General features: G+C 56.3%; 54 protein-coding genes and 3 pseudogenes (1 of these 57 cut by a window edge). 25 read left to right on the plus strand and 32 right to left on the minus strand.

Annotated elements, in window-relative coordinates; genetic code table 11:
• Window positions 1-172: 172 nt before the first annotated feature.
• Window positions 173-676, minus strand: coding sequence for a protein-export chaperone SecB (secB, locus tag E1180_RS06805; protein WP_155190425.1), 504 nt, complete (start codon window positions 674-676; stop codon window positions 173-175).
• Window positions 677-848: 172 nt separating this feature from the next.
• On the opposite strand from secB, the gene E1180_RS06810 reads away from it, so the two are divergent.
• The 4 genes from E1180_RS06810 (at window position 849) to E1180_RS06825 (ending at window position 6697) form a co-directional block, all read left to right on the plus strand.
• Entirely contained in the window at window positions 849-2213 is a 1365-nt protein-coding gene (locus E1180_RS06810) for an ActS/PrrB/RegB family redox-sensitive histidine kinase (protein ID WP_155190426.1), read from the plus strand.
• A 56-nt stretch (window positions 2214-2269) separates the two neighbouring features.
• The gene (locus tag E1180_RS06815; RefSeq protein ID WP_155190427.1) at window positions 2270-2827 is read left to right on the plus strand and encodes an ActR/PrrA/RegA family redox response regulator transcription factor; all 558 of its coding nucleotides are present in this window, start codon (window positions 2270-2272) and stop codon (window positions 2825-2827) included.
• Between the two features lie 99 nt (window positions 2828-2926).
• Window positions 2927-4771, plus strand: a complete 1845-nt coding sequence (locus tag E1180_RS06820) for a VHL beta domain-containing protein (protein WP_208996978.1) — start codon at window positions 2927-2929, stop codon at window positions 4769-4771.
• A gap of 237 nt (window positions 4772-5008) precedes the next feature.
• Window positions 5009-6697, plus strand: a complete 1689-nt coding sequence (locus E1180_RS06825; protein ID WP_155190428.1) for a methyl-accepting chemotaxis protein — start codon at window positions 5009-5011, stop codon at window positions 6695-6697.
• Window positions 6698-6752: 55 nt separating this feature from the next.
• Here the strand turns inward: E1180_RS06825 and coaA are convergent, their stop codons facing one another.
• The 8 genes from coaA to hisB are packed head-to-tail and all read right to left on the minus strand — an operon-like array spanning window position 6753 to window position 11701.
• Entirely contained in the window at window positions 6753-7718 is a 966-nt protein-coding gene (gene coaA / locus E1180_RS06830; protein ID WP_155190429.1) for a type I pantothenate kinase, read from the minus strand.
• Between the two features lie 41 nt (window positions 7719-7759).
• Window positions 7760-8083: a phosphoribosyl-ATP diphosphatase gene (locus tag E1180_RS06835; protein ID WP_155190430.1), complete on the minus strand. Its 324-nt coding sequence runs from the start codon at window positions 8081-8083 to the stop codon at window positions 7760-7762.
• A gap of 31 nt (window positions 8084-8114) precedes the next feature.
• Window positions 8115-8894, minus strand: a complete 780-nt coding sequence (gene hisF, locus E1180_RS06840) for an imidazole glycerol phosphate synthase subunit HisF (protein ID WP_155190431.1) — start codon at window positions 8892-8894, stop codon at window positions 8115-8117.
• Window positions 8891-9631, minus strand: a complete 741-nt coding sequence (gene hisA, locus E1180_RS06845; protein WP_155190432.1) for a 1-(5-phosphoribosyl)-5-[(5-phosphoribosylamino)methylideneamino]imidazole-4-carboxamide isomerase — start codon at window positions 9629-9631, stop codon at window positions 8891-8893. The genes hisF and hisA overlap by 4 nt, the downstream gene beginning before the upstream one ends.
• Window positions 9632-9637: 6 nt before the next feature.
• On the minus strand, window positions 9638-9925 hold the full coding sequence (locus E1180_RS06850; protein WP_155190433.1) for a DUF1330 domain-containing protein: 288 nt from the start codon (window positions 9923-9925) through the stop codon (window positions 9638-9640).
• Window positions 9926-9938: 13 nt separating this feature from the next.
• Window positions 9939-10592, minus strand: coding sequence for an imidazole glycerol phosphate synthase subunit HisH (hisH, locus tag E1180_RS06855; RefSeq protein WP_155190434.1), 654 nt, complete (start codon window positions 10590-10592; stop codon window positions 9939-9941).
• Window positions 10589-11095: a DUF2628 domain-containing protein gene (locus tag E1180_RS06860; RefSeq protein ID WP_155190435.1), complete on the minus strand. Its 507-nt coding sequence runs from the start codon at window positions 11093-11095 to the stop codon at window positions 10589-10591. The genes hisH and E1180_RS06860 overlap by 4 nt, the downstream gene beginning before the upstream one ends.
• Window positions 11096-11107: 12 nt before the next feature.
• Window positions 11108-11701 (minus strand): imidazoleglycerol-phosphate dehydratase HisB, encoded by a 594-nt coding sequence (hisB, locus tag E1180_RS06865; protein ID WP_155190436.1) that lies wholly within the window; start codon window positions 11699-11701, stop codon window positions 11108-11110.
• A gap of 259 nt (window positions 11702-11960) precedes the next feature.
• On the opposite strand from hisB, the gene pyrF reads away from it, so the two are divergent.
• Window positions 11961-12692, plus strand: a complete 732-nt coding sequence (gene pyrF, locus E1180_RS06870; protein WP_155190437.1) for an orotidine-5'-phosphate decarboxylase — start codon at window positions 11961-11963, stop codon at window positions 12690-12692.
• Here pyrF and dgt read toward each other — a convergent pair.
• From dgt to rocF, 3 genes are all read right to left on the minus strand, one after another.
• A complete protein-coding gene (gene dgt / locus E1180_RS06875) occupies window positions 12681-14057 on the minus strand; it encodes a dGTP triphosphohydrolase (protein WP_244313987.1) in 1377 nt (458 codons plus the stop codon). The genes pyrF and dgt overlap by 12 nt on opposite strands.
• Before the next feature lie 118 nt (window positions 14058-14175).
• Window positions 14176-15258: an ornithine cyclodeaminase gene (locus E1180_RS06880; RefSeq protein ID WP_155190438.1), complete on the minus strand. Its 1083-nt coding sequence runs from the start codon at window positions 15256-15258 to the stop codon at window positions 14176-14178.
• An 11-nt stretch (window positions 15259-15269) separates the two neighbouring features.
• Entirely contained in the window at window positions 15270-16205 is a 936-nt protein-coding gene (gene rocF / locus E1180_RS06885; protein WP_482822446.1) for an arginase, read from the minus strand.
• A 134-nt stretch (window positions 16206-16339) separates the two neighbouring features.
• Between rocF and E1180_RS06890 the strand changes: the two genes are divergently transcribed.
• On the plus strand, window positions 16340-16801 hold the full coding sequence (locus E1180_RS06890; protein ID WP_155190440.1) for an Lrp/AsnC family transcriptional regulator: 462 nt from the start codon (window positions 16340-16342) through the stop codon (window positions 16799-16801).
• 78 nt (window positions 16802-16879) lie between these two features.
• A complete protein-coding gene (locus E1180_RS06895) occupies window positions 16880-17797 on the plus strand; it encodes a methylated-DNA--[protein]-cysteine S-methyltransferase (protein WP_155190441.1) in 918 nt (305 codons plus the stop codon).
• Between the two features lie 30 nt (window positions 17798-17827).
• Here E1180_RS06895 and E1180_RS06900 read toward each other — a convergent pair whose 3' ends face one another.
• The 5 genes from E1180_RS06900 to E1180_RS06920 form a co-directional block, all read right to left on the minus strand.
• Window positions 17828-19090, minus strand: a complete 1263-nt coding sequence (locus E1180_RS06900; RefSeq protein ID WP_155190442.1) for a hypothetical protein — start codon at window positions 19088-19090, stop codon at window positions 17828-17830.
• A 38-nt stretch (window positions 19091-19128) separates the two neighbouring features.
• Entirely contained in the window at window positions 19129-20445 is a 1317-nt protein-coding gene (locus E1180_RS06905; protein ID WP_196220553.1) for a bifunctional folylpolyglutamate synthase/dihydrofolate synthase, read from the minus strand.
• Window positions 20446-20577: 132 nt separating this feature from the next.
• Window positions 20578-21537, minus strand: coding sequence for an acetyl-CoA carboxylase, carboxyltransferase subunit beta (gene accD / locus E1180_RS06910; protein ID WP_283404585.1), 960 nt, complete (start codon window positions 21535-21537; stop codon window positions 20578-20580).
• 81 nt (window positions 21538-21618) lie between these two features.
• Complete coding sequence (gene trpA / locus E1180_RS06915; RefSeq protein ID WP_155190443.1) at window positions 21619-22452, minus strand: tryptophan synthase subunit alpha; 834 nt, start codon at window positions 22450-22452, stop codon at window positions 21619-21621.
• 136 nt (window positions 22453-22588) lie between these two features.
• Window positions 22589-22759: a hypothetical protein gene (locus E1180_RS06920; RefSeq protein ID WP_155190444.1), complete on the minus strand. Its 171-nt coding sequence runs from the start codon at window positions 22757-22759 to the stop codon at window positions 22589-22591.
• A 222-nt stretch (window positions 22760-22981) separates the two neighbouring features.
• On the opposite strand from E1180_RS06920, the gene E1180_RS06925 reads away from it, so the two are divergent.
• A complete protein-coding gene (locus E1180_RS06925; RefSeq protein WP_155190445.1) occupies window positions 22982-23221 on the plus strand; it encodes a hypothetical protein in 240 nt (79 codons plus the stop codon).
• 52 nt (window positions 23222-23273) lie between these two features.
• Here the strand turns inward: E1180_RS06925 and trpB are convergent, their stop codons facing one another.
• The 3 genes from trpB to E1180_RS06940 all read right to left on the minus strand — a co-directional run bounded on the left by trpB (window position 23274) and on the right by E1180_RS06940 (window position 27556).
• Complete coding sequence (gene trpB, locus E1180_RS06930; protein WP_155190510.1) at window positions 23274-24479, minus strand: tryptophan synthase subunit beta; 1206 nt, start codon at window positions 24477-24479, stop codon at window positions 23274-23276.
• A 13-nt stretch (window positions 24480-24492) separates the two neighbouring features.
• Window positions 24493-25158 carry a phosphoribosylanthranilate isomerase gene (locus E1180_RS06935; RefSeq protein WP_155190446.1) on the minus strand — a complete coding sequence of 222 codons (666 nt, stop codon included), beginning with the start codon at window positions 25156-25158 and terminating at the stop codon, window positions 24493-24495.
• Between the two features lie 115 nt (window positions 25159-25273).
• On the minus strand, window positions 25274-27556 hold the full coding sequence (locus E1180_RS06940; protein ID WP_155190447.1) for an NADP-dependent malic enzyme: 2283 nt from the start codon (window positions 27554-27556) through the stop codon (window positions 25274-25276).
• Window positions 27557-27694: 138 nt separating this feature from the next.
• On the opposite strand from E1180_RS06940, the gene mutS reads away from it, so the two are divergent.
• Window positions 27695-30415 carry a DNA mismatch repair protein MutS gene (mutS, locus tag E1180_RS06945; protein ID WP_155190448.1) on the plus strand — a complete coding sequence of 907 codons (2721 nt, stop codon included), beginning with the start codon at window positions 27695-27697 and terminating at the stop codon, window positions 30413-30415.
• A 105-nt stretch (window positions 30416-30520) separates the two neighbouring features.
• Here mutS and E1180_RS06950 read toward each other — a convergent pair whose 3' ends face one another.
• On the minus strand, window positions 30521-30877 hold the full coding sequence (locus tag E1180_RS06950; protein ID WP_155190449.1) for a hypothetical protein: 357 nt from the start codon (window positions 30875-30877) through the stop codon (window positions 30521-30523).
• A 279-nt stretch (window positions 30878-31156) separates the two neighbouring features.
• Between E1180_RS06950 and E1180_RS06955 the strand changes: the two genes are divergently transcribed.
• Window positions 31157-32191: an MFS transporter gene (locus tag E1180_RS06955; protein ID WP_155190450.1), complete on the plus strand. Its 1035-nt coding sequence runs from the start codon at window positions 31157-31159 to the stop codon at window positions 32189-32191.
• Window positions 32192-32197: 6 nt separating this feature from the next.
• On the opposite strand, the gene E1180_RS06960 is transcribed toward E1180_RS06955, so the two are convergent.
• A complete protein-coding gene (locus E1180_RS06960; protein WP_155190451.1) occupies window positions 32198-32719 on the minus strand; it encodes a DUF2244 domain-containing protein in 522 nt (173 codons plus the stop codon).
• Window positions 32720-32741: 22 nt separating this feature from the next.
• On the opposite strand from E1180_RS06960, the gene nth reads away from it, so the two are divergent.
• Window positions 32742-33569: an endonuclease III gene (nth, locus tag E1180_RS06965; protein ID WP_155190452.1), complete on the plus strand. Its 828-nt coding sequence runs from the start codon at window positions 32742-32744 to the stop codon at window positions 33567-33569.
• Complete coding sequence (locus E1180_RS06970; protein WP_155190453.1) at window positions 33566-34114, plus strand: GNAT family N-acetyltransferase; 549 nt, start codon at window positions 33566-33568, stop codon at window positions 34112-34114. Before nth ends, E1180_RS06970 begins: the two co-directional genes overlap by 4 nt.
• Window positions 34115-34166: 52 nt before the next feature.
• On the opposite strand, the gene irrA is transcribed toward E1180_RS06970, so the two are convergent.
• Window positions 34167-34601 carry an iron response transcriptional regulator IrrA gene (gene irrA / locus E1180_RS06975; protein ID WP_280115228.1) on the minus strand — a complete coding sequence of 145 codons (435 nt, stop codon included), beginning with the start codon at window positions 34599-34601 and terminating at the stop codon, window positions 34167-34169.
• 339 nt (window positions 34602-34940) lie between these two features.
• Here irrA and fabA point away from each other — a divergent pair, with 339 nt between their 5' ends.
• From fabA to fabI, 3 genes are all read left to right on the plus strand, one after another.
• A complete protein-coding gene (fabA, locus tag E1180_RS06980; protein WP_155190454.1) occupies window positions 34941-35450 on the plus strand; it encodes a 3-hydroxyacyl-[acyl-carrier-protein] dehydratase FabA in 510 nt (169 codons plus the stop codon).
• A 119-nt stretch (window positions 35451-35569) separates the two neighbouring features.
• Complete coding sequence (gene fabB / locus E1180_RS06985) at window positions 35570-36793, plus strand: beta-ketoacyl-ACP synthase I (RefSeq protein ID WP_155190455.1); 1224 nt, start codon at window positions 35570-35572, stop codon at window positions 36791-36793.
• Window positions 36794-36803: 10 nt separating this feature from the next.
• Complete coding sequence (fabI, locus tag E1180_RS06990; protein WP_155190456.1) at window positions 36804-37616, plus strand: enoyl-ACP reductase FabI; 813 nt, start codon at window positions 36804-36806, stop codon at window positions 37614-37616.
• A 67-nt stretch (window positions 37617-37683) separates the two neighbouring features.
• Here fabI and E1180_RS06995 read toward each other — a convergent pair whose 3' ends face one another.
• Entirely contained in the window at window positions 37684-38136 is a 453-nt protein-coding gene (locus tag E1180_RS06995; protein WP_244313993.1) for an SH3 domain-containing protein, read from the minus strand.
• Between the two features lie 331 nt (window positions 38137-38467).
• Between E1180_RS06995 and E1180_RS07000 the strand changes: the two genes are divergently transcribed.
• On the plus strand, window positions 38468-39454 hold the full coding sequence (locus tag E1180_RS07000; RefSeq protein WP_155190457.1) for a 2-hydroxyacid dehydrogenase: 987 nt from the start codon (window positions 38468-38470) through the stop codon (window positions 39452-39454).
• A 209-nt stretch (window positions 39455-39663) separates the two neighbouring features.
• On the opposite strand, the gene dnaQ is transcribed toward E1180_RS07000, so the two are convergent.
• The 5 genes and pseudogenes from dnaQ to E1180_RS07025 form a co-directional block, all read right to left on the minus strand.
• Window positions 39664-40386 carry a DNA polymerase III subunit epsilon gene (gene dnaQ / locus E1180_RS07005; RefSeq protein ID WP_155190458.1) on the minus strand — a complete coding sequence of 241 codons (723 nt, stop codon included), beginning with the start codon at window positions 40384-40386 and terminating at the stop codon, window positions 39664-39666.
• A gap of 84 nt (window positions 40387-40470) precedes the next feature.
• Window positions 40471-41058 carry a dephospho-CoA kinase gene (coaE, locus tag E1180_RS07010; RefSeq protein WP_155190459.1) on the minus strand — a complete coding sequence of 196 codons (588 nt, stop codon included), beginning with the start codon at window positions 41056-41058 and terminating at the stop codon, window positions 40471-40473.
• Window positions 41055-41903 carry a shikimate dehydrogenase gene (locus E1180_RS07015; protein WP_155190460.1) on the minus strand — a complete coding sequence of 283 codons (849 nt, stop codon included), beginning with the start codon at window positions 41901-41903 and terminating at the stop codon, window positions 41055-41057. Before E1180_RS07015 ends, coaE begins: the two co-directional genes overlap by 4 nt.
• Window positions 41900-42491: pseudogene (locus tag E1180_RS07020) on the minus strand (Maf family protein). The gene E1180_RS07015 and the pseudogene E1180_RS07020 overlap by 4 nt, the downstream one beginning before the upstream one ends.
• 28 nt (window positions 42492-42519) lie before the next feature.
• Window positions 42520-43368 (minus strand): annotated as a pseudogene (locus tag E1180_RS07025) (pyruvate, water dikinase regulatory protein).
• Between the two features lie 425 nt (window positions 43369-43793).
• Between E1180_RS07025 and hemE the strand changes: the two are divergent.
• The 9 genes and pseudogenes from hemE to E1180_RS07070 all read left to right on the plus strand — a co-directional run bounded on the left by hemE (window position 43794) and on the right by E1180_RS07070 (window position 53996).
• A complete protein-coding gene (gene hemE, locus E1180_RS07030; RefSeq protein WP_208996980.1) occupies window positions 43794-44822 on the plus strand; it encodes a uroporphyrinogen decarboxylase in 1029 nt (342 codons plus the stop codon).
• Window positions 44823-45254: pseudogene (gene hemJ, locus E1180_RS07035) on the plus strand (protoporphyrinogen oxidase HemJ); the annotation flags it as partial.
• A gap of 281 nt (window positions 45255-45535) precedes the next feature.
• A complete protein-coding gene (gene rho, locus E1180_RS07040) occupies window positions 45536-46801 on the plus strand; it encodes a transcription termination factor Rho (RefSeq protein WP_155190462.1) in 1266 nt (421 codons plus the stop codon).
• 3 nt (window positions 46802-46804) lie between these two features.
• Window positions 46805-47482, plus strand: a complete 678-nt coding sequence (locus E1180_RS07045; protein ID WP_208996981.1) for a GNAT family N-acetyltransferase — start codon at window positions 46805-46807, stop codon at window positions 47480-47482.
• Window positions 47483-47866: 384 nt separating this feature from the next.
• Entirely contained in the window at window positions 47867-49216 is a 1350-nt protein-coding gene (gene mnmE / locus E1180_RS07050; RefSeq protein ID WP_155190463.1) for a tRNA uridine-5-carboxymethylaminomethyl(34) synthesis GTPase MnmE, read from the plus strand.
• A 381-nt stretch (window positions 49217-49597) separates the two neighbouring features.
• Window positions 49598-51487: a tRNA uridine-5-carboxymethylaminomethyl(34) synthesis enzyme MnmG gene (gene mnmG / locus E1180_RS07055; protein ID WP_155190464.1), complete on the plus strand. Its 1890-nt coding sequence runs from the start codon at window positions 49598-49600 to the stop codon at window positions 51485-51487.
• Entirely contained in the window at window positions 51487-52149 is a 663-nt protein-coding gene (gene rsmG / locus E1180_RS07060; protein WP_155190465.1) for a 16S rRNA (guanine(527)-N(7))-methyltransferase RsmG, read from the plus strand. Before mnmG ends, rsmG begins: the two co-directional genes overlap by 1 nt.
• A gap of 15 nt (window positions 52150-52164) precedes the next feature.
• Window positions 52165-52989 carry a ParA family protein gene (locus E1180_RS07065; RefSeq protein WP_155190466.1) on the plus strand — a complete coding sequence of 275 codons (825 nt, stop codon included), beginning with the start codon at window positions 52165-52167 and terminating at the stop codon, window positions 52987-52989.
• Window positions 52990-53090: 101 nt separating this feature from the next.
• Window positions 53091-53996 (plus strand): ParB/RepB/Spo0J family partition protein, encoded by a 906-nt coding sequence (locus tag E1180_RS07070; protein ID WP_155190467.1) that lies wholly within the window; start codon window positions 53091-53093, stop codon window positions 53994-53996.
• Between the two features lie 124 nt (window positions 53997-54120).
• Here E1180_RS07070 and holA read toward each other — a convergent pair whose 3' ends face one another.
• The 3 genes in view from holA to leuS are tightly spaced (at most 23 nt apart) and all read right to left on the minus strand, a layout consistent with a single transcriptional unit that may run on beyond the window.
• Window positions 54121-55161 (minus strand): DNA polymerase III subunit delta, encoded by a 1041-nt coding sequence (gene holA / locus E1180_RS07075; protein ID WP_208996982.1) that lies wholly within the window; start codon window positions 55159-55161, stop codon window positions 54121-54123.
• 23 nt (window positions 55162-55184) lie between these two features.
• Window positions 55185-55757, minus strand: a complete 573-nt coding sequence (locus tag E1180_RS07080; RefSeq protein ID WP_155190468.1) for a hypothetical protein — start codon at window positions 55755-55757, stop codon at window positions 55185-55187.
• Window positions 55744-57061: the 3' portion of a leucine--tRNA ligase gene (leuS, locus tag E1180_RS07085; RefSeq protein ID WP_155190469.1), read on the minus strand. It continues 1295 nt past the right edge of the window; the window shows 1318 of its 2613 coding nt (coding positions 1296-2613); the start codon falls outside the window, past its right edge; the stop codon is at window positions 55744-55746. The genes E1180_RS07080 and leuS overlap by 14 nt, the downstream gene beginning before the upstream one ends.

The following is a 57061-nucleotide window of genomic DNA, read 5'->3' on the forward strand; positions in this document are numbered from 1 at the left end:
GCTCAAGATAATAAGCCACTATTGACGCCCCCGGTGCGTGAAGCCGTTTCAACTATTAGCTGCCTTACCCGCTCTGCGCACGGTTTTCCAGATTATCTCTCGCAGCGAAGAACAGTAAAAAACCCGCACCGGTGGCCGATGCGGGTTTTGGAGACGTCTTGAAAACCAGAGCTTAGTTCGGCTTCTGGCCTTCGGCTTGCTCGGCAGCGGCCTGGTTGGCCATGTTCTGCCGGTAAAGCTGTGCGAAGTCGATCGGATCCAGCATCAGCGGCGGGAAACCGCCATTGCGGGTCGCCTCAGAGAGGATGTTGCGGGCATATGGGAAGATCATGCGCGGGCATTCGATCATGACAAACGGATGCATGTGCTCTTTCGGCACGCCCGTGATCTTGAAAAGACCGGCATAGACAAGCTCGACGTTGAACATCACCATGTCCGGGCGCTCGGCCTTGGCATTCAGGGTCAGGATGACTTCGAATTGGTCTTCGCCCATCTGCTGCGCGCCGACATTGACATTGATGTCCAGTTTCGGCTGCTCGCCCTGTGTCAGGGATTTTGGCGCATTCGGGTTCTCGAAAGACAGGTCCTTGATGTATTGACCAAGGATATGCATACCCGGCGCGGCGCTGGCGCCTTCCGCCTGCGGCTGCGCGCCGCCGTCATTGGTGTCGGTCATCTTGTCTCATTCCGTTTCGCGGTGCTGCAGGTTAGGAAACCGTGTCGGCTCCCATGCAGGCGGCCGGTCCGCGTCGTCCGGCAACCGTGTTAGCCGGTGGCTAGCATCTTGGACCGGCCTGCACAAGAGCCGCCCCTTGCCAACCCCGGGAATGCCCGCCAAAAAAGCACATATGTCGGAACATCCAACCTCGAACATCACACTGCCGCACAGACGCCTGAAGCTCGACACACTGGTCAGGCTGCGCTGGCTGGCGGTCGGCGGCCAGAGTGCGGCGCTGCTTGTTGTCTATGTTGGGCTCGGATATCCGCTTCCCGCCGGTCCCGCCTTCGCCCTGGTGGCGCTGTCCGCCTGGCTGAACATCCTCTTGAAGATCCGCACCCCGACGGCAAAGCGCCTGCCGGAATTCTCGGCCATGCTGCAGCTGGCCTATGACATCCTGCAGATGAGCGGCCTGTTGTTCCTCACGGGCGGGTTGGGCAATCCGTTTGCGTTTTTGTTGATGGCGCCGGTCATGGTGTCAGCCACGGGGCTGTCGGCCCGCTACACGCTGGCGCTGGGTGCGCTTGCCACGTGCTGCGCCACCATACTGGCCGTTTTTCATCTGCCGCTGCCCTGGCCCACAGAGGAAACCTTCAGCCTGCCGGTGGTGTATTCGGTCGGGATCTGGATCGCGCTGGTCTCAACGCTGGGCTTCATGGCGGTCTATGCGTTCCGGGTGGCCGAAGAAGCCCGCCAGCTGGCCGATGCTCTTGCCGCGACCGAACTTGTGCTGGCACGTGAGCAGCATCTGAATGCGCTCGACGGCCTGGCAACGGCAGCCGCCCATGAGCTCGGCACGCCGCTTGCGACGATTTACCTGGTAACCAAGGAACTGCGTGACGAATTCGAGGAGGGTGACCACCGGGCCGAGGACATTGAACTGATCCGGTCCCAGGCGGAACGCTGCCGGGGAATCTTGCGGCAATTGACTAACCTGTCCAGCGAGGAAGACAAGACCTACCAGCGCATGCCGGTGTCCCAGTTGATCGAAGAGCTGATCGATCCGCATCGCGGGGCAGGGGTTGCCATTCATTCGTCCCATAGCGGCGAGGGCTTGGAGCCCGTCGGCCAGCGGAACGCAGCGATCCGCTACGGTCTTGGCAACCTTCTGGAAAATGCCATCGATTTTGCAAAGTCCCACGTCGAAGTCTCGGCAAGCTGGGATGAGACTAGTCTTGCCATTACGATCAAGGATGACGGTCCGGGATTCTCCCAGGAACTTTTCTCCAAGATCGGCGATCCTTACGTGTCGATCCGCGGCAGCCGGGCAAAGTCCAAGGCAACGGGCGGTGGGCTTGGTCTCGGGATCTTTATTGCCAAGACCCTGCTGGAGCGGACCGGCGCCAAGCTTCATGTCGACAACCGGGCACCACCAAAGAACGGTGCCTATGTCCGTGTCAGCTGGCCAAGATCCGTGTTTGAACAGGCGCTTGAAGTGGACGAACCACCGGCAGTACCCCATAACAAGTTAAACGACGTGTTTCCGGCCCCATGAGTGTGCAAATCATCCGATTTGACACATGCCGCGTAAAGCACTGAGAAGCGAACGGAATGGTTGAGCCAATGACATCAGGTGAAAACATGGACGGTCAGAGCCTTCTGATAGTCGACGATGACAAGCCGTTTCAGCAGCGTCTGGCCCGCGCCATGGAAAAACGCGGGTTCGAGACCGTAACAGCGGATGGTGTCCAGGATGCAGCTGCGAAGATAACCCAGACGGCACCCGCCTTCGCCATCGTGGACATGCGCCTTGAAGACGGGAACGGCCTCGATGTTATCGAAATGCTCCGCCGCAAACGGCCGGACTCCCGGGCCATTGTTTTGACAGGCTATGGCAACATCGCGACGGCTGTGAACGCTGTGAAACTGGGCGCAATCGACTATCTCGCCAAACCCGCGGACCCGGATGATATCCTGGCCGCTCTTTCCCGGAAACCGGAAGACAAGGCCGAACCGCCGGAAAATCCGATGTCGGCGGACCGGGTCCGCTGGGAACATATTCAGCGTGTTTACGAGCTTTGTGACCGGAATGTTTCCGAAACGGCGCGCCGGCTCAACATGCACCGGCGCACGCTTCAGCGTATTCTCGCAAAACGCGCACCGAGGTGAGGGAAGGCCCGCTGATCATTGCGGGCTTGCCCTTTCGCCGCCACTTTGCGTAAGTAACCCCAAGATGATGATTGACTTGCGCTTTGACGGAGAACGCTGATGAAGCGTGCCCACCCATTTGCTTCCAGTTCACGGCCCATGCGGCCATATCTTACGGCTGTGTCCAGCGCCGTGGCTCTTTTTGCGGCCTCAAGCGCCTTCGCGCAATCAGCGCCGGAAACACTGCGGATCAACGTTGATCCGCCAGAACCGGGCATCCGGGCCATCACCGTCAACAAGAAATTCCGGGCCATCATCAGCCGTGATGACAAGGGTGTGGTGATTGATACCTTCGGCAGCGATAATTCCGCGCCCCCTTGCGATGTAAAGCTGGAAGTCACTCTGGAAAACAGCCGTATCCTCCACAGGGATGCCAACATTTGCAGCGGCAGTACCTTGGTCGTTGATGTGTCCAACGATGGCAAGCCGGGCGCTGCGGCCAGGGTCGTTGGAACCACTTCGGGCGTCCAAGCGGGTCCGGTCACGTCAAGTCCGGCCGAAACACCTTCGGCATCAACCAATACGCCAGCCCAGCAGCCCCAATCCGAAAGCCCTTCAATTGTGGCCGTCGATCCACCTGAAGGAACTGGCGGGCTAAAGCCGCTCGATCAAGTTGACACACCGATTTCAACACCTGGGGCAAATGGTACGGAAACAGCGTCACTGCCGCCCAGCGATTTTGAATCGATGGTGCAAGAGCGTTTGAACCAGCAAGACGGCGGAGCGCTGACACCAAATTCCCAGCCGGCGCTCGTTGTTCAGTCAGATGCCCGCGAGTGGCTTGCAGAGCCAGGCAGCCAGCCCGGATCCCTTTCGGTCTTGCAGCATACGGTTCCTCAAACGGATGACCGGGATTTCCTCGCCCAATGCGGAACACAGTCCGGGTTTGCCTTGATCACCTTCCAGCAAGCCCCCGCCGGGCTCGCGGAGGGGATGCCGCAAACCGTGCAGATCACAGCAAGCGATTTCAGCACCACTTACACCGCATTCGGATCCTCGCCGAACAACGAAGCGGGGATCTCCCTGCCGCAGGTGAATGTGGAAATGACGGATCCGATCTGGGATGCCCTGATCCGCCAGTCCGAACTGTCGATCGCTGTGGAGGGCATGCCTGCCTATCAGGTCTCCTTAAGCGGCAGTGCCAACCCGGTCCGGCTGTTCAGCGCCACCTGCGCCCTTCCGCAACAAATTGTGTCAGATGATGCCTTTGGTGCACCGGCGCTTGAGGCATCATCGGATATGGCTTGCAGTGAACTTGGCCGGGTGCGGTCCGTAGAGGCCGTCCGTCCGGGACAGATCGTTTTCCGCAATGCCAGCCAGCAGACTGTAGAAGTCAACTGGGTGGACTACCGTGGCGGAGAACGGGCCTATGCGCGCCTGGAGCCGGGTCAAATTCTTGAGCAGCAAACCTACGTTTCCCATGCCTGGACCATTCGCGACGGCAACGGTCAATGCCGTGGGATATACGTTACCCGGACACCTTACCGCGAGGTGGTGATCAATGGCCCCGCAGGTTCGTCCCCTTCAAATGGGGTGATTGGCGATCCCTGGGGAACACCGCAAAACGCGCCGTTTGGTCAGCAGAATCAGGGCTTTCCGGCTGGACCGGTTCCCCCTGGCACGGTTGGGGGCGCCAACCCATCCTTCGGCGCACCGCAGCAAACAGCCCTCAGCAATGTAGCTGACTATCTCTGCACGGCCGGGATCGATCTGAATGTCGTGTTCGCGCCGGACGGCAATTCGGCAACTGTCGCGGAAATGGGATATGGGGCCGTAACTCTGCAAAGGCAGGGGGGCGCCAACACCTTCTATTTCGAAGGTCAGGGGCACGTACTGAAAGGCCAAGTTCAAAACGCAACCTGGTCCCGCCCTGGATTGCGCGATGTGTTTTGCGCGCGCCGGTGACGCCTCAAGCGCAGATCTGAGCGGTTTGTGGTGGTGGGCCTAACGTGAAAAAGCGTTTTGGGTCACTTTCGTAATACGCGTATTTGGTGCTTTAGATTCCTTAAATTAATCTTTGGTTGCAGTACTATGTTACTGCACCATTGCTCACGTGTACGTAGTTTCCCGCCGCTTATTAACCAATTTATCAACTCTTTAGGTGTTTACTCTGGGAAAATTTCACCCAGGGAATCACCAACAATGTCATTTGCTCGCTGGCCCATCACCTGGAAGATCAGTCTTCCGATCCTGACAATTCTGCTCTTTACTGCCGCGATCTGCGCCATCAGCCTGAACAGCCTTTACGGCGCAATGTTTGACGAGCGCATCGCTAAGATCAAACAGATCTCGAATACGGGCGTGTCTATTGCGGCCTATTTCCATGAGCAGGAGAAAGCGGGCGCTCTGACCCGGGATGAGGCCCAAGCAGCTGCGAAAGCGGCCATTGGAGCCATGCGTTTCGAAGGCGACAACTATCTGTTTGCCTATGACTATGACGGGACCAATCTGATCCATCCGAAGACATCCCTTGTCGGGACGAACATGATGGGATTTGAGGACAAGACCGGCGTGAAAATTGTCGCCGAACTCATCCGTCATGCAAAGGCCGGCGGCGACTCTCTGCTTTACTTCTGGCCGCGCGCAAACAGCGACATTGCCATTGAAAAATATGGCTGGGGCGCTGGCTTCGATCCTTGGAACTGGATGATCGGTACCGGCGTTTACATCGATGACCTGGATGCCGCCTATTGGAATTCCGCAACAGTGATCCTGCTTCTTGCTGCGATCGGTGCCGGCATCTCGATTGCCATTGCCATGGTTGCCGTTCATCAGACTGTGCGTCCGCTACGGGCCTTGACCCAGAACATGAGCCTGCTGTCGGAAGGCAATACCGATATCACGATTGAAGGCGCTGGCCGCGGCGACGAGATCGGCCAGATGGCCTCCGCGATGGAAGTGTTTGTCAAGAACGAGGCATCCCGCCGCGAACTTGAACATCTCCAGAGTGCCTCGCAGGAAGATGCCGCCCGCAAGGGCGCGGAAATTCAGCAGCTCAGCAGCGACTTCGATCAGCAGATCATGGATATGCTCAACATCATTGATGGGTCGGTTCAGGGTCTGCAGGCAGCATCGGCCAACATGACCACCGTCGCCGCTCAAACGACGGAACAGAGCGGCCGGGTGTCGCACGCCTCTTCGCAGGCATCGCACAACGTAGAAACCGTGGCCGCGGCGGCCGAGGAACTGTCAGCTTCGGTTAATGAAATCCGGCGCCAGGTACAATCCTCAAGCGAAATTGCGGCACAGGCCGCATCTGAGGCCCAATCCGCAACTCAGCGGATGAACGGCCTGTCTGAATCGGCCGGCCGTATCGGCGAAGTTGTCACGCTGATCCAGGCGATTGCCGAGCAGACAAACCTGCTGGCACTGAACGCCACAATCGAGGCTGCACGCGCTGGTGAAGCCGGCAAGGGCTTCGCGGTTGTTGCAGCCGAGGTGAAAGAACTCGCAACGCAGACGTCAAAGGCAACGGAGGAAATCTCCAGCCAGATTAGCGCCATTCAGGATGAAACCGGCCACGCGGCCAGTGCGATCTCGTCTGTAACCGGGATCATCAACAACATGAACGAAATCGCATCCTCGATCTCCTCTTCTGTTGAGGAGCAGGGCGTTGCCACCCAGGAAATCGCGAGCAACGCGACGGAGGCGTCGCGCAGCACGGTCGATGTGACAACCAATATCGAAAGTGTGGCCTCGGCTGCGGAAAACACCCGCGATACCGCCGAAAGCGTCGACAGCTCAGCTCAACAGCTGCGTGACAACGCGGTCTCTCTCAGAGATCAGGTTGGCACGTTCCTGGCGGAAGTCAGGGCCCGCTCGGCTGCATAACGCAAACGGCAACGTGTAAATCAAAAGGCTCGCAGCGTTAGCTGCGGGCCTTTTTTCAAACGCGTCGCAGCGCGACTTTAGAGATCCGGTGGCTGGCGTTCTTGGTTAGAATGAGGTCCGCGCGCGGCCGGGTCGGCAGGATGTTTTCTCTCAAGTTGACCAGGTTGATCTCCCGCCAGATCCGGTTCGCGGTTTCCAGGGCTTCGGTATCGGTGATGCGCGAATACTTATGAAAGTAGGAACCCGGATCACGGAACGCTGTCTCGCGCAGCCGCATGAAACGATCAACATACCATCTCAGAAGCAGGTCTTCGTCGGCATCCATATAGACGGAGAAATCGAAGAAATCGGAGACGAACGGGACGGCGCGGCCATCCTTGGGCAACTCTCTCGTTTGAAGGACATTCAAGCCCTCAACGATGAGGATGTCGGGCTTGTCCACCACGACCGTATGACCCGGCATGACATCATAGTAGAAGTGCGAATAGACCGGTGCCCGGACATGACGCTTGTCAGCCTTGATGTCCGAAAGGAATTTTAGCAGACGGGGCCGGTCAAAACTTTCCGGAAATCCCTTCTTCGACATAAGCCCTTCGGCTTCGAGGACCGCGTTGGGATAGAGAAAGCCGTCCGTTGTGACCAAATCCACCTTCGGGCTGGCAGGCCAGCGCGCCAGAAGCTCTCTGAGAACACGGCTGGTCGTTGATTTGCCAACAGAAACCGATCCGGCTACCCCGATTATGAAGGGGGTCTTGCCATCCCGTGTACCAAGAAATTTCTGTGTCGCTTTATGGAGAGCAACAGTCGCTTCCGCATAATGTGCCAGCAGTCGCGACATTGGCAGATAGATCGTCTCCACCTGCTCAATGGACATGGGCGCGTTGAGACCCTGAAGCTGTGACACTTCCTGCGCGCTCAACGTCATCGGCGTGTCAGCACGCAGACGCGACCATTGGCGTTCGGAAAATACCCTGTAGGGGGACAGGTCCATGTCCAGGGCGGTGACGACTTTCTGATCCATCAATTCGCAGTCCCTGCTGCGGTGGCGCTTGGCGGTGCGGCCTAATCCTGCGGCCGCGATGCCTTTTCTTCAAGTCCTGTCTGGCTTGTCCGGCGGGCCAGCTCCGCCATGACATCGGCCAACGATACGTCGCAAATGTTGAGAACAACCAGCAGATGGTAAAGCACATCGGCTGCTTCACCGGTCAGCTCTTCCCGGTCATGCTTGACGGCAGCTATCGCTGCCTCCACCGCTTCTTCCCCCAGCTTCTGGGCGCATTTGGAAACGCCCTTCTTCATGAGCTTACGCGTGTAGGACCCCTCGTCCTCACTTACCGCGCGCGCCGCGATAATGGCGTCGAGATCGTCCAGTGTGAACTTCGTCATTGGTCGTATGTCCCAAGGGAATAGGTGAGGGTCAAGGATCGAGCCGCATGGGTATTCCGGCAGCGGCCATGTGCCTTTTCGTTTCCTGGATCGAGTATTCACCAAAGTGGAAAATCGAGGCCGCCAGAACCGCTGTCGCGTGTCCGTCCCGGATACCTTCAACCATATGGTCGAGCGTGCCGACGCCGCCGGACGCAATTACCGGAACGGGCACCGCGTCCGCAATCGCGCTGGTGAGAGCCAGATTGTAACCTGATTTGGTACCGTCCCGGTCCATGGATGTCACAAGCAATTCACCCGCGCCCAGCGCCACGACCTTTTTTGCAAATTCAATCGCATCTATGCCGCTCGCTGTCCGGCCGCCATGAGTGAAGATATCGAATTTCTCCGGTTCGCCCGGTTCGTTGACCTGTTTGGCATCAATCGAGACAACAATGCACTGGGCCCCGAATTTTTCGGCCGCCTCGCGCACAAAATCAGGATTTTTAACAGCAGCGGTGTTGATGGACACTTTGTCCGCACCAGCGATCAGCAATTTGCGGATATCCTCGACCGTGCGCACGCCGCCGCCCACGGTGACGGGCATGAAACAGGCTTCCGCGGTCCGCCGCACCACATCGTAGATGGTGTCCCGGCCCTCGTGGCTCGCCGTGATATCGAGAAAGCAAAGTTCGTCCGCCCCGGCCGCGTCATACGCCTTGGCCGCCTCAACCGGGTCTCCGGCATCGACCAGATCCACAAAATTGACGCCCTTGACGACACGGCCGTCTTTCACGTCGAGGCAAGGAATGACACGGGCTTTGAGGGTCATGCCGCACTCCGGGCTTTTGCAATCAGCTCCATAGCTTCCTTGGGATCGAGGCGTCCGTCATAGAGCGCACGGCCAGAGATGGCCCCCTCGAGGATCGTGCAATCCGGCTCCAGAAGCCGGTGGATATCGTCGATCGACGCAAGCCCGCCCGAGGCAATCACCGGAATGGAAACGGCCCTTGCAAGCTCCAGGGTCGACGGGATGTTAAGGCCCTTCAGGATCCCGTCCCGGTCGATATCCGTGTAGATGATCGCTGAGACACCAGCATCTTCAAACCGTTTCGCCAAATCGACCGCCGTCAGCTCGGAGGTTTCCGCCCAGCCCTCGACTGCGACATAGCCACCCTTGGCATCAATGCCGACGGCAACCTTGCCCGGGAATTTCCGGCAGGCAGCCTTAACCAGTTCCGGGTCCCGGACGGCGACTGTCCCAAGGATCACACGCGTGATGCCCTTGTCGAGCCAGGCCTCGATATGCTCCAGCGTGCGAATGCCGCCCCCCAGCTGAACCGGGTTTTTCGTGGACGCCAAAATCGCATCCACAGCCGCGCCATTGACACTTTCACCCGCGAACGCGCCGTTCAGATCGACCACATGCAGCCATTCGAAGCCTTGGCTCTCGAAAGTTTTGGCTTGAGCACCGGGATCATCATTGAACACCGTTGCCTGGTCCATATCGCCGAGCTTGAGACGCACGCATTGGCCGTCTTTGAGGTCGATGGCGGGAAACAGGATCATCTTGTCTTAAATTCCTTCCACGATGACGATTTCGCCATCGGCAACCTTCTGGCGGATCGCCGCCGCTTCCTGATATTCGGGGGAGTTATAACAATCGACCGCGTGTTGAAAGGTCGGAAATTCGATTATCACGTTCCGCGCCCGGCCCGGGCCTTCAATCGCATCGGTCTTTCCGCCCCGGGCAAGAAATTTGGCCCCAAACCGTTCAAAGGCCGGCTTGGCCGTTTCCACGTAGGCTGGATATCCATCCGCATCGCGCACGTCGACCCGTGCAACCCAGTACCCCTTAGCCATAGTCTCTCCCCCCTTACGGCGTCCAATCCAAGAAATTGGCAATCAGTTCGAGGCCAAGATGCTGGCTTTTTTCAGGGTGGAACTGAGTGCCGATCATGTTGTCCTTTGCCACCATGGCAGTAAACGTGCCGGCATAATCGAAGGTTGCCAGCCGTTCGGCCTCTTGTGCGCAGGAAAAGTGATAGGAATGCACGAAATAGGCGTGCAGCCCGTTCGGACCGGTTTCGATCCCCTTGAAAACAGGATGGCTTTCCGCCCGCACATTGATTGTATTCCAGCCCATATGCGGGATCTTCAAGGCAGGATCCGATGGCGCCATCGCCGTGACGTCGCCGCCGATCCAGCCAAGGCCATCGACAGTTTCAAACTCCAGCCCCCGCGCAGCCATAAGCTGCATGCCGACGCAAATGCCAAAAAACGGCTTTCCATTCACGCGGACAGCTTCTTCAAGAGCGTCCGGCATCCCGTCAACCGCCCACAAACCGCGTTTGCAATCGGCAAAGGCCCCCACACCAGGCAACACGATCCGGTCCGCCTTCACGACGCGCTCGGGGTCGGCGGTCACAATCACGTCCGGCACATGGGCGTGAGCGCGGGCCGCGCGCTCAAACGCCTTCTCGGCCGAGCGCAGGTTACCCGAGCCGTAATCAATAATCGCAATTGTCATTGACGGGTCTCCGGGCCGAGCGTCAGCCCAACGACGCGCTCACTGCCAATGCGGGGAACAATCGGCTCCCTGGCGGCGCGCTGTGTCTTCTTCTCAACCGATTGATAAACCGGGTCGAGTTTGCGGGCCTCTCCATGAAAGAAGCGGATCTCGGCTTCGTCCCGGTTAACCGCATCGACAACGCCGAGTGTGCGCCAGCCTTTTCGCCCGAGCGACCAGCGCCGGAGTGCCTGAGCCTCAAATCCAAACAGCAGAGAAATCGCCAGAGCGGCGACCGCCATGGCAGCCTCATTGATACTCAGCGCAACGATTTCAATCACCAGGGTAATTGCGAGATAGCCAAGCAGCACCAGCCACAGCCGGTGGACCAGCATCCACACAATCGAAAACACAAATGCGAGCGGAGAAAACCGGTCGGGAACAAACTGCAATTTATCGGTCTGCCGAGGATCGCCTGCCAAGGTTTCAAAATCCGGCGGCGCCATTACAACGAAAGTGGTCATATGCCCGTATCCTCAGCCGCCCAGTTGGCCCTTGGTTGTCGGCACGCGGTTAGCCTGTCGCGGATCAATCTCTATCGCCGTCCGCAGGGTCCGGGCCACCGCCTTGAAGCAGGTTTCGGCGATATGGTGGCAATTGGATCCATAAAGGTTGGCAATATGAAGGGTAATTCCAGCATTCATGGAGAAGGCGCGGAAAAACTCTTCGAACAATTCTGTATCAAACTCACCGATCTTGTCACGGTCAAAGCTTACGTCCCACACCAGAAATGGGCGTCCGGACACATCGAGCGTGCAGCGGGTCAGCGCTTCGTCCATCGCAAGATGGGTATCGGCATACCGGGTGATCCCGGCCATGTCGCCAAGCGCTTTGGACAGGGCCTGCCCCAGGGCAATACCGGTATCTTCCACCGTGTGATGGAAATCGATATGGGTATCACCATCTGCACGGACCTTGATATCGATCAGCGAATGGCGCGCCAGCTGCTCCAGCATATGGTCGAAGAACCCGATACCTGTTTTCACGTCATAGGTGCCGGTGCCATCAAGGTTGATGTCCACGGAGATGCGGGTTTCCTTGGTGTCGCGCGATACGCTGGCGGTGCGCATTGACGGGTAACTCCTTCCATCCGGCCCTTAGCGCCGGAAAACAAAATAGCGGCGGCTGTTGTAGCAGCCTGACCCGTCTAATGAAATAGGGCCGTGGCCAGACATTTTGTCCGCATCGGCACCGGAGCTATATCCTGCCATCATACCTCTAACCGGGAGAGGCCGGAGGTTCCGGTTTCCGCTCCCGCCCGGAAATCAATAGCGCCCGGTGTTTCATGATGATAGTCACGGGCCGCACCTGACATGCCCGGAGATTGCAATGCTCACCAGTTCCTTCGCTCCCAAGACAGCCGTTGATCGCTTAATGCTCCCGCTTGACGTCCCAACCATTGGGGAAGCCGAGACGCTCGTGGCGGCCACTGAGGGCAAGGTCGGCGTTTACAAAATTGGGATGGAACTGCAATTCGCCGGTGGGTTGGAATTTGCGCGCGAACTGGCAAAGGCCGGCAAGAAGGTTTTCCTCGATGTCAAACTTCATGACATTGACAATACGATCCAAAAGGCCGTCCAGAATATTGCAAAAATGGGCATGACCTTCATGACCGTTCACGCTTATCCGAAAACAATGCGGGCTGCCGTCAAAGGATTAACTGCGGAGGGCAATCCGAACCTTTGCATTTTGGGTGTGACGGTTCTGACCTCGATGGATGAAGCCGATTTGCAGGCCGCCGGGTATCGTGGCCCTGTCTCCGAACTCGTTGAAGCCCGCGCCAGGGATGCGAGGGACGCGGGCATCGGCGGGATCGTGTGCGCGGCAACGGAAGCTGGCAGGATGCGCCAAACGCTCGGCACAGACATGGTCATCGTAACACCCGGTATCCGGCCGGCCGGAAGCGCCGCCAATGACCAGCGCCGGGTGATGACACCCCTTGATGCCATCAAGGCCGGAAGTGATTACCTGGTCGTTGGCCGCCCGATATCCCAGGCACCCGATCCGGGTGCGGCAGCTGGGGCTGTGGTTCAGGAAATCGAAACCGCCCTAAACACCTGACAGCAAACGGGCAATCTTGACGGCATACCGGTCGGTCATTCCAGAAACATAGTCGGCGAGCGAATGCAGGGCGGTGTAGCTGTCGTGAACATCGCTGATGTCGATCGCGGCAGTTTGCACCAGCTGGCGGTGATAGGAACTGAGGCGGTCTGGATCCCAATCAGCGGCCTGTAGTCGGGTGTAAACATCAGAAACACCATCAAGCACCCGGTGCACAACGTTGCGGCCCTGAACCTCCAGCGCTGTCTTGCGCGGTGAGGTGAACAGGCTTTCGCGCGCCAGTTTTTTGATTGCCTGAAAGTCTTCGGCCTTGGCGGACCGGTCGATCAACGCATCTGAAAATGTGCCATCCATGATCGCAGGATAATTATCCTTGAACGCCTCGACACATGCGTTGATCGCCACTCCGATCCCCCGCGCCCTTGCATAGGCGATCCGCTCGGAGGCGGCCATGCCGGAAAGATCCTGATTGGACTTGCGGGTGAGCGGCTCAAGATGGTCAATGACCGTCTCGGCGCTCAGATCCCCCGATGTGAACGCATCTTCCAGATCAACAATGTTGTAGCAAATGTCATCCGCCGCTTCGACCAGGAACACAAGCGGATGCCGGCGCCACCAGGTCCTGCTGTCTCCGCCTTCCTGCGGAAGGCCGACGGCATCGGCAACTTCTTCAAACAGCGGCATTTCACTTTGAAAAACGCCGAATTTCTTTAACCCGCAATAGGTAGTGTCCGGGATGGTGTGGCGGACCCGCGCTGTTACCGGATACTTTGAAAAGGCACCAAGAACACCCCGGGACAACCGCATGCCACCATCGTTGCGGTACATCTCAAGGCGCGTCAGGATGCGGAAGCCCTGGGCATTGCCTTCAAACTCCGTAAATTCAGCACGCAGGCTACTGTCCATTTCGGAAAACAACGGCTGGCTGGAAGCGAACCGCTCTTCAAACCAGCCTCCGATGGCCGCTTCGCCAGAATGCCCGAAGGGCGGATTGCCGATGTCGTGGGCAAGGCACGCAGCACCGACGATCCCGGCAATCCGATGTCTGTCGCCAGCTGCGATCAGTCCCTGATCTTCAAGCCAAACGCCCACTTCCATCCCCAAGGACCGGCCAATGCTGCTGGTTTCGAGACTGTGGATCAGCCGGTGGTGCAGGTGGTCGTTTTCATAAAGCGGATGAACCTGGGTCTTGTTGGCAAGACGCCGGAAAGGCGCGGAAAATGTAATCCTGTCCGCGTCCTGGACATATGTCGGCCGGTTCGCACGCTCAGCATAACCGGAGTCAGCCAAGCGGTTTCCATCCAGTAAGTTCGACCAGTCCAAAACCACCTCCTCGGCCATTCGCTGCGACTGCAGGGCGCTCATGACCGCTTATACTATTTGGCAGCTCTTGTCGGCAGCCAGGCAAAAGTTTGGGCCAAAGACCAAAAAAGCCACCGCCGAGGCGGTGGCAAGGGTCTGTACAATCAAGCGAATGGTGGGATCAAGCTGCCTGATTGTCATCGGCTGCCGCCGAGCGCAGCACCATTCCGTAAAGATCCCGCGGATCATCCGGGTCCGCCAGCAAATCAAGCTTCTCGAAATGCCCCGTTTTGGGAAGAAGATCATGCACATAGCGCAAAGCGGCAAAGTCCTCGATTGCAAAGCCAACACTGTCAAAAAGCGTGATCTGGTTCTCGGATGTCCGTCCTGGCGCCTTGCCTGCGTAAACCTGCCAGAGCTCCGTGACCGGGTGATCCCTGTCAAGTTGCTGAAACTCTCCCTCAATGTGGGTCTGATCCGGAAACTCGACGAAAATGTCCGAGCGCAGCAGGATATCCTTGTGAAGCTCCGTCTTGCCGGGACAATCACCACCAACCGCATTGATATGAACGCCAGTACCGATCATGTTGTCGGTCAGAATGGTCGCCTGTTTCTTGTCGGCTGTCGCCGTTGTCACGATCTGCGCGCCTTCCATGGCGTCTTCCGGGGTCTTGCAAATTGTGACGTTGAGCCCGGAATTGGCGAGATTCCGCGCCAAACGGACGCTTGCTTCCGGTTCAATGTCATAGGCCCGGATATCGGTGATGCCGAGGATTTCCTTGAACGCCAGGCACTGAAAATCGGATTGTGCTCCGTTTCCGATCATGGCCATGGTCTTGGAGCCCTTGGGCGCAAGATATTTTGCAGCCAGAGCCGAATTGGCCGCTGTGCGAAGAGCGGTCAGGATGGTCATCTCGGTAAACAGAACCGGATATCCCGTCGTCAGATCCGACAATACGCCAAATCCGGTGACCGTCTGCAGACCGTCCCGCGTGTTGCCCGGATGACCGTTGACGTATTTGAAGCCGAAAGTCTTGCCATCACTCGTCGGCATCAGCTCGATGACGCCTTGCGGTGCATGCGCAGGAATGCGCGCTTTCTTGTCAAAGCTCTCCCAACGCAGAAAATCCGCTTCAATATACTCGGCAATGCCGCGCATGAAGGCTTCCGCACCGATGGCCCGCACATTCCGCATCATGTTATCGACGCTCACGAACGGCACGTAGGCCAGATCCGACGGTTCCAGATTCAAGTATTTGGACATCTTGTTCACCTCTAGAAGCTTCTTGTTGGACGGTCGAAAACACGGCGGCCGAACAAGCTGCCCGCGAGATCAACCATCAAGCGTGCGGTTTTTCCGCGTTCATCGAGAAAAGGGTTCAGTTCCACAAGGTCGAGGGAAGAGACGAGACCGCTGTCATGGAGCATTTCCATGACCAGATGCGCCTCACGGAAGGTGGTGCCGCCCGGAACGGTCGTACCGACAGCCGGGGCGATTTCAGGATCCAGAAAATCGACGTCAAGACTGACGTGAAGCAATCCGTTTGCCGCCTTCACCCGGTTCAAAAATGCAGACAGGATGGCCGGAATGCCTTCCTCGTCTATGCGGCGCATATCGCTGACGCCGACGCCCTGATCCAGCAGCAGAGCGCGCTCAGGATCGTCAATAGACCTGACACCCATGACCTCAATGTTTTGGGGGGTGACGGGATGCGCCAATGCCTGGCCCAGCAAACCGTCGAACCCCGGCATGCCGGCGACAAATGCCAGAGGTGTGCCATGGAGGTTGCCGCTCGCCGTGCTGTCCAGAGTATGAAAGTCCGAATGCGCATCGAGCCACAAAACAAAAAGCGGCCGGTTGCGCTCCGCCGCGGCCTTTGCCTGGCCCGACACCGTCCCGGCCGCGATGGAATGATCGCCGCCCAGATAAATCGGAAACACGTTCTTTGAGCCCAGCGCCGCAGCCTGAGCATGAAGGACACGGGTCCAGCCTGCATATGCAGCAAAATTCTTTACCGTCCCGTTGGGTGCACGCACGTTCCCGGTCTGCGCCGGCTTCAAATTGCCGAGATCCTTCACGGCATGACCGAGCGCTTCCAATGTGACCGCAAGGCCCGCGGTCCGGTAAGCGTCTGGCCCCATGACACAGCCCTTGCGGCCTGCCCCTTCCTCGACCGGTGCCCCGACAAGGACAATCTCCTGGCGTTCCACGTTTATTCCCACCGCATCTTGAAATGACCCGGACGAAGTGTGCGAAATTGACGCGGCAGAGTAAATCTGCAGACTTGATCAAAATAGCAGCCAGATTTATCATTTTGCTAAGTTCAATTATGCAGAATGTGATAATGGATGATCTAGATCTTCGGCTGGTCTCGATTCTTCGCCATGATGGCCGCCGGTCGGTGTCCGATTTGGCAAGTGACCTCAAGATTTCCCGTGCGACCGTCCGGGCCCGCATGGACAAACTGCTGGAAAACGGCGAAATTCTGGGATTTACGGCGGTATTAAGAGATGACTGGCGGGATCTGCCGATCCGTGCTGTGACCCTGGTGCTGATCGACGGACAAAGCACAGATCCTGTTGCCAAAACACTCGGCGCCTTGACCGAGGTCAGGGCCATTCACTCGACAAACGGAAAATGGGACCTGGTTCTGGATATCGCGACACGGGACCTTGCAGCATTTGATGACGTTTTGAACCGCATCCGGTTGATCGATGGCATCGCCGGAACGGAAACGAACTTGTTGCTGACAACACGGAAGAGTCCTGCAGTCTCCCCGGGGAGCTTTGAAGACGTTCTTGGATAGCGCCCGGCTCGCAAATCGGGTCGCACACATTCCACGAAGTTCATAGGATCAGAAAAACGAACACCCCAAGGCTGACCCATGACCAAACCATTCGATCTTTCAGTCGCGGCATCCAAGCCGCAGCCCGTATCGGTCGGGACGGAGGCTGCGGAACACTACAAAGTCGTCCGTCAAACCCTCAAACGGATTACACAGGACTGGCGCGAGCAGCCGACCCTGGAACAACTCGCAAATGAAGCCGGGCTTCAGCCCATTCAGCTTCAAAGGGTTTTTTCCCGCTGGGCGGGCCTGACCCCGAAGCAATTTCTTCAGGCGATCACGCTCGACCATGCCAAGGCGCTTTTGCGGGATTCAGCGAGTGTTCTAGACGCCTCTTATGATGTGGGACTATCCGGATCCTCCCGGCTGCATGATCTGTTCGTCACACATGAAGCCATGACACCGGGTGACTACCGGAGCCGTGGCGCTGGTCTGGATATCCTTTACGGGTTCCATCCGTCTCCCTTCGGCCAGGTCTTGATCATGGCAACCGGCAAAGGCTTGGCCGGGCTTGGCTTTGCCGATCCGGGGGAAGAAGAGACCGCTCTTGAAGACATGTGCAGCCGGTGGCCCGCAGCGCGGTTCGTCCAGGACCAGAATCGAACGGAACCTTACGCCCGCCGTGTGTTCAGTCCGCAGAAGTGGCAGCAAGACCAGCCGCTGAACATTGTGATGATCGGAACGGATTTCGAAATTCGCGTCTGGCAGACCCTTTTGAAAATCCCGATGGGCAAAGCGACGACCTATTCGGACATCGCGGCAAAACTTGGAAATCCGAAAGCATCGCGGGCCGTTGGAACGGCTGTTGGCCGGAATCCGATTTCCTTTGTCGTCCCGTGCCACCGGGTACTGGCCAAAGGCGGCAAACTCGGCGGCTATCATTGGGGACTTACCCGCAAGCGCGCGATCCTTGGATGGGAAAGCGGCCTGTCAGGCCCGGTTCTGGAGTGTATTTGATCCACACACCTATTCGTTTGCCAGCCCGGTTTAGTGCACTGGGCCCTCCGGCATCGGATAACTTCCCGTAATGTCCCAGCCCAGTGACGTGATCCGCTCAGCGGCCGTTGGAGTCAAATCACCCGTGATTAGAAAATCGACGGCGGTGGGTGGAAACGGCAGTGCTCCGAGCCCCTCATGGACACCGGCGAATGTGCGGGCCACCGTTTCAGTCCAGGCAACACTGTCCAGAGGCAAGATGACCGCCGCCTGCCCATCCAAACGGATCCCTACCGGCACGCCGCCTATTTCCTCGATCTTTCCAAGGCCCGAAACGGTGCGGTGATAGGTCTCTGCAAGAACAATACGGCGCAACTGGAAATAAGCGACCGTGCGGCTGTCCGCCTCTCCGGCTCTAGCAGCGAGAACATCCAAATTCTGAACACTCGGCATGGCCTGGAGCCGGTAGGCAATTACCGTTTTTTCCGAAAGGGTGAAATGCGGGTTGGCCTTGATCGCCTGAATGGAGGGTTCTGAAATGCCCGCTTTGCGAAACGTTTCCTCCGTGCGGGCTTCCAGTTCGGACGGTGTGCTATCAACAATCAGATTGCGGAAGTTATCGGCCGTCCGCGTTGCGTTGATGATAATGCCGCCGGGCAGCAGCGCTGTAATTGCACTGACCGTCCAACCGCCAGCAGTTGTAACACTTGCCGTTTCGTCCAGTTTTGCGGAGAGCGGCTGGTAAAACGTATAAGGGTCGACGCCAATTTCGACGGCAAGCTCCCGGCGCGCTTCGGCCTGACCCGTGATTGCTTTTGCAAGGTCGGCCGGCGATCCCGCATTACCGGTTACAGCTGCCTCAACACCCCGGCCTATCCGGCTGAACATGCGCCCCACTCCGGATACCGTGCTTTTTGCGGTCCCAACCGGATCGGTCACCGTGCTTTCCACAAATTCGACCGGTTTTTTGGCGGCTTCTTTCAAGCCATCCACAAAGCTTGCATCGTTTTTCAGGCTCTCCAATCCGACAAGCGCCTTTATTTCCGCAAGCCGGAGTTTCAAGAGACCATCCCCTTCGATCTGCTCCACGCCCTGATCGGTTTGAAGTTGATAGATTCTCAGGAAGCCGTCACTGCGCACGGGATTGAGCACTGCATAACCAGGTCCCAGCTGCTTTCCATCCAGTATCTTGGCTGGGTCCGCCTCTGGCGGCGTCTCGTAGTTTTCCGTGAGCGCATGCGCCGGTCCAGCCAGAAGACCCAATCCGAGGAATGCAATTGCAATAGGTTTCAGGAAACTATCCGGCTGCAGCATAAATCACCCTTTTCAAGCATGACATGCCGGAGCGGAGATCAATCGGGCAGCATTCCGTTCCGGACGAGTACTTCTCCGGCCAGGTAGAGCGATCCGCACACCAATATCCGCGGCGGCACACCATCGGCCTTCGCGCAAGCTGCCACATCTGCAAGGGCCGCGTCCAGCGATTGAAACGGCGTTGCCTCCAGCTCCGCACATCGAGCCAAATCGGCAAGCTCTTCCGGAGACCGGCCGGTATTGGTCGTTGTGATCGGAACCGTCCCGACATGATGTACCAGCCCATGGAACGGCCGGAAAAAGCCAACAGGGTCCTTTGTGACCAGCATACCCGCTATGAGATACAAGGGTCTTGGCGAGCGCTCTTCCAGTTCGCCCATGAACCGGGACACGGACACACCCGCTCCCGGGTTGTGGCCACCATCAATCCAGAACTCCGCGCCTTCCGGACAGATGTCGAGCAAAGGGCCGTGGCCAACCGGCTGAAGGCGGCCTGGCCATCTCACATTCCGCAGCCCTTGGGACAGGGTGGCTGCATCCGGCAACAGACCGGCCGCCTTCAGTGCAGCGATAGCGAGGCCCGTATTGTCGAACTGATGCGCTCCGCCAAGAGCGGGACAGGGAAGATCAATGAGCTGGTCCTGGTCCTGGAACACCATGCGTCCGTGGTCTGGAACAGCCTGAAAATCCTGGCCGGACACCTGCAGGGAAGACTTGCAGCGGGCAGCCTGGCGCTCGATCACGCGAATAGCAGCGTCGTCTTGCGGTGCGCAGACAACTGGCTGACCGTTTTTAATGATCCCGGCCTTCTCGGCTGCAATGGCGGCAAGATCGTTGCCGAGGAACTTCTCGTGATCCATCGACACCGGCGTGATGACCGAGACCAGAGGCTTCTCGATCATGTTGGTCGCATCAAGACGCCCACCAAGCCCAACTTCCAGCAGCACAACGTCAGCTGGATGTTCGGAAAACAGCAGGAAGGCAGCGGCGGTTGTAATCTCGAAGAAGGTGATTTCCGACCCTGCATTGGCCTCTTCACATCTGTGCAGGGCATCATAAAGCAGCGGATCGGGGACAAATTGCCCGTCATGCCCCAGGCGAATGCGCTCATTAAAGGACACGAGATGGGGCGACGTGTAGACATGGCAGCGTTTGCCGGAGGCCTCAAGGATCGCGCGCATGGTCGCAGTTACCGATCCCTTGCCGTTCGTCCCCGCGACATGGATCACCGGGGGTAATTTGGTATGCGGCGAGCCGAGCGCAGCCAAAAGCCGTTCCATCCGGCCAAGGGATAGATCAATCTCCTTGGGATGAAGCGCCAGAAGACGGTCTAGGATCTGGGTGATTTGGTCCAAGGCGCCCTCCGCAGGGTCCTCATATTCATGAAAAGTCCGGAACTAGGACGTAATGCGGTTCGCGGCGCTACGGGTGTCTGTAAATGACCGGCCGTGGCGCAGAAACGACGTCACAGCCGGAAATTACAATGGTTATTGGGCCGCTTGAGCAGGTTCTGTTTTTTCGGCTGCTTCGGCTTCCGCCGCAGCTTCTTCCTCGCCATCTGCTTCAGCCGATTGATCGGTCAAAGCAGGCAACTCGACCTCGCGCTTGAGCAGAATGCCGCAGATACGGGAGATGGTGTTTTTCATCTCCTGACGGGGAACAACCATGTCGATCATGCCATGATCGATAAGGTATTCAGCGGTCTGGAAATCATCGGGAAGCTTCTCCCGGACGGTCTGTTCGATAACCCGGCGGCCTGCAAATCCGATCATTGCGCCCGGCTCGGCGATGTGCACGTCGCCCAGCATTGCATAGGACGCAGACACACCTCCGGTGGTGGGATTGGTCAAAACCACGACATAGGGCAGGCCTGCGTCCCGCAGCATCTGAACACCCACTGTAACGCGCGGCATCTGCATCAAGGAAAGAATACCCTCCTGCATCCGCGCGCCGCCGGAAGCTGCGAACATGACAAATGGTGTCTTGTCGTCCACGGCCTTCATCATACCGGTCAAGATGGCTTCACCGACCGCCATGCCGAGGGAGCCACCGACAAACGCAAAGTCCTGAACAGCGGCTGTGATGTCCATGCCGTTGACTTTGCCCTGCGCCACATGAACGGCTTCATGCTCACCCGTCTTGGAGCGTGCTTCCTTCATGCGGTCGGTGTACCGCTTGCTGTCCCGGAATTTCAGCGGATCAGCCTGCACCTCTGGTGCATCAATGTGGTCATAAGCCCCGTTATCGAAGAAACTTTCCAGGCGTTTGCGGGCCGGCATACGCATATGGTGACCGGAGTTCGGAACAACCCACAAATTGGCCTCAAGGTCACGGTGAAAAACCATTTCACCGGTTTCCGGGCACTTGATCCATAGGTTTTCCGGAACTTCGCGCTTCTTCCAAAGATCCCGGATCTTGGGGCGCACAATTGAATTTATCCAGTTCACGTCAAACGCGTCCGTCTACTCGAGTTACACAAAGCGGAGATAGGTTTCCGCCCGATAGCATTCAATTCTTGGTCCGGTAGCTTAAGCAGCCCGCGCGCGGGCGCAGCCAGCTGCCAAGTCCGCCACCACGGCCGTGACTGCCTCGACTGTCTTGTCAGTCGCATTACCGTCCGCATCAAGTGTGTCCTTGATCGCATTGACGAGCACCGATCCGACCACCACACCATCCGCGTCCTTGCCGATAACCGCCGCCTGATCAGACGTTTTCACGCCGAATCCGACAGCAACAGGCAGTTCCGTATGGGACTTGATCCGGTTAACGGCCGCTGTTACGCGCCCGGTATCGGCAATATTTGCGCCGGTGATCCCAGTTACCGATACGTAATAGACGAAACCGGAGGTATTGGCCAGAACAGCCGGTAAGCGCTTGTCGTCCGTCGTCGGGGTTGCGAGCCGGATGAAGTTCAGTCCAGCGTCAAGAGCGGGGAGGCACAGTTCGTCATCGGCTTCAGCAGGAATATCGACGATAATAAAGCCGTCCACACCCGCTTCTTTCGCGACATGGACGAACTTCTTCGGATCACGCACATAGATCGGATTGAAGTATCCCATCAGGATGATCGGCGTGTCTTGGTCCTGCTTCCGGAAGGCGCGCACCATGTCCAGCGTCTTGTCCATGGTTTGGCCGGCGGCCAATGCCCGCTGGTTGGCGAGCTGGATAGGGATACCTTCGGCCATCGGATCCGAAAACGGCATTCCGAGTTCGATGACGTCAGCACCAGCGGCAGGAAGGGCATTCAAAATAGCTTGCGATGTGTCCAGATCCGGATCGCCAGCCGTCACAAAGGTCACAAGAGCAGGGCGGCCGGCCTCTGCGCAGGCGTTAAAGCGGCGGTCAATTCGCGTTTCGGTCATTCAGCGTCACCCTTTCCGCACCTAGTGCGGCTACCTCCAAGACTATGAGCTCATGGCGATGTAGGGGAGCGAACAAGCCGATGTCAATCTTTGAACCGCCCTAGCGGGCGAAAAGAAGCTGACCTAGGAGCGTGGTTCAACTTTTGCCATAGTGTTTGCGGAAGACGTAGGGGGCAATTTCATGGCGCTCCAAACCAAGTTCCGACAAGCGCTGCGTGCTCATGACGCTCATTCTGTTGTAGTCGGCAGTCATTCTTTGAGCATTGCCGATTTCAGCAAAAATGTTTGCCAGGTTCCGAAAACGCATCTTTTGGCTCCTTTCAAGGACGCAGAAACGGACAATCGTTTCTCTCACCTGCAAGGATAACGCGTATACGAGTGTATACGATTGTTAAGTTTGCAGCGCAGCCTTGCTGATTCCGGGTAGCTCGATAGTTCGAAAAGCGGCCCGGGCCCCACTTACAGCCTCCTGATATCCGCAATATTGCGATCTTAAAAAACGCACAATGTGCACCTATAAGATATGGCAATGACAAGAAACAGCGAGGAAATGACAATGGCCCATTCCCTGTTTGAACCGCCTCCCGAACCTATCCATGAAAAGGTCATCAGGCATATGCGCGATTATCGCGGGAAACGGCAGACAAAAACACCGAACATCGCGGAACGTCTGACAGCTGCGGATCCCGCCTTGGCCCGTCAGGCCGAGCGGCTGGACGCACGCGGACGGCAAATGTTGTTAAGGGTCGTGTTTACGGACAACGCATGAAAAAGCCGTGCTGCCAGCGGCGCACGGCTTCTTCATTTAAACGGCGCAAGCTTCAGAGATCGAAGCCAAGCATCTGCCCCACCGCAAAGACATCCTTGTCGCCGCGGCCGCACAGGTTCATGACTAGGATCTGATCCTTTCCCATCTGCGGGGCAAGCTTTGCGACCTGTGCCAGAGCATGGGCAGGCTCAAGCGCCGGAATGATCCCTTCCACCCGTGTCAGCATCTGAAAAGCATCCAGCGCTTCCGTGTCCATGATCGGAACATACTCCACACGGCCGATGTCTTTCAGCCAGGAGTGTTCCGGCCCGATGCCCGGATAATCCAATCCAGCCGAGATGGAATGGCCTTCAAGGATCTGGCCGTCATCATCCTGCAGCAGAAACGTCCGGTTTCCATGGAGAACGCCCGGCTTGCCCGCGTTCAGGGACGCGCAATGCTCGTCGCCGTCCAAACCGTGGCCACCAGCTTCCACACCGTAGATCTTGACGTCCTTGTCATCGAGGAAGGGGTGGAACATGCCGATTGCGTTCGAACCGCCACCGACAGAGGCAACCAGCGCATCCGGCAAACGCCCTTCGGCCTCAAGGATCTGCTCGCGCAGCTCTTTGCCGATAACAGACTGGAAGTCACGCACCATCTCCGGATAAGGGTGCGGTCCGGCAGCTGTTCCGATCAAGTAATAGGTGTCATCGACATTGGTCACCCAGTCGCGCAGCGCCTCGTTCATGGCGTCTTTCAACGTCCCGGCGCCGGCTGTCACCGGCACGATTTCCGCGCCAAGTAGCTTCATCCGGAACACGTTCGGCTTTTGACGCTCGACGTCGGTCGCCCCCATATAGACCACACAGGGCAGGCCGAAGCGGGCACAAACGGTGGCCGTTGCCACGCCATGCTGCCCAGCACCGGTTTCAGCGATAATCCGGGTCTTGCCCATACGCTTGGCAAGCAGGATCTGACCCAGGCAATTGTTGATCTTGTGGGACCCTGTGTGGTTCAGCTCGTCGCGCTTGAAGTAGATCTTTGCGCCGCCAAGCTCTTCCGTTAGCCGCTCTGCAAAATAGAGAGGCGACGGACGTCCGGTGTAATGCGTGTTCAGCTTCTCGACTTCAGCATGGAATGCCGGGTCGTTCTTGGCGTCCTTGTATTCCTTCTCGAGATCCAGAATGAGCGGCATGAGGGTTTCGGCGACGTAGCGGCCCCCAAAGATACCGAAATGCCCGCGGTCGTCCGGTCCGGTCCGGATGCTGTTCGCCATGTCGTTCACGCGTCTACTCCTTAACCGCTGCTACTTCAGCGCCTTTGACTGCTGCCATGAAGGCCCGGATCAAATCCGGATCCTTTACGCCCTTTTCCCGCTCAACACCGGAGGAAAGGTCAATTTCCCTGGCGCCGCTGAGGCGAATGGCTTCAGCCACATTGTCCATTTTGAGACCACCGGAAAGCATGAAGGGCTTCGGCAGGTCAAGATCTTTCAAAACCGTCCAGTCGAACGAAACACCGTTGCCGCCTGGAAGAACGGAGTCTTTTGGCGGCTTGGCATCAAACAGGATGCGATCTGCAACAATAGCGTAGTAATGCGCTTGTTCCAGATCCGCTTTTTCCGAAATCGAAATCGCCTTCATCACCTTCGTCCCGTGCATGACCTTGGCAGCGGCAAGGGATTCCGGCGTTTCGGACCCGTGAAACTGGAACGTGTCCGGCCCGACGAGTTCCTTAATCCGCGACAATCCGTCCAGATCCATATTCACTGTCACGGCGACGATTTCCGCCCGGCCGCGGGCCATATCGGCAAGTTTGCAAGCTTCGGTCAAACTCACATGGCGCGGACTCTTCGGGAAGAACATCAAGCCGACCATGTCCGCTCCCGCGTCCAGCGCAGCTTCCATGGTCTCCTCGGTCGACAGACCGCAAATTTTCACTTTGATATCGGACATGGCTACGAGGTATCGCCGCTGCAGATGGGATTGTCAAAAGGGAAAATCGGCGCGGATCTTCGATACGATCCGCACCAACTATCTGGCCTCCGATCGACGTTCAGAAGGACAGCGATCAGGTCACGTTAAACGCGGCGATGGCTGCCATGTTGACGATGTCGCTGTCCTTGGCCCCCAATGGAACAATCTGGATCGACTTGTCGAACCCGACCAGAAGCGGACCGATCACTGTTGCTCCGCCCAATTCCTGGAGCATTTTCGTTGAAATTGAGGCCGAGTGAAACGCTGGCATGACCAGAACGTTGGCAGGGCCGGACAGGCGGCAGAACGGGTAGGCGGCCATCCGGTCGAGGTTTAGCGCAACATCGGCGGCCATCTCACCGTCATACTCAAAATCCACCCGGCGCCGGTCCAGAATGTGCACCGCTTCCTGCACTTTCTCCGACCGCTCACCGCGCGGGTGGCCAAATGTGGAATAAGCCAGCATGGCAACACGCGGCTCATAACCGAGCTTGCGGGCAACATGGGCCGCTTCCTCGGCAATATCCGCCAGCTCTTCGGAATTCGGCATATCGATCACGGCAGTATCGGCAATCAGGACTGTCCGGCCTTTCGCCAGAGCCAGGGACACCCCGATCACCCGGTGGCCCGGCTTCGGATCAATCGTTGCCTTAACCGTGTCGAGCGCCACTGAATAGTTACGGGTCAAGCCTGTCACCATGGCGTCGGCATCGCCGCGCGCCACCATGACTGCCCCCCAATAGTTCCGGTCGTTGTTCACCATGCGCTGGCAATCGCGCAGCAAGTAACCTTTGCGCTGGAGGCGGGCATAAAGATATTGCGCGTAATCCGTATTCCGGTCCGACAGGCGCGCGTTTTGAATGGAAACACCGCTGCGCTCGATATCGATACCGGCCTGGTGGGCCATGGATTTGATCTCGTCCTCGCGGCCGATCAGGATGGCTTCGCCAAGGCCCTGGGCAACAAAACTTGCCGCCGCGCGGATCACCGGCTCTTCCTCGCCTTCGGCAAAGACAACGCGTTTGGGCTGCTGGCGGACTTTTGAGAAAATCCGCTGCAAGGTGCCCGCAACAGGGTCACGCCGCGCGGAAAGTTCATGCTTGTAGGCATCCATGTCGACGATCGGGCGCTTGGCAACACCGGAATCCATGGCGGCCTGGGCAACGGCAGGCGGAATTGTGAACATCAATCGGGGATCGAACGGCACCGGAATAATGTATTCGGGCCCGAATTTCGGCCGGTTTCCGCGATAAGCAGCCGCCACCTCATCGGGAACCTCTTCCCGGGCCAGCTCTGCCAGCGCTTGGGCACACGCCACTTTCATGTCGTCGTTAATGGTCGTTGCCTGGACGTCCAGCGCCCCCCGGAAGATGTACGGAAACCCGAGAACGTTATTGACCTGATTGGGATAATCCGACCGGCCGGTGGCAACAATAGCATCGTCGCGGACTTCGGCCGCTTCTTCCGGTGTGATTTCCGGATCCGGATTGGCCATTGCAAAGATGATCGGGTTGGGCGCCATGACACGCAGCATGTCCGGCGTGAGGGCGCCTTTGACGGAAACACCGAAGAAGACATCCGCACCCTTCAGCGCATCATAGAGAGACCGGTTGTCGGACTCGATCGCATGGGCCGATTTCCATTGGTTCATGCCCTCCGCGCGGCCTTTGTAGATCACGCCCTTTGTGTCGCATAGCGTGACATTATCATGCGGAATGCCCATGGCCTTAATCAGCTCGATACAGGCAATTCCCGCAGCACCGGCGCCGTTGCAGACCACTTTCGTGTCTTTCATATCCCGGCCGGTCAGGTGCAGTGCGTTGATGAGGCCGGCAGCCGCGATGATCGCCGTGCCGTGCTGATCATCATGAAAGACCGGAATATCCATCAACTCGCGGAGGCGCTGTTCGATGATAAAGCAATCCGGAGCCTTGATGTCCTCCAGGTTAATCCCGCCAAAGGACGGGCCCATGTAACGGACCGAATTCACGAACTCGTCGACGTCTTGCGTATCGATCTCCAAATCAATGGAATCCACATCGGCGAACCGCTTGAACAGAACGGATTTACCCTCCATCACCGGCTTTGAGGCCAGTGCCCCAAGATTCCCGAGGCCCAGGATCGCAGTGCCATTGGAGATCACAGCCACAAGATTTCCCTTGGTGGTGTAGTCGTAAGCCCGGCTTGGATCCTCGGCAATCGCCCGCACCGGGACGGCAACACCTGGCGAATAGGCCAGTGACAAGTCACGCTGTGTCGCCATGGGTTTGGTCGGCGTCACCTCCAGCTTTCCCGGCTTTCCCTGTTGGTGAAACTGTAGGGCTTCTTGTTCGGTGAAGCTGACAGCGGTCTTGGGCGAAGTCTTTTTGGCGGACATAACGGCGGCGTTTCCTCGAGATTTTTTGCGCTTTCCGGCGGGCGGGACATTGACCTTATCCCCTGAAAAATAAAGCCTCAAGACAAGATGCCATACGCCAATCGTGGAATGGCCCGCGAGGTTTGCTAGGAAAAAGGCATGACCCAGGCAAGCGTGCAAAACACGGCCCCGGCAGACACGAAAGTGACGCCGATGATGGCCCAGTACATCGAGATCAAAACAGCCAACCCGGACAGCCTTCTGTTTTACCGGATGGGAGATTTCTACGAGCTGTTTTTTGAAGATGCAGAGGTGGCAGCCCGCGCGCTGGGCATAACACTGACCAAACGCGGCAAGCACCAGGGAAATGACATCCCAATGTGCGGTGTGCCCGTGCACGCAGCTGATGATTACCTGCAAAAACTGATCGCGCTGGGCCACCGCGTTTCGGTCTGCGAGCAAACGGAAGATCCTGCAGAAGCGAAAAAGCGCGGTTCAAAGTCGGTGGTCCGCCGGGATGTTGTGCGCCTCGTCACGCCTGGAACGCTGACCGAGGAACGATTGCTGGACTCCGGTGCCAACAATTACCTGATGGCCTTGACGCGGCTCAAAGGCGGATCTCTGACCGGCGATGCCGTTTATGGACTTGCATGGATCGACATGTCGACTGGCACATTTCAGGTGTCCGAGACGGATCACCAGCGGCTGGCGGCTGACTTGGCTCAAGTTGCTCCGCGCGAACTGATCATAGCCGACATGCTGCTTCAAGAGAGTGATCTCAGGCAGATCGCAGAACAGTCAGGCGGCGCGCTCTCGCCGGTTCCCCGCACGTTTTTTGACGGATCCACTGCGGCCGATCGCCTGTCTCACTATTTCGGCGTGAAAACTCTGGACGGCTTTGGAACGTTTACACGTGCCGAATTGTCTGCCGCCGCAGGCATTCTCGCCTATGTCGAAAAAACACAACTCGGCGAAAGACCGCCCCTTGATCCGCCAGTCCGCGAAGCGGGCGCAGGCCGGATGCTGATCGATCCGGCTACACGGGCCAATCTAGAATTGTCGCGCACCCTGTCCGGCGAACGGCAGGGATCATTGCTTGCAACCATAGACAGGACTGTGACCGGAGGCGGCTCCCGTCTGCTTGCAAGCCGTCTTGCAGGCCCGCTGGTGGATGTGGATGCCATTCACCGGCGCCAGTACGCGGTATCGTTCTTCTTAGAGAACGAAATCATGCGCGAAAGCCTGCGGCAAACGCTGAAAGGAGCGCCGGATATGGCGCGCGCGCTGTCTAGGATCGCGCTTAGCCGCGGCGGGCCGCGTGATATCCTGGCCATAGCACACGGACTGACGGCTTCCCTTGCCGTACTGGAGCAGACCGGCGCAACCCCATCTGAGATCCCAGCGGAGATTGCAGCGGCCCGTGCGAGCCTCGAACAAGCCCCGCACGGCCTTGGATCCGAATTGCTGGCTGCCATCAAAGATGAGCCGCCGCTCCTGAAGCGCGACGGCGGCTTTGTCGCCAGCGGATACAATGCCGACCTTGATGAACTTCGGGCGCTTCGCGACGAAAGCCGGAAGGTGATCGCCAAGCTGCAGGCCGACTATTCCGAAGAACTTGGTCTGCGGTCCCTGAAGATCAAACACAACAATGTTCTCGGCTGGTTCATCGAAGCCCCCACCGCGCAAACGGAAAAGCTGACAGCCGATCCCGGCCGGTTCATTCACCGGCAGACCATGGCCGGCGCCATGCGATTCACCACCACGGAACTTGCCGATCTTGAATCCAAGATTGCCAGTGCCGGCGAGCGCGCCATGGCCATCGAGCTGGAGATCTTCGACCGGCTCACTGCCGCCATTATCGAAGCCGGCGCGGCGATCAAGTCAGCCGCCCATGGCCTATCCAAACTCGATGTGTCCGCGGCTTTGGCCAAGCTTGCCCAGGAAGAGAATTATTCGCGCCCGCTAATTGACGACAGCCGAGCATTCGAAATCAAGGGCGGACGGCACCCTGTCGTAGAACAGGCCCTACGAAAAGGGGGCGGCGAGAGCTTTGTGGCAAACGATGCCGATCTGGGCCCGGAAGCTGGAGAAGATATCGGGCATATCTGGCTGATCACCGGCCCCAACATGGCCGGTAAGTCCACCTTCTTGCGGCAAAACGCACTCATTGCCGTATTGGCGCAAATGGGCGGATATGTGCCTGCGCTTTCCGCGCATATCGGTGTTGTCGACCGCCTGTTCTCACGGGTCGGGGCAGCAGATGATCTTGCCCGTGGCCGCTCGACCTTCATGGTGGAAATGGTGGAGACGGCTGCCATTCTCAATCAGGCCGGTGACCGGTCCCTGGTTATTCTGGATGAAATTGGCCGGGGCACCGCCACATTCGACGGCCTTTCGATTGCCTGGGCAACCATCGAGCATCTGCACGAAGTCAACAAGTCCCGCGCTCTGTTCGCGACGCATTATCATGAGTTGACGGCGCTTTCCGCCAAACTCGACCGCCTGTCCAATGCCACGGTGTCGGTCAAGGAGTGGAATGGGGACGTCATCTTCCTGCATGAGATTGTGCCCGGTGCCGCCGACCGGTCTTACGGTATCCAGGTGGCCAAACTCGCCGGGCTGCCGGCGATGGTTGTGGAGCGCTCCAAACAGGTCTTGAGCCAGCTGGAAGAGCAGGACAGGAATACAGCGTCAGAAACGCTGATCGATGAGCTGCCACTGTTTGCAAGCTTGAGCCCCCAAGCCGCGGCACCAACAGCCGTATCCGCCCCAGAAAGCGCTGCCCTAACGGCGCTTTCAAATTTCAATCCGGATGACATGACCCCGCGCGAAGCCCTGGACGCGCTCTACAAACTGAAGGCCATGCAGGCTCAGGAGTAAAAGCACCACGTTTTGCGGATAAGGCCGGCGCTTCGTCCTCAATCCAAGCCGGAGTGTTTTGCCAGTCAGCACCTCAGACAAGCGGACCTGCTGGCGCTAAGGACATCATTTTGCGGAGGTTTTGTCCGCCTTTGATCCCGCAGTACGGTGCCAGGCTTTAATCTCGGCGATTTCCAACTGCATGGCCTTGAAAACCTCCAAGGTTTCCCTGTCCTTCTCGGACAGGTTTTTTTTGAATTCGACTTGATCGATCAGGACCTCCAGAACATCACTGATGCGTCCAATCTGGCGGCCGTAACTGCCGACTTCGGTCAGGATATCCTGCTCGACTTCCGGAGCAGATGACCGGCCAAGATTTATGTTGATCAGGCCAAATTGACTCCCCATGGCCCGGAACATAGCGGTCCACGGATTGATGGCCTGCGTCACATCTCCAGAAAGAGGTAGGTGAAAAGACGGCATGCGGCACCTCTTGCTTGATCTCCAGTCCGTATTAGACGGGAAGTCCTGCTGCACTGCAACCAAATGGTGATTGAACTTGACCCGCAACCGTCAAATCGTCAGGTTCAGGCTCCTGCCTTTCGATGAAGCGACTCAACCTTTGCTTTCCAAATTATCTTTCCCGCCAAGAGCGATGCTTCTGGCCGTCGGGCTTTTGTTCATAAACAGCCTGTGCATTGGCGCGACCGTGCCGACACTGGCGTATTTCATCGTTGAAGGGCTGGGCGCCCCCCCTGGCAGGTGGGTCTTTACACCGGGGTCGTCATACCACTGACACTTGTGACCAACAGGTGGGCTGGCGAGAAGTTCGATCAGAGCATAGCTGTTCGCACGCTCTTGATGATTGCAGCACTGTCTTTCATCACCATGTGCCTTGCCTTGTCGCAGGTCAGCTCCTTACCTGTTTTTCTGGCGGTCACTATCCCCCTGATGAGCCTCACCAATATGGGGTCCGGGATCGGGTTCGCTTATGGCCGGGTGAGGGCCGAGCAATTGCAGCTCGACACGACCGCCATGAACTCGTGGCTGCGCATTTCCGTTTCTCTTGGCTGGATGATCGGCCCTGCACTCAGTTACTCTGTTATTGCGGTGTCGGGCTTTACGGCAGCCTTTTTAATTGCAGCCCTTCTTGGCGCCGTTTGGCTTTTCGTTATGCTTCTGTCCATCCCAAACGGATTTCGGGCCCCAAGCAAAACAAGGAAACAAAACACCGGTGGGCCGGTGAACTGGGGCCTCCTGCTGGCCGGTGGAACCTGCGTCCTTTTCACAGCCACAAATTCCTTGTTCGTCTCTGCAATGCCCCTCTATTTCGTAACAGAAGTGGCATTGCCCGAGTTCACGCCAGGCTTATCGCTTTCAATCAAATGTGCGGTTGAAATTGGTGCGATCTTTGTGTCGGCATTTCTGGCGGAGCGCTTTGGCTTCAAGCCCGTGCTCCTCGCCTCAGCTGCCCTTGGAATTGCCGGGATGCTTCTATTCTCGATCGCCTCCTCGATATGGCACGTGGCTGCAATTTCGGCTTTGGAGGGATTGTATTACGGCTTGTTCGCGGGCGTGGCGATAACCTATGTGCAAAGCTTCGCTCCGAACCGGTTGGGTCGGGCAACGGCAACCTATATGAACAGTCTTTTCCTGGGTGGTATGATCGGCAGTGTGTCGATGGGGTTCATCGCGAGCAGCTTCGATTTCCGGGCTGTCCTTTTTGTCGCTGCGGCCTGTTCAGCAACGGCGCTTTGTGCGGTTGCTCTTGGGGGCCGGCGGCATGCTCAAAATTAGCCCGGATCAGAAGGTGCTGGATTTTGCCGTAGCAAGGGCATTTGCCATGGCACCGGCAAAACTCGTCCGGTCCTCCGGATTGAGAAACTGGCCGAGATCAACAGTTTCCCCCCGGCTGGTCAACGAAATGGCGGTGACGCCCTCGTCTTCAATCCGTTCAACGGAAAGGCGGACCCACAAGGGATTGAACTTGAATTCCAGCTCCCGCCGGCCGGGCCCGATTTTGCGGATTACGATCTCGTTCCGGGACACTTTGATTTCTTCATAGGCACGTGCAGATGCGTAATTGAGCCTGAACGCCAAATAGAGGAGCGCAACATCCAGGCCGAAAAAACCAAAGACAGGCCACGCACCAATTTGCCAAAATATGATGCCGGCCACAAAGCTAATGAGGCCGAAACAGCCCATGAGAATCATGAAACCGTTTGGACCCAAGGACCGGTGCGGTGTCAGAACTGCCGAGAAAAAAGGCCGGTCTTCCTCGGAAAAATCGTCCATTTTATCGTGTTTCGGATTGTTCTCGCTCATGCCTTGAGATTATAGAAAGAACATGAGCGAAGCAAAGAGCCAGCCGAACGCCAAATCTGCCAAACGCGCCGCAAAACGCCCTGGCAAACCGGCGAAAATACTTAAGAAAGCGCCTTCCGTTGACAATCCAGGACGGGTTTTGAAGCGCTCACGCTACAGCAAGGCCGAAGCCTACGCGATTTTTGAAAGGTTCCATGCGGATAATCCCGAGCCTGAGGGTGAGCTGGATTATATCAATGCCTATACTTTGCTAGTTGCGGTTCTTTTGTCCGCTCAGGCAACCGATGTCGGCGTCAACCGTGCAACCAAGCATTTGTTCCAAATTGCCGACACGCCGGAAAAAATGGTTGCGCTTGGTGAAGACCGCGTCCGCGAAGAGATCCGGACAATCGGCCTTTTCAAGACCAAAGCCAAAAATGTCATCCTCATGTCGGAACAGCTCATCCGCGATCATGGTGGCGAAGTTCCTGAAAACCGGGAAGCACTGGAAAAGCTGCCCGGAGTTGGCCGCAAGACCGCGAATGTTGTCCTCAATATCTTTTTCGGACACCCGACCATTGCAGTCGACACACATTTGTTCCGGCTGGGGAACCGGATTGGAATTGCACCTGGCAAGACTCCATTAGACGTTGAAAAGGCTATGGAAAAAGCCGTCCCAGTCGAGTTTTCCCTACATGCGCATCATTGGCTGATCTTGCACGGGCGATACATCTGCAAGGCTCGAAAACCCGAATGCAAACGCTGCGTAATCTATGACCTATGCAAAAGCCCGGAAAAAGAAAAATTTGACGCGATCCCTGACATCGCAGTGAGAACCAAGGCATTGATTTTGAAGGACACCGCAGCTTGAGTTTCCCCCTCGGTCCCTTCCCGGCTTGTGAGCGGTTGCGGTTCAGGCTTCCGTCGACAAACGACGCAGCGTTTTATCTGAAGCTGATGAATGAACCGGACTATATCCGGTTCATTGCAAACCATGATCTGAAGACGGAAGAGGACGCCCTCCAGTACATTAAGGGCAAATCGCTCGCACGGTTCGCCCAACACAAGGTTGGTCTCTGGGTAGTCGAATTGAAGGAAACGGGTGACCCTGTCGGCGTATGCGGCCTTGTGTTCCGGAAAGAGCTCGAACATCCGGACCTTGGATACGCCCTTCTGGAAAAATACCGGGGCCGCGGCTTTGCCAGGGAAGCTGCAACAGCCGTGCTTGAGTTTGCCGGAAAGGTTCTGAAGCTGCGGACGCTTTGCGCCATCACCGCACCGGACAATGCGGCATCTTCAAATGTCCTGAAGAAAATCGGCTTTGAAGCGGATGGGCAACTCCACTTGACCGAAATCGGCGCAACCGCCGATTACTATGTCTGGAAACTGCGCTATGTCGAGAAGGGCTTGGCCTAGATCAGCTTTGGGCGTTTCTTACAAAACACCCGGTGCTCTGCAACGAGCCTCGTTACGTCTTGGGCCGAACACGAACCACAACATCCACCCGAACCACTTCCATACCTTCCGGTGCATGCGGAATGGATCCGATCCCAACACCCTCTCCAGGGATATCAATGACCCGGTTCTCACCTTCGATAAAGAAGTGGTGGTGGTCGGAAACGTTGGTATCGAAGTAGGTCTTGTTGCCGTCGATCGCGACTTCGCGCAGAAGCCCGGCTTCCGTGAACTGATGGAGCGTATTGTAGACTGTTGCCAATGACACAGGCACATCAGCACTGACTGCTTCTTCATGAAGCAGTTCCGCGGAAATATGCCGGTCCCCCTTGGAATATAGAATTTCCGCGAGCGAAACCCGCTGGCGCGTTGGGCGCAGCCCAGCGTCCCGCAAAATATTCCGTACGGCTTTTTCCGTCATTCCGTTTTCAACGTGGTGTGTCGTCATTCCTGTCTCGTCCAAGAAGCTCGTCACTCTGTCCTGATCCAAATGATCCAGCCAGTATGCGGCTGCCGGGTTCAAAACCCGTGAACTTTCCTATATGTGGCATTTATTGCCTCTAATGTGCAAGTTTTAACGCAGTTCGCCTGATCTTGCCAGATGCCGCCGGGCGGCGAAAATCAGCTTCCAAACGTTCTAAATCAGCAAAAATGCGAGTTGCTTTGCCGAACTGACATCTTTCAGTCATGGTTCCCCTGTGTTAGGAAGGCGCCGCAAACCAATCAAAAACAAACCGCTTCCGTCTGTTAGAACGCTTGAGACGGAACCAAAAACAACGGATCTTGAATGACCGAGCGCCGCTCCAGCTACGATTACGAAGCTCTTCTCGCCTGCGGCCGCGGCGAGCTGTTTGGCGAGGGCAATGCTCAATTGCCGCTGCCGCCAATGTTGATGTTCGACCGGATTACGGAGATTTCCGAAGCCGGCGGCGAGTATGACAAGGGGTTTATCCGGGCAGAATTCGATATCAAACCGGATCTCTGGTTCTTCCCGTGCCACTTTCAGGGCAACCCGATCATGCCGGGCTGCCTCGGTCTTGATGCCCTATGGCAGCTGACAGGGTTCTACCTTGGCTGGCTCGGACTTCCCGGTAAAGGCATGGCCTTGTCCACCGGCGAAGTAAAATTCAAGGGAATGGTCACACCGGAAACCAAGCTGGTCGAATATGGTGTTGATTTCAAACGGGTCATGAAAGGCCGTCTGGTTCTCGGCATCGCCGATGGCTGGCTTAAGGCGGACGGCGAACAGATCTACAAGGCAACGGATCTGCGGGTCGGGCTTTCCACCCAAACCTGATCTGAGTTACCAGCATCGGCCAAAAATCCGGCGCTCCCGCAACATGGACGCGCCGGTTTGCATATACTGACCAGGCTCGCCACATAGGCCTGACCTACTTTGAACACTAGGAGACCGCAATGAGACGCGTTGTCGTCACCGGGATCGGTATCGTTTCCTCCATCGGATCTAACGCCCAAGAAGTTCTCGCGAGCTTGCGGGAGGGGAAATCCGGCATCAGCTTTGCCCCAGATTATGCAGAGCATGGCTTTCGCAGCCAAGTTCATGGCATGCCAAACGTTGACATTGCAGAGCTGATCGACAAGCGCCAGCTGCGGTTCATGGGCGACGGCGCCGCCTATAACTACATTTCGATGCAACAGGCGATCTCCGACAGCGGACTGGAAGAGAAAGACGTCTCCAACGAGCGCACCGGTCTCATCATGGGCTCCGGAGGCCCGTCCACCAAAAACCTGTTCCAGGCGCACAAGATCGTCATCGAAAAGGGCTCACCGAAACGGATGGGCCCGTTCATGGTGACCCGTGGCATGAGCTCGACCAACTCGGCCTGCCTTGCCACCCCGTTCAAGATCAAGGGCATCAACTACTCGATCACGTCCGCCTGCTCGACATCTGCACACTGCATTGGCGCTGCGACCGAACAGATCCAGTTCGGAAAGCAAGACGTGATGTTTGCCGGCGGCGGCGAAGAACTCGACTGGACACTGTCCTGCCTGTTTGACGCCATGGGCGCCATGTCCTCAAAATACAACGACACACCGGAAACGGCATCCCGCGCCTATGACGCGACCCGTGACGGTTTTGTCATCGCCGGTGGCGGCGGTGTTGTTGTTCTGGAAGAACTGGAGCATGCAAAGGCTCGCGGTGCAAAAATCTACGCGGAAGTGACTGGTTACGCTGCTAACTCGGACGGTTATGACATGGTGGCACCATCCGGTGAGGGCGGTGAGCGCTGCATGCGCATTGCCACCAGCACGCTGGGCGACCGCAAGGTCGATTACGTCAACTCCCACGGCACATCGACACCTGTTGGTGATATCGGTGAGATCGAGGCAATCCGCCGCGTCTTTGGTGAAAACCAGCCGCCGGTTTCCTCTACCAAATCGCTGACTGGCCATAGCTTGGGCGCGACCGGTGTCCAGGAGGCGATCTATTGCCTGCTCATGCTGCAGAACGACTTCATTACCGCCTCGGCAAACGTCAACGAACTCGACCCGGCCTTGACGCCGGAAGAAATCGTGACCACACGCGTCGATAATGCGGGTCTCGACACCGTCCTGTCCAACAGCTTCGGCTTCGGCGGCACAAACGCATCGCTCGCGATGTCGCGTTATCACGGCTGAGGAGCTTTGAATGTCTGACTTGATGAAAGGCAAACGCGGCCTGATTATGGGCGTTGCGAATGACCATTCGATTGCCTGGGGCATTGCCAAGACCCTTGCGGAGCATGGCGCAGAGCTTGCGTTTACCTATCAGGGGGAAGCTTTTGGGCGGCGGACCAAGCCCTTGGCGGAAAGTGTCGGTTCCACACTGATGCTGCCGTGTGATGTGGAAGACATCGACAGTGTAGATGCCGTCTTCGCCAAGCTGAAGGAAGAATGGGGCACCATCGACTTCCTGGTCCACGCGATCGGGTTTTCCGACAAGAACGAACTTAAGGGCAAATACGCTGACACCACGCGGGACAATTTTTCCCGCACCATGGTGATCTCGTGCTTCTCGTTCACCGAAATCACGAAGCGCGCAGCGGACTTGATGCCCAATGGCGGCTCTATCGTTACGCTGACCTATGGCGGCGCAACGAAAGTTATGCCGAACTACAATGTGATGGGTGTTGCCAAAGCGGCTCTGGAGTCGTCCGTTCGCTATCTTGCCGCCGACTACGGCCCTCAAAACATCCGTGTCAACGCAATTTCCGCAGGCCCTGTCCGCACTCTGGCAGGCTCTGGCGTTTCCGACGCCCGGCTGATGTTCAATTTCCAGAAACGCAATTCGCCGCTGCAACGGACTGTTTCTCTAGATGAAATTGGTGGCACAGGTCTTTATCTCCTGTCCGATCTCTCCGGCGGCGTGACCGGCGAAGTGCACTTCGTTGACAGCGGCTACAACATCATGTCGATGCCACGTCTTGAAGAGCTAAAGACTCATGAGGCCAAAGCCGATTGATGTCTGGTCCAACATGAAATCAAAAAGGCAGCCAATCGGCTGCCTTTTTTGCATTGTTTTGTGAACCTTATTCTTCAATCAATTCATCCGGATAGACCCCGAAAAGACGGGTCTGATCGAGCCATCCATCAAAGTTTTCGCCATTGACCCGGCACCAGCCGCCAACGCATCCGGAAATTGACGCTAGGACAAACGGTTCCAGCTCTGCAACAATGTCCGCATCAGATCGCGACCGGGCGCGAAGTGGGGTCCGGTCATTGCGCTCCCAGGGTGTTACCAGAGCTGTCCGGCGGCCGGACAGAAGGGAATGAAAAACCCAGCCCTGTTTGCCTTCCCAATCCCTGATATGCCGCCAGTTTTCGAATTCCTGGATGATTTCAACCGGCAGTCCTGACCTCACGAATGTCCAGGCGATATCATGATCTCTGGAAGGCCCGACCCGAACGTTGACGCGGTCGGATTTGAGGCTGACAAATCGGGGAAGCGGCAGTCCGGACGGATTACTTGTGTCCTGCGCCATTGCGGGGGCCAAAATCAAACTGGCCAGCCCAAGCACGGCAAGCAGTTTCATATAGGATCGGACGTTCGGCATTACTCGGGCCATATTGGTCGGGAGTCCAATTGTTCTTGGTTGCGGTTTTAGGGCAAGTCTTTACTAAAATTCGCTCGTAAAAACCAGCATGTCCACGAAACTCGCATGCGCATTTGACGGCGAATTTAACCGGTCCCTTGTTTCTGCCGAACCATCTGGTATGCAAATAGAAACGTCTCATCCGCCCGCGCGCCGCGCGGGTTCAAAGTGGAACCGTTGAGGTTAACAAACACTCAACGAACCGCGAAAGGCTTAAAGTATGGCGAAAAAGAAGCCCGTCGTTGTCGTGACCCGGAAGCTTCCCGATGTTGTCGAGACCCGGATGCGTGAGTTGTTTGAAACACGGCTCAACGAACATGACCGGCCTTTTAGCCAGGCAGAGTTGGTGGAGGCTGTCAGATCAGCCGACGTGCTGGTGCCCACAGTGACCGACAGGGTCGATTCCTCGGTCCTGTCCCAAGCCGGCGAAAACCTGAAATTGATCGCCAATTTCGGCAATGGTGTCGACAATATTGATGTTGTGACGGCCAACAACCGCGGCATCAATGTAACGAACACGCCGGGCGTCCTGACGGAGGACACCGCCGACATGACAATGGCGTTAATGCTTGCTGTCCCGCGGCGGCTGGCCACGGGAATAGGGGCCCTTGGGTCCGGTGAGTGGTCCGGCTGGTCACCAACATGGATGCTTGGCCACCGGATTTGGGGAAAGCGTCTCGGCATTATTGGAATGGGCCGGATCGGTCAGGCCGTTGCGCGCCGGGCCAAGGCATTCGGCATGTCGATCCACTACCATAATCGCCGCCGGGTACCGGCCGAGATCGAAGAGGGCCTGGAGGCCACCTACTGGGAAAGTCTTGATCAAATGCTGGCGCGCATGGATGTGGTTTCTATTCATTGCCCGCACACGCCTGGTACTTTCCATCTGCTCTCGGCCAGGCGCTTGAAGCTGATGAAAAAGGACGCCTATGTGGTGAACACCGCGCGCGGCGAGGTCATCGACGAAAATGCCCTTATCCGCATGCTGGAAGCTGAAGAACTGGCAGGCGCCGGTCTTGATGTGTTTGAGCATGAGCCTGCGGTCAATCCGAAGCTCGTCAAGCTCGAGAATGTGGTTCTCCTGCCGCATATGGGTTCGGCAACCATCGAAGGCCGGATTGAGATGGGCGAGAAGGTCATTATCAACATCAAGACCTTCATGGACGGCCACCGCCCGCCGGATCGCGTTCTTCCGTCGATGCTTTGATGTTTTTCAGAATTAAAAGTTCAACCCCGGCCCAGCGCCGGGGTTTTTGTTTTGGAATGGGCACTTGACGGATGCACCAGCGCGACTTCTGTCGAGGTAATTACGTTGGTCACAGCTCAAGGCCGACATGGAAAAAAGAGAGGGTAGTAGCCTAGCAACCCAGATTATTCAGGAGGATAATCAACACAGGCGTTAGTTCGAGATCCCGCTCACCCTCCGTATTTCTTCCAAAGCGCGTCGTCGCCCATGCCTTCAATAAAGGCCTGATGGGCTGACAGTTCATGATTTTGTATGAGCGGTTGAAGCGGCGCGGATCTTTGCGCTGCGTTGAATGGGCCGAGTTTTCCATATTCGCCGGCGCTGGTACCCTCTGACGTGGCACCGCTGATCTCTGCATCCGGCGACAGATCAAGGCCGGTTTGACGGCCGCCAATCAGCTCCAGATAGACTTCCGCCAGGATTTCCGCGTCAAGAAGCGCGCCATGCTTTACCCGTTTGGAATTGTCGATGCCATAACGCGAACACAGCGCATCGAGCGAATTCGGGCCGCTTGGGTGCTTTCGGCGCGCAAGATCGAGCGTATCCAAAACCTGATCATTTGAGATGAGACGGCGGCCCGCCCGTTCAAGTTCCATATTGATGAAACCCATGTCGAACGCGGCATTGTGGATGACCAGTGTCGCATCACCGACAAAATCCAAAAACGCGTCGGCCACCTGATCGAACAGCGGCTTGTCCGACAGGAACTCTTCCGACAGCCCATGTACGCGAAACGCTTCTTCAGGCATATCCCGTTGCGGGTTGATGTAGACGTGGTAGCTCTTCCCGGTCGGAATGTGGTTCCAAAGCTCCACACCGCCGATTTCCACCAAGCGGTCGCCGCCACGCGGGTTCAAACCCGTCGTTTCCGTATCAAATGAGATTTCACGCATCTTCTTGCCTTTTCGCCTCGCTCCCACTGTGCAGGAGATGAGAGGTGAGGCAAGAAGGAGCGCGGCTTTTCCCCTACCTTCAGCTTAACCGCCCGGCGCCAGTGCTTTCAGAATAGCCTTCACACTCCGGCGTGCCGGTTCCATGCCCAATCCGGTATCAATGAGAAAATGCGCGCCTTTGCGCTTTTCAATATCCGGCATCTGTTTGGCCAGGATTGCATTGAACCGGTCTTCGGTCATTCCGGGCCGGGACAATACCCGTTCACGCTGTATGCTCGCATCCGCTGTAACGACGACCACGACGTCCGCGCGGTTTTCGCCTCCGGTTTCGAAGAGCAAGGGGATATCAAGGACAACAATCCTTTGGCGGTCAGAAGCCGCTTTTTTCAAGAACGCTTGTTCTTCCTCCTGCACCAGCGGATGAACGATATCTTCAAGCCGTTTCATGGCGATAGCATTGCCGAGAACGTGCGCGGACAACTTCTTTCTATCAACCTGTCCGTTTTCAACCGTTCCCGGAAAGGCTGCCTCAATCAAAGGTGCCGCCCGCCCGCTGTAAAGCGTGTGCACCGTCTTGTCGGCATCGTGAACCGGCACACCAAGATTTGCGAACATACCGGCTGTGGTGGACTTGCCCATGCCGATGGATCCGGTCAATCCAAGCTTGATCAAGGGGTCACTCCGAGATCGGCAAGAACAAGTTCGCGTAATTCCTTATCGACTTCTGGCCGAACGCCAAACCAGCGTTTAAATCCCGGCACCGCCTGGTGAAGCAGCATACCCAAGCCATCAACCGTTTTATTGCCGCGTTTTGTAGCCTGTTTGAGCAGGCCAGTCTCCAAAGGCGCATAGACGATATCGGTGACAAGCGCGGAGACCGGCAACGTATCAAGATCAATTTCCAGCGGTGCTTTTCCCGTCATGCCAAGCGCCGTAGTGTTCACCAGAAGATCTGCTTCTCCAAGAAGTGTCCCCAGCTTGTCCCAAGCATGGGCCTTTGTTCCTGAACCAAACTGATCCTCGAGACTCTTGGCTTTTTCAAAGGTCCGATTGACGATATGCACCGTTGTGAATCCGCGGGAAAGCAAAGCCCAAATGATAGCCCGCGCCGCGCCGCCAGCGCCCAGAACGACAGCCGTTCCGCAAGCGGTATCCCAACCCGGCGCCAATTGATCCAGATTTCCCAAGAAACCAAGCCCATCGGTGTTTGCACCACACAAAGCCCCGCTCTCGTCGAGCCAAAGTGTGTTGGCAGCACCCATGGCTTTGGCGGCGTCGTCCAAATGAGCGCAGGCTGCGGCTGCAACCTCTTTATGAGGCACGGTCACATTTGCGCCAATCAATCCGGAGGCGGCAAAATCCTTGTAAAAGGCAGTGGCTGTTTCCGGTGGCACCGGTACCCGGCCATACTCTCCCTCAAGACCGTGTTTCTTGAGCCAATATCCATGCACCAGTGGAGACCGGGATTGATCGACCGGAAACCCAGTGATCGCCGCTTTTTTAGTATGTCCACTCATGCCTCAATCACTCCGAGCTCCCGCAGCTGCGCCAGCAGCGGCAACATTGGAAGGCCAAGGATGGTGAAATAGTCACCATTAATCTTTTCAAAGAGTTGCAGGCCCAACCCTTCCAGCTGATAGGCCCCGACACTCGACAAGACGCTGTCGCCAGCCTCGGCTAAGTAGTGGCCGACAAATGCCGGCGACAAGGTCCGCATGGTCAAGCGGGCAACCGACCTGACGCCAGATCGCTTCACCGCCTTTTGAAATCACAACAGCTGACAAGAGATCGTGGCTCTTGCCGGAGAATTCCAAGAGTTGGCGGCGCGCGGCTTCCATATCTTCTGGTTTGGTGCGGCGTTCGCCCTCAAAGGCGAGTATCTGATCCGCACCAACCACAAGATCATTGGGGCGGCGGGCGCTCACATCATTGGCCTTGGCTTCCGCTAACACACTGGCTAGGTCTTCTGGCGGAAACCCGGCTTTCAGCAGCGGTTCTTCCACCGAGCGCTCATCTACACTTGCTGGATCAACATCGAATTGAAGGCCGGCGTTTTTCATCAACTCAGCGCGAATTCTGCTGCCGCTCGCCAAAACCAGTGCCATAGAAGCCTCTTGATACGTTTCGTTTTAATTAGTGTGATCCGGAATTATCCCGGGTGGCTTTGAAGTCTTTGAACAAGGTCAAGATCTCAGCCGCCGTTTCCTCGATTGACCGGCGCGTGACATCAATGAGTGGCCAGTTCTGTTCGGTTCATAGTCGGCGCGTCATGTTTATTTCGCGGGAGATCTCTTTCCGGTCAACATACTGATCATTATAACCTTCTGAATTTAATGATAAAACTCTGTTCCTACGAATTTGCTGAATACGTTCAGCGGACGCAATCAATCCAACAACCATCGGCTTTTTCAAAGACATGACATGATCCGGCAAAGAAATGTTCGGCACCAGTGGCACATTGGCGGCCTTGATCCCGCGGTTCGCGAGATAAATGCAGGTCGGTGTCTTTGAGGTTCTCGAAATTCCCAGAAGGACGATGTCAGCGGATTCAAGGTCGTCCCAGATCTGCCCGTCGTCATGCATCATGGTGTAATTCAGCGCTTCCATACGGCTGAAATATTCCGCGTCCATTTCATGCTGGCCGCCAATCCGGTGGGTCTGTGTAACGTTCAGATAGGATTGAAACACCGCGAACACCGGATCCAGAATATTGACGAAGGGCGTGCCCAATTCGCGGCATTTCTGTTCCAGTCTCTGCGCAATCTCCTCGTCGACCAAAGTGTAGAGAACAATCCCCGGCGCTTTTTCGATTTCGCTGATCACCCGGTCGAGCTGTTTCTGCGAGCGGACTAACGGATAAACATGCTCGATTTCCTGGACATTTTCGTATTGAACCGTGGCAGCCCGCGCCACGGTCATGAGAGTTTCGCCAGTGGAATCCGAGACAAGATGGAGATGAAAATAGTGTCTCGGCTTATTCACTGTGTCATCCCCAGCCTTGTTGATGTTTTGGGAGTTACGGTCACTGGCTTCTGCCTAGCACGAATTTATGCCCGCTCCGCCGAATTTATTAACAATGTCTAAACGCGCGGATATCGATCCCGGAACGGTTGTGGGTTGATGGGGATCAACATGAGCGCTGTGACATTTCGACAGGCTATCCACCAACGCCCAATTTCTTAACGAAAGGTAAACAGGTTTCTAAATCGCTGTAATTACCGGCAAATTTTTGTTATCGACTCCTGGGGAGGAGTTTACGTGTTTTCAACGCCGGATTTTTCCCAAAAGAGATATTGGAGTGATGGATTGTGGATGAAAAAGGATCCCGGTAATCCACTCTCTAATATAAAAAACAGATTCAAATATAGAATCTTATTAGATTTGAAATGTGGGAAAGGCGCGACCGTATGGAATCCAAAGACAGAGCCGTAATGCGGGTTCTCTCAGGTGAAAAAATCTGGCCACCCCCCATCTGGATGATGCGTCAGGCAGGCCGTTATCTCCCCGAATACCGGGAAGTTCGCGCAAAGGCGAAAAACTTTCTCGATTTCTGTTACTCCCCAGATCTTGCAACTGAAGTCACGCTCCAGCCGATCCGCCGGTATGGTTTTGATGCAAGCATCTTGTTTTCGGACATCTTCGTCGTACCGGACGCCATCGGATATCCGGTCAGATTTGAAGAAGGGCGCGGACCTGTTCTGGAACCTCTTTCATCTGAATTGATCGATCGTCTTGAGCAGGATAGGGCCGAAGATCACCTCAAACCGGTCATAGAGACGGTTTCACGGCTTCGGGCGGAGCTGCCTGAGGAAACTACTCTTCTCGGCTTTTGCGGGGCTTGCTGGACGGTCGCCTGTTATTCGGTCGCCGGACACACCACCCAGGACCAGGTGGCCGCACGCGTTGGTGCTTACAAAGACCCGGATCTAATGCAGCGCTTCATCGATGAACTGGTGACAGCGTCGATTTCCTATCTGATCAGGCAATTGGATGCGGGCGCCGATGCGCTTCAGATCTTTGATACCTGGGCAGGTGTTTTGGATGATGCCGGATTTCAGCGCTGGTGCATTGAACCAACGCGCAAGATAGTCGACGGCGTAAAAGCAGCCCGGCCTGGTGCCAAGATCATCGGTTTCCCCAAAGCCTCATCAGCCAGGATGGATGCTTATATCAAGGGAACGGGTGTTGATGCTGTCGGGTTTGATTGGACAGCACCGGATCATCGTGCATTGGAAATCCAGAAACAGGTTCCGATCCAAGGCAATCTGGATCCGATGCGGCTCGTTGCCGGCGGCAAGGCATTGGAAGACGGTGTAGGCCACATCCTGAAGACGTTCGACAAAGGTCCGTTCATCTTCAATCTCGGACATGGTGTCACGCCAGATGCCGATCCTGAGAATGTTGCACGCATGGTTGAGATGGTGAAGAGGGGCTAGCCCATGGATCTTTATCTTTGGGTGAAGGCGATCCACGTCATTTCCATTATCGCGTGGATGGCCGGCTTGTTGTATTTACCGCGGCTGTTTGTCTACCACGTAGACGCAGAGGTTGGCTCGGTCCAATCGGAAACGTTCAAGGTGATGGAACGCCGGCTCTTGAAGGCGATCATGACACCGGCCATGATCGCCTCATGGGTGTTTGGTCTTTGGACCGCCTATGAACTCAATGCCTGGAGCGACGGCTGGTTCCACGCCAAGCTTCTCCTGGTTTTCATCATGTCTGGATTTCACGGGCATTTAGCGAAATGCGTCAAGACCTTCGCAGCCGATCAAAACACCCGGTCCACCCGCTATTTCCGGATGATCAATGAAGTACCCACGGTCATTATGATCGTTGTGGTTATCATGGTAATCGTTAAACCATTCTGACGGGTTATTGATCCTCAAGGGCCGCCAGACATAGCGGCGGCCCCTAGCAAGTTTCTATTTATTTTGCTCACAAAATCGGCAGAATTCCGGGCTTGCGATTCAAAGGAAAACGACGTATCGTTTGGCCCACTTCAAAGCGTAGATGTCTGAGTAGAATAGTATCGGCATCAGACGCATAATCTGGACACATCTAAACGTCTTTCAGATTTTCTGGCCCGGGTTTAAAGCGGTCCAGAGCCACTCTCCGAACAAGTATCCCATAACACCTTCACCCCAACTCGATGCGGGCAATGAAACTTAAAGATCTAAAAGAAAAAACACCGACAGAACTGCTCCAATTTGCTGAAGAGCTGGAAGTCGAAAACGCCAGCACCATGCGCAAGCAGGAGCTGATGTTCGCAATCCTTAAAAACCTGGCAGCACAAGACATCGACATCATCGGCGAAGGTGTCGTTGAAGTGCTGCAAGACGGTTTTGGCTTCTTGAGGTCTCCGGATGCGAACTATCTGCCAGGCCCGGACGACATCTATGTCTCACCATCGCAGATCCGCCGCTTTTCTCTCAGAACCGGCGACACGGTCGAGGGACAGATCCGGAGCCCGAAAGAGGGCGAGCGGTATTTTGCGCTGCTCAAGGTCAACACGATCAATTTCGAAGATCCTGAAAAAGCCCGTCACAAGGTCCATTTCGACAATCTTACGCCGCTGTATCCGGATGAAAAATTCAAGATGGAGATTGAGGATCCAACGGCGAAGGATCTTTCGTCCCGGGTTATCGATCTGGTCGCACCGCTGGGTAAAGGCCAACGCGGGCTCATCACCGCGCCGCCGCGGACAGGTAAAACCGTCTTTCTCCAGAATATCGCCAAATCCATCACCACCAATCACCCGGAATGCTATCTCATCGTTCTTCTGATCGATGAGCGTCCGGAAGAAGTGACCGACATGCAGCGGACCGTTGATGGTGAGGTGGTCTCCTCGACATTTGACGAACCGGCTTCGCGTCACGTTCAGGTCGCTGAAATGGTGATCGAAAAGGCAAAGCGGCTCGTGGAACATGGCCGAGACGTTGTCATTCTGCTGGACTCCATCACCCGCCTGGGCCGGGCGTACAACACAGTTGTTCCGTCCTCTGGTAAGGTTCTTACAGGCGGTGTGGATGCAAATGCCCTGCAACGCCCGAAACGGTTCTTTGGTGCGGCCCGGAACATTGAGCAGGGTGGCTCTTTGACCATCATCGCGACAGCGCTGATCGATACCGGCAGCCGCATGGATGAGGTGATCTTTGAGGAGTTCAAGGGAACGGGTAACTCCGAGATTATCCTCGACCGGAAAATCTCCGACAAGCGTGTTTACCCGGCAATCGACATCCAGCGCTCCGGAACCCGTAAGGAAGAGTTGCTTGTTCCTGCCGAGCGTCTCAAGAAGACTTTTGTGCTCCGCCGGATCCTCAACCCGATGGGGACCGTGGATGCTGTTGAGTTCCTGCTCGACAAGCTCAAACAGACGAAGTCCAACGATGATTTCTTCGACAGCATGAACACTTAAAAAGTGAATGCGGAAATCAATCCGCGATATCAAGAGGCGCGACCCTTAGATGGTTGCGCCTTTTTTGTTTTCTATGTTTCACGTGTATCGTATTTCGATTCGGAAGCGGATTTTATGTCTGACATTCTTTTGGAAACCAATCGGCTCATCTTGCGCAGCTGGCGGGATGACGACCTTGACCCTTTAGCTGAAATTTGTGCTGATCCAGAAGTCATGCGCTATTTTCCGGCAACCCTCAGCCGTGACGAAACAGCGGGTTTGATAAAATGGGCGCGCGACAAGACCAGCAAGGATGGGTTTTGTTTCGGCCCGGTTGAGACAAAGTCAGACGGAGCGTTTTTGGGATTTGTTGGTTTGAGTGTTCCGGATTACCCGAAACCTCTGCCTTTCTTTCCATGTGTCGAAGTGGGGTGGCGTTTGAAACGCTCTGCCTGGGGCATGGGTTATGCGAGCGAAGCCGCAAGAGAGTGGATTCGATTCGGTTTTGAAACCATCGGTCTGAAAGAAATCGTGTCCTTCACCACAGTCACAAATACCCCGTCGCGGCGTGTAATGGAACGGATTGGGATGACTTACAGCCCATCTGAAGACTTTCAACACCCGATGCTGAACGCAGATCATCCGCTTTCCAATCATGTGCTCTACCGGCTGTCGAAATCATCCAGGGATAAGCAAAGGTGAAAATCCGTAGATGAGTAGGGCGCTTATCCGCTCGTTTGATTCACGTGAAACAGGCATACATGCTGGCTTGAATATCCTTCGCGATTGCATTGCACGGTGTTTCACGTGAATCATATTGAATCGGAAGCGGACTAATTGGCCTCACACCTATTGATACCGCCGATTTCCGGGACAGGTTCCTTTGTCTGTTTTGGGTTTGGCCAAGAAATCAGAATCGATAAGATTCACGTCAAACAGGCTTCCCAAAAGCTCAATTTTGAATCGCCTGTGTAACGATGGCAGCGCGTGCGAGCCTGGACCAAATTCCCTTAAACACTGTTTGCAGTGGCTTCCGGCCTCTTGCTAAAGAGGCAGCTCTGATCTTGTCTGAATGGGCCTCATCTTATGAAGGAAACAATCTACGCACTGTCCAGTGGTTCAGTGCCGTCCGGAGTGGCAGTTATCCGGATATCCGGTCCTGCGGTTCGCAAGGTCGTTTCTTCCTTGTGCCGAAAGATACCTACACACCGTCAGACCCAGCTTTCCAAACTCCGTGATCCGCAAACGCGGGAGGTGTTGGATGAAGCGCTGGTCCTTTACTTTCAAGGGCCGAACAGTTTTACCGGTGAAGATGTTGCCGAGATTCACTGCCATGGCGGTCGCGCGGTCGTTGCCGCGGTCCTGAACAGTCTGGCGCAATTTGAAGCGTGCCGGCCTGCAGAACCTGGAGAATTCACGCGAAGGGCATTTGACGGCGGACGTATGGATCTGACGGAAGTCGAAGGCCTGGCAGATCTTATTGCATCGGAAACAGAGAGCCAGCGCAGACAGGCCGTCAGGCAAATGGGCGGGGCGCTGGGCAAGCTCTATGATGATTGGCGGAAACGGCTCATCCATATGCGGGCCATGATCGAAGCCGATTTTGATTTTGCAGACGAAGAAGATGTTCCAGGCAGCGTAGCGGACAAGGTGTGGGCGGAAGCGGGGGAGCTGAAGGCAGAGATCGAAGATCATCTCGTCCGGTCCAAAAGCGGTGAACGTTTGCGGTCGGGTGTCCAAGTGGTTTTGATGGGGGCGCCTAACGCAGGCAAATCGAGCCTGTTGAACGCTATTGCCGGACGGGACGTGGCGATCGTTACGGAAGAGGCTGGCACCACGCGGGATGTTATCGAGGTTCACCTGGATCTTGTCGGCTACCCGGTGACGCTGGTGGATACGGCAGGCCTACGCAAGGCAGAGGGTGTTGTAGAGCAAGAAGGTATCCGCAGGGCTGAACAGCGGGGCCGGGAAGCTGACTTGATATTGTGGGCCGTTGAGCCGGATGGAATTGAAAGCACGGACAAGGACGGCGGTCTGCCAGCCGATCTTTCAACAGAGGTTCCGGTCTGGACGGTCCGTACAAAAGCGGATCTTGAGACTCCTCCGAAACAAGACTCTTCCGGAACAACCATTGATATTCCTGCATCAAGCAAGGATCGTAACGGTGTGAGAGCGCTTTTCGAGGCTCTGACATGTTTTGCCAAAGAAACGATATCGGTATCCGAAGTTCCCCTGGCAACCAGGTCACGGCACCGTCACTATTTGAATGACTGCCTCACCAATCTTGAGAAGGCTGTCACAGCAGATCATTTGCCTGCGGAACTGAGGGCTGAGGATTTGAGGCGGGCGGCCGACGATCTCGGCCGCATTACCGGCCGCATAGATGTCGAAGATCTGCTGGATGTGATCTTCCGGGACTTTTGTATCGGGAAGTGATCTGTTTCACGTGAATCGCTCACTGGCCGCGACTTGTCGATCCTGAACCGTATTGTGTTTCACGTGAATCATCGCAGAAACTGGTGGCTATTCTTATGTCAGACCAGCGGGCGATTAGTCGGGCTCGCATTGCGGCCCAAAGCTGATCGACTATGGAGTAATCGAGCGTCTTTGGCTGTTTTATTTGAAGCGCCCAATGCGCTGAGCTCCCGCACCGGAAAACCCTTTTGACCAATCAGGGTCTCTCAGCGTATAACCAGCGCAATTAACTCCCGGCGAGCCGTGCTTTTGTTTCGGCGCTTGGTCTGGGCCAGATCCCGAAAACAAGATGTGAATATACGGCCGGCCGGCGAAAAGGCTGTCCGGAACAACGGTGAGACTATGGACGGTCAAGTTCTATCGTTTGATGTTGTTGTGATTGGCGGCGGTCACGCGGGCTGTGAAGCCGCCGCTGCGTCTGCGCGTATGGGCGTCAGCACCGCCTTGGTCACACACACATTCGAAACGGTTGGTGTGATGTCGTGTAATCCGGCAATTGGTGGTCTTGGTAAGGGCCACCTCGTGCGCGAGATTGACGCGCTGGATGGTTTGATGGGCCGGGTCGCCGATCAGGGCGGTATCCAGTTCCGGATGCTTAATCGGCGGAAAGGACCAGCGGTTCGCGGGCCGCGGGCCCAGGCTGATCGGAAGTTATACCGGGAAGCGATGCAGCGGGAGATTGCTGCAACAGATAATCTGACTGTCGTCGAGGGCGAGGCGGATCAGCTCCGGTTTTCGATTAATGGAGTGATGCGCTCGGTCACCGGGCTTGTTTTGAAGTCCGGCGAGCTTATCGAAACCAAAGCCATCGTGCTCACCAGTGGTACGTTTCTTCGCGGCCTTATTCATATTGGTGATCAGAAAATTCCAGCAGGCCGTTCCGGTGAGGCGCCAGCAATGGGCTTGTCTCTATCGCTTGAAGAAATAGGCTTCGCGCTTGGCCGCCTGAAGACTGGAACGCCAGCACGGCTTGACGGGCGTACCATCCATTGGGACCGGCTGGAGGAACAGCCCGGTGACGATGAGCCGATCCCGTTTTCGACGCTGACGGACAAGATCTCAACGCCGCAGATCCCATGCCATATTACCCGCACGACACCGGAAACGCACCAGATCATCCGGGACAATCTGAATCGGTCGGCCATGTATTCTGGCGAAATCAAAGGCCAGGGCCCGCGCTATTGCCCGTCGATCGAGGACAAGATCGTCCGCTTTGGCGACCGGGATGGCCATCAGATCTTTCTGGAGCCGGAAGGGCTCGATGATCATACTGTGTATCCGAATGGCATTTCGACATCGCTGCCCGAGGATGCTCAGATCGCCTTTCTGCGCACGATCCCGGGTCTTGAGGATGTTGAAGTGATCCAACCTGGATATGCAATCGAGTATGACCACGTCGACCCGCGTGAGCTTCGGCCAACCCTCGAGGCGAAACGGTGTGCTGGTCTTTACCTGGCAGGGCAAATAAACGGCACAACAGGTTATGAAGAAGCTGGCGCCCAAGGCTTGCTGGCAGGTCTCAATGCCGCGCTTCAGGCGGTTGGGCGGGAGCCGTTCACGGTGGATCGTTCCCAGGGCTATATCGGCGTTATGATCGACGACCTAGTGACACGTGGGATCACCGAGCCATATCGCATGTTCACGTCCCGGGCTGAGTACCGGCTGTCACTGCGGGCGGACAATGCGGATCAACGTCTGACACCGCTTGGCATTGAGCTTGGGTGCGTGTCGGATGCACGCAGAGATGCCTTTGAGACAAAGATGTCACGGCTCGCGGATGTGAGGGAACTGCTTGTCAGCCTCACGGTGACGCCCAACGAGGCGACCAAGAAAGGCCTTCCTGTGAACCAGGATGGGATCCGCCGGTCAGCATTTGACCTTCTGTCTTATCCCAATGTGACGTTTGACCATTTGAAACAGGTCTGGCCGGAGTTGGACCAGATAGAAGAAGCTGTCGTGGAGCAGGTCGCTACAGATGCGCTCTATGCCGTCTATCTGGATCGGCAGCAAGCAGATATCGAAGCACTGAAACGGGATGAAGCGCTGAAGATCCCAGATAGTTTCGATTACGAACGGATCGTTGGTTTGTCTAATGAAGTAAAACAAAAACTGATGTCTGTGCGGCCTGCCACACTTGGCCAGGCCTCCCGCATGGACGGGATGACACCGGCGGCCCTGACCTTGATCCTGTCACACCTGAAACGGCAGTCGGGCGAGCGGGGAGCCGCCTGATGACCTCTGCACCGGTGTTGAAAAGCTCTGGAGAGGTTGTGCGTAAGTATGGGGATGTTTCACGTGAAACGTTGGAGCGTCTACAGATCTATGTTGACCTTGTTTTGAAGTGGCAACCCGCACAAAACCTTGTGGCTCCGTCGACGCTGCCGGAAATCTGGACCCGTCACATCGCGGACAGTCTTCAAACCCAATGGAGTTATCCAGAGGCTCAAACGTGGGTAGATATCGGAAGCGGGGGTGGCTTTCCAGGGATTGTCACGGCGATCCTGCTGGCAGACCGGTCAGATGCCCATGTCCATCTTATCGAAAGCAATCAGCGGAAAGCAGCTTTCCTTCGGACCGCCTTGAGAGAGACCGGCTCCAACGGAACAGTCCATCCCGGCCGGATCGAATCGGTTGCGAAAGAGTGGGCGCATGGAAAAGTTGATGTAGTCTCGGCAAGGGCGCTGGCGTCTCTTGATCTGCTTTTTAAGCTGTCAGAGCCATTTACAGCCCAGGGTGCGCGGGCTGTTTTCCACAAAGGGCAGGATTTTCAGCGCGAAGTTAACGAAGCCTCTGACAGATGGCGGTTTGATCTGGTAGAACAAACTAGTCTTGTAGATCCTACGAGCCGGATGCTCCTTTTTTCGAACATATCAGCCCGGCCGAGCAGCCTTTAAGGAAGGTGTTGTGCAATGAGCATGCTTCCCGAAACTCCGCGCGTTCTTGCGCTTGCCAACCAAAAAGGTGGTGTCGGTAAGACGACAACGGCAATTAACCTTGGAACCGCTTTGGCGGCGATTGGCGAAAAAGTCTTGGTGATCGACCTTGATCCACAGGGCAACGCATCGACCGGTCTTGGGATCGAACATCGTGACCGTGGCCTGTCCACCTACGAAATCCTCAGTGGAGACTGTTCTCTCGCAGAGGCCGTCCGTGAAACAGATGTGCAGAGGCTTTGGGTTGCGCCGTCGACAATGGACCTTCTGGGTCTAGAGTTGGAAATCGCTTCCACTGGCGACAGAGCGTTCCGCTTGAGAAACGCTATCCAGGCGCTCACCCAGTCCCGGTTGTTTGAGGAAATCGGCTTTACGTATGTGCTTGTCGACTGCCCGCCGTCTTTGAACCTTCTGACGATCAACGCCTTGTCTGCCTCCCATTCGATCCTTGTGCCGCTTCAATGCGAGTTCTTCGCGCTGGAAGGTCTCAGCCAGCTTCTGAGCACGGTCGAGCAGGTGAAGAACGCGTTGAATTCAGAGCTGAGCATTCATGGGATCGTTTTGACCATGTATGACAGCCGTAACAATCTCTCCAGTCAAGTGGTTGCCGATGTGCGCGAAACCATGGGCAATGCGGTTTATGAGACCATCATTCCGCGGAATGTCCGGATCTCCGAGGCGCCATCTTATGGAAAACCGGCTCTCCTATACGATCTGAAATGCGCCGGCAGCCAGGCCTATTTGCGGCTTGCGTCCGAGATTATCCAGCGCGAGCGGCAGCTGCGCAAAGTCGCGGCTTAACCGGCAGTCGAATCGGATCCGGTTCAATTTGTATGTTCGCCAGCGCCTTTTGAAAGCGGGGGCTGGCTGCGTGATATTCAAAGAAAATGAAAAGGTGCGGCATGGCGGAAAAAGACGTCAAAAACAAGCGTCTCGGCCGGGGATTGGCGGCTCTTATCGGTGATTCAGCCCCTGAAGCCTCACCACCACCGGAAAAGGTCATTCGGGACAGCCGGAAGGTCCCAATTGAGCATCTTGAGCCCAATCCCAGAAATCCGCGCAAGACCTTTACCGAAAAGGATCTGGCGGATCTTGCCGAGTCCTTGAAAGCCAAGGGGATTGTACAGCCGATCCTGGTCCGCCCAGCTGCAGGCAAGACGGACCGCTTTGAGATTATTGCGGGTGAGCGCCGCTGGCGGGCAGCTCAACGGGCCGGTTTGCATGAGGCGCCCATCATCATCCGGGACGTGACCGACCAGGAAGCGCTCGAACTTGCCATCATTGAAAACGTCCAGCGAGCGGACCTCAATCCCATCGAAGAGGCAATGGGGTATGAGCAACTGACGGCAGAGTTCAGCTACAGTCAGGGCGAGTTGGCGAAGGTTATCGGCAAAAGCCGAAGCCATGTGGCAAATACTATGCGCCTTTTGAAACTTCCCAATTCGGTAAAAGATTATCTTGCTGAGGGCCTTTTGACGGCCGGCCATGCACGCGCATTGATCACGGTTGAAGATCCTGCAGCTCTTGCGGAGCTAATCGTCGAAAAAGGGCTAACGGTCCGCGACGCGGAAAAGATCGCTCAGGACCCGGCTGCCCTTGCGAAAATAAAGGGCGAGGCGGCGCCGGCAGAGAAACCGCAGAAAGATGCAGATACCAAGGCGCTGGAGAAGCGTTTGACAGATACCCTTGGGCTTAAGGTTACGGTCGGTCATAAACCGGGCAAGGAAACTGGTGATTTGAAGATCAAATACACATCGCTTGAGCAGCTTGACGAGCTTTGCAAAAAGCTTGGTGTGCAAGTCCGATGAAATTGAGGCGCTCTTCAGAGTGACTGGCTTTAACGACAAACCCCGCCGTAACTGGCGGGGTTTTTGTCTGGCTTGTCGGAGAAGAAAGTTATTTTAACAATATCAATGACTTGAACATGTCTTGTCATCGCCGCTGGTTGCGGGCCCGTGCGGCCCTGCCAATTGTCAGTAAAGCTTCTGAAAGGACAGGGACACCGAGATTGTCGTTCAGCCGCGAGACTTTGGTTGCCTCCGCGAGGATTCCCAAAGCCCGTTCCAGATCCTTCAAGGCCCAAATCCGAAGTTGCTGCGCAAACCTGGGTTTCCGTGAAAAGAAAATTGGCGGCCGCTGGCTGTCAACGACTTGCTGGGTGTTTTTACTTGCGTCTATGTCAATCCGCATCCGGTGCAGTTGCTGGAAGTGCTTCAGCGCCTGATTGGCAATGACGGACGCCTTGGATCCCGCATCTGTGAGGCGTTCAAGACCATGATCCAGTGTTGTGAGATCACCGCCAGCTGCCGCATCGATCAGCTCTGAGGTCTCGAAGGCAGACGCATCGCCAATTATGGCTTCAACATCTTCGCTTTCGATCCGTTCCTTGCTCATGGCGTAAAGACAAAGCTTTTTCAATTCCCCGCGGCTGGCCATGCGGTCGCCGCCGAGAAGACTGTGCAAGGCCGCTCGGGCTTCTCTGGAGATCGCAAGTCCGGCCTCCCGCGTTTCTTCATCAATCAGGGTGTCGATGCCGCGGTCGTTATCGGAATAACAGGGAATCGCGACCGCACGTTTATGCGGCTCGATGAGCTTCCGCAGCCCAACGCCCTTTTTTATGTCTCCTGCTTCAAGAACAACGAGCGTTTGCCAGTCATCAAGCTTGAGCACTGGTTCAACACTGGGCGTAAGGTTCTTTCCGCTTGCATCCTTTACCCAGATAATCCGCCGGCCGCCAAACAAGGGAACGGTTAAAACTTCGTCGATCAGCCGGTCTGCGTCAGAGCTTAGGTCCGATGCATCAATTTTGACCAGATTGAATGGGTCGTCATCGCCTTCGGAGGCCTTTGCAACCAGGCGCGTTGCGCGTTCCGAGACAAGGCCGGTGTCTGGACCGAAGATCAAAACCACGCCGCCGCCATTGGGCGGGGTGGCAATAAACCGGTCGATTTCCGCAGCTTTCAATGCTGTCACGGGACCCTGCCTCGAAAAAGGTCCTAAGACCTGCTGGCGAAATGGCCTGCAAGCCGTGCTGTTATGTCGTCAGCCACGGACTTAGCGACGCGTTCCTGTGCATCACGATAAGCCCGCTGATTGGCAAAGCGTTGATCCGAAAAGTCGTAGGAAGCCGACTTGAAGGACCTGCCGGTCATCAGGGTTTCATTCGTATTGATGTCGCTGAGTACGAATGTGGAATTCATCGTGGTCGTGTACGCGGACGGAACGTCAGCAAATTGCTCGACGCCAACATCGGAACTGCTGACATCGATGAGCACCTTCAGCCGGTAACGTTTGGCAGGGCTGCCCGCGCCCCGCTCCAGATTAAAGGTGAGCTCATTGTAGAGCACCCGGGCTGCATCTTCGTTGGCGAACTGGCTGGAGATGGAGTCCAGATCTATGGCCGCCAGATCATCCGCAACCATGGAGGTTGCGCCAAACTCGCCGGACGTTGTGCCGTATAGGGGGCGGACCTGGCAGCCGCTCAGAGCGATGCCGGTGAGGACGAGGCCGCCGAACACGGCGGCCTTAAAAACTCTTGTGTGCGTGTTTTTCAGGTCAAACAACAACATTCACAATCCTTTGCGGCACAACAATAAGCTTCTTCGGAGAGTTGCCATCAAGTGCCTTTTGGACAAAGTCGAGCGCCAACGTAGCTGCTTCGACCGCCTCTTTGGAAGCCTCTTTTGAAATTGTCAGCTCGCCGCGGCGTTTTCCGTTAATCTGGATCGGGTAAATGACGGTATCGTCAACTAGAAGACTGTCATCTGCCTTTGGCCAGGAAGCTTCGGAAATGAGGTTGTCATGTTCGAGCGCAGACCAGCATTCTTCCGCCAGATGCGGCATCATGGGCGCCATCATCTGCACGAGGAAGTCGGCAGCTTCGCGCACTGCATATTCCTTGCCCGAGCTGTCAATGCCTTCACTGACTGCTTTGCTGATCGTGTTGACCAGTTCATAGAGCTTCGCGACGGCACGGTTAAAGCCAAGGCTTTCCAGATCCTTGGAGACAGCTGCAAGCGTCTTGTGCGCGGCGCGGCGGACCTCGAGGCCCTTGTCGTCAATGTCCTGAAGGGATCCACTGCGCGGTTCGGTGTTCTCCGCGATTTCGCTAATGAGGCGCCACACCCGCTGGACAAAGCGCCAGGCCCCTTGGACGCCGTCTTCGGTCCAGATAACGTCGCGCTCAGGCGGGGAATCGGAGAGCATGAACCAGCGGGCGGTGTCCGCGCCATAGGTGTCTATGATGTCCGTTGGGTCGACTGTGTTTTTCTTCGACTTGGACATTTTTTCGATAGATCCGATCGATACGGCTGCCCCTGTTGCAGCCTCGATGGCAACGCGGTTTCCATTGTCTTCGGAGATCTGGATATCTGCAGGGCTCAGCCACTGGCCATCCGCTGATTTATAGGTCTCGTGAGTGACCATGCCCTGTGTGAAGAGCCCCTTGAACGGTTCTTTCAGATCCAGAGCACCAACTTTCTGCATCGCCCGTGTGAAGAACCGCGAATAAAGCAGGTGCAGGATCGCGTGCTCAATGCCGCCAATATACTGGTCGACCGGAAGCCAACCATTTGCAGCTGACGGATCCGTGGGCTGGTCATGACCGGGCGCGGTGAACCGGGCAAAATACCAGGACGAATCCACGAACGTGTCCATCGTGTCGGTTTCACGTTTTGCCGGTTTGCCGCAATTCGGACACGTGGTGTCCCGCCATGTCGGGTGGCGGTCGAGCGGGTTACCCGGTTTGTCGAAATTGATGTCGTCCGGAAGCTCGACCGGGAGGTTTTCATCCTTTTCCGGAACAACGCCGCATTCATCGCAATGGATAACCGGGATGGGACAACCCCAGTAGCGCTGACGGGAAATGCCCCAA

Origin of the sequence: Roseibium denhamense (genome assembly GCF_009711415.1) — a bacterium.
Classification (GTDB): domain Bacteria; phylum Pseudomonadota; class Alphaproteobacteria; order Rhizobiales; family Stappiaceae; genus Roseibium; species Roseibium denhamense.

Bases quoted from the DNA above. Each gene is read 5' to 3' on its own strand.
- secB (WP_155190425.1), bottom strand. From the start codon at position 676: ATGACCGACACCAATGACGGCGGCGCGCAGCCGCAGGCGGAAGGCGCC.
- E1180_RS06810 (WP_155190426.1), top strand. From the start codon at position 849: ATGTCGGAACATCCAACCTCGAACATCACACTGCCGCACAGACGCCTG.
- E1180_RS06815 (WP_155190427.1), top strand. From the start codon at position 2,270: ATGGTTGAGCCAATGACATCAGGTGAAAACATGGACGGTCAGAGCCTT.
- E1180_RS06820 (WP_208996978.1), top strand. From the start codon at position 2,927: ATGAAGCGTGCCCACCCATTTGCTTCCAGTTCACGGCCCATGCGGCCA.
- E1180_RS06825 (WP_155190428.1), top strand. From the start codon at position 5,009: ATGTCATTTGCTCGCTGGCCCATCACCTGGAAGATCAGTCTTCCGATC.
- coaA (WP_155190429.1), bottom strand. From the start codon at position 7,718: ATGGATCAGAAAGTCGTCACCGCCCTGGACATGGACCTGTCCCCCTAC.
- E1180_RS06835 (WP_155190430.1), bottom strand. From the start codon at position 8,083: ATGACGAAGTTCACACTGGACGATCTCGACGCCATTATCGCGGCGCGC.
- hisF (WP_155190431.1), bottom strand. From the start codon at position 8,894: ATGACCCTCAAAGCCCGTGTCATTCCTTGCCTCGACGTGAAAGACGGC.
- hisA (WP_155190432.1), bottom strand. From the start codon at position 9,631: ATGATCCTGTTTCCCGCCATCGACCTCAAAGACGGCCAATGCGTGCGT.
- E1180_RS06850 (WP_155190433.1), bottom strand. From the start codon at position 9,925: ATGGCTAAGGGGTACTGGGTTGCACGGGTCGACGTGCGCGATGCGGAT.
- hisH (WP_155190434.1), bottom strand. From the start codon at position 10,592: ATGACAATTGCGATTATTGATTACGGCTCGGGTAACCTGCGCTCGGCC.
- E1180_RS06860 (WP_155190435.1), bottom strand. From the start codon at position 11,095: ATGACCACTTTCGTTGTAATGGCGCCGCCGGATTTTGAAACCTTGGCA.
- hisB (WP_155190436.1), bottom strand. From the start codon at position 11,701: ATGCGCACCGCCAGCGTATCGCGCGACACCAAGGAAACCCGCATCTCC.
- pyrF (WP_155190437.1), top strand. From the start codon at position 11,961: ATGCTCACCAGTTCCTTCGCTCCCAAGACAGCCGTTGATCGCTTAATG.
- dgt (WP_244313987.1), bottom strand. From the start codon at position 14,057: ATGAGCGCCCTGCAGTCGCAGCGAATGGCCGAGGAGGTGGTTTTGGAC.
- E1180_RS06880 (WP_155190438.1), bottom strand. From the start codon at position 15,258: ATGTCCAAATACTTGAATCTGGAACCGTCGGATCTGGCCTACGTGCCG.
- E1180_RS06890 (WP_155190440.1), top strand. From the start codon at position 16,340: ATGGATGATCTAGATCTTCGGCTGGTCTCGATTCTTCGCCATGATGGC.
- E1180_RS06895 (WP_155190441.1), top strand. From the start codon at position 16,880: ATGACCAAACCATTCGATCTTTCAGTCGCGGCATCCAAGCCGCAGCCC.
- E1180_RS06900 (WP_155190442.1), bottom strand. From the start codon at position 19,090: ATGCTGCAGCCGGATAGTTTCCTGAAACCTATTGCAATTGCATTCCTC.
- trpA (WP_155190443.1), bottom strand. From the start codon at position 22,452: ATGACCGAAACGCGAATTGACCGCCGCTTTAACGCCTGCGCAGAGGCC.
- E1180_RS06920 (WP_155190444.1), bottom strand. From the start codon at position 22,759: ATGCGTTTTCGGAACCTGGCAAACATTTTTGCTGAAATCGGCAATGCT.
- E1180_RS06925 (WP_155190445.1), top strand. From the start codon at position 22,982: ATGACAAGAAACAGCGAGGAAATGACAATGGCCCATTCCCTGTTTGAA.
- trpB (WP_155190510.1), bottom strand. From the start codon at position 24,479: ATGGCGAACAGCATCCGGACCGGACCGGACGACCGCGGGCATTTCGGT.
- E1180_RS06935 (WP_155190446.1), bottom strand. From the start codon at position 25,158: ATGTCCGATATCAAAGTGAAAATTTGCGGTCTGTCGACCGAGGAGACC.
- E1180_RS06940 (WP_155190447.1), bottom strand. From the start codon at position 27,556: ATGTCCGCCAAAAAGACTTCGCCCAAGACCGCTGTCAGCTTCACCGAA.
- mutS (WP_155190448.1), top strand. From the start codon at position 27,695: ATGACCCAGGCAAGCGTGCAAAACACGGCCCCGGCAGACACGAAAGTG.
- E1180_RS06950 (WP_155190449.1), bottom strand. From the start codon at position 30,877: ATGCCGTCTTTTCACCTACCTCTTTCTGGAGATGTGACGCAGGCCATC.
- E1180_RS06960 (WP_155190451.1), bottom strand. From the start codon at position 32,719: ATGAGCGAGAACAATCCGAAACACGATAAAATGGACGATTTTTCCGAG.
- nth (WP_155190452.1), top strand. From the start codon at position 32,742: ATGAGCGAAGCAAAGAGCCAGCCGAACGCCAAATCTGCCAAACGCGCC.
- irrA (WP_280115228.1), bottom strand. From the start codon at position 34,601: ATGACGACACACCACGTTGAAAACGGAATGACGGAAAAAGCCGTACGG.
- fabA (WP_155190454.1), top strand. From the start codon at position 34,941: ATGACCGAGCGCCGCTCCAGCTACGATTACGAAGCTCTTCTCGCCTGC.
- fabB (WP_155190455.1), top strand. From the start codon at position 35,570: ATGAGACGCGTTGTCGTCACCGGGATCGGTATCGTTTCCTCCATCGGA.
- fabI (WP_155190456.1), top strand. From the start codon at position 36,804: ATGTCTGACTTGATGAAAGGCAAACGCGGCCTGATTATGGGCGTTGCG.
- E1180_RS06995 (WP_244313993.1), bottom strand. From the start codon at position 38,136: ATGGCGCAGGACACAAGTAATCCGTCCGGACTGCCGCTTCCCCGATTT.
- E1180_RS07000 (WP_155190457.1), top strand. From the start codon at position 38,468: ATGGCGAAAAAGAAGCCCGTCGTTGTCGTGACCCGGAAGCTTCCCGAT.
- dnaQ (WP_155190458.1), bottom strand. From the start codon at position 40,386: ATGCGTGAAATCTCATTTGATACGGAAACGACGGGTTTGAACCCGCGT.
- E1180_RS07015 (WP_155190460.1), bottom strand. From the start codon at position 41,903: ATGAGTGGACATACTAAAAAAGCGGCGATCACTGGGTTTCCGGTCGAT.
- hemE (WP_208996980.1), top strand. From the start codon at position 43,794: ATGGAATCCAAAGACAGAGCCGTAATGCGGGTTCTCTCAGGTGAAAAA.
- rho (WP_155190462.1), top strand. From the start codon at position 45,536: ATGCGGGCAATGAAACTTAAAGATCTAAAAGAAAAAACACCGACAGAA.
- mnmE (WP_155190463.1), top strand. From the start codon at position 47,867: ATGAAGGAAACAATCTACGCACTGTCCAGTGGTTCAGTGCCGTCCGGA.
- mnmG (WP_155190464.1), top strand. From the start codon at position 49,598: ATGGACGGTCAAGTTCTATCGTTTGATGTTGTTGTGATTGGCGGCGGT.
- rsmG (WP_155190465.1), top strand. From the start codon at position 51,487: ATGACCTCTGCACCGGTGTTGAAAAGCTCTGGAGAGGTTGTGCGTAAG.
- E1180_RS07065 (WP_155190466.1), top strand. From the start codon at position 52,165: ATGAGCATGCTTCCCGAAACTCCGCGCGTTCTTGCGCTTGCCAACCAA.
- E1180_RS07070 (WP_155190467.1), top strand. From the start codon at position 53,091: ATGGCGGAAAAAGACGTCAAAAACAAGCGTCTCGGCCGGGGATTGGCG.
- E1180_RS07080 (WP_155190468.1), bottom strand. From the start codon at position 55,757: ATGTTGTTGTTTGACCTGAAAAACACGCACACAAGAGTTTTTAAGGCC.